This window comes from Stenotrophomonas sp. YJH_SMC_21 (assembly GCF_059369555.1).
The window spans coordinates 55214-112884 of record NZ_JCAFSU010000005.1; the positions used below are offsets into that span (position 1 = coordinate 55214).

46 protein-coding genes (2 of these 46 running past the window's edge) are annotated in these 57671 nt (G+C 65.5%); 24 read left to right on the plus strand and 22 right to left on the minus strand.

Annotation, left to right across the window (positions count from 1 at the left end; genetic code table 11):
- Positions 1-452 carry the 3' portion of a PTS fructose transporter subunit IIC gene (locus AC5P67_RS09290; RefSeq protein ID WP_060380055.1) on the plus strand. Its footprint begins 1252 nt before the window's first position, so only the last 452 of its 1704 coding nucleotides appear in the window; its start codon lies off the left edge, out of view; the stop codon is at positions 450-452.
- Positions 453-535: 83 nt separating this feature from the next.
- Positions 536-1789, plus strand: coding sequence for a carbohydrate porin (locus tag AC5P67_RS09295; protein ID WP_060380056.1), 1254 nt, complete (start codon positions 536-538; stop codon positions 1787-1789).
- Between the two features lie 42 nt (positions 1790-1831).
- On the opposite strand, the gene AC5P67_RS09300 is transcribed toward AC5P67_RS09295, so the two are convergent.
- Positions 1832-2761 carry an aromatic alcohol reductase gene (locus AC5P67_RS09300; protein WP_032963456.1) on the minus strand — a complete coding sequence of 310 codons (930 nt, stop codon included), beginning with the start codon at positions 2759-2761 and terminating at the stop codon, positions 1832-1834.
- Positions 2762-2856: 95 nt separating this feature from the next.
- Here AC5P67_RS09300 and AC5P67_RS09305 point away from each other — a divergent pair, with 95 nt between their 5' ends.
- Together AC5P67_RS09305 and AC5P67_RS09310 are read left to right on the plus strand one after the other, a co-directional pair.
- Positions 2857-3270 carry a winged helix-turn-helix transcriptional regulator gene (locus AC5P67_RS09305; RefSeq protein WP_024956822.1) on the plus strand — a complete coding sequence of 138 codons (414 nt, stop codon included), beginning with the start codon at positions 2857-2859 and terminating at the stop codon, positions 3268-3270.
- Between the two features lie 49 nt (positions 3271-3319).
- A complete protein-coding gene (locus tag AC5P67_RS09310; RefSeq protein WP_197588817.1) occupies positions 3320-3919 on the plus strand; it encodes a fasciclin domain-containing protein in 600 nt (199 codons plus the stop codon).
- A gap of 84 nt (positions 3920-4003) precedes the next feature.
- On the opposite strand, the gene AC5P67_RS09315 is transcribed toward AC5P67_RS09310, so the two are convergent.
- Positions 4004-5203 carry a serine hydrolase domain-containing protein gene (locus AC5P67_RS09315; RefSeq protein WP_181453520.1) on the minus strand — a complete coding sequence of 400 codons (1200 nt, stop codon included), beginning with the start codon at positions 5201-5203 and terminating at the stop codon, positions 4004-4006.
- Positions 5204-5348: 145 nt separating this feature from the next.
- Here AC5P67_RS09315 and AC5P67_RS09320 point away from each other — a divergent pair, with 145 nt between their 5' ends.
- From AC5P67_RS09320 to AC5P67_RS09330, 3 genes are all read left to right on the plus strand, one after another.
- Positions 5349-5531 (plus strand): hypothetical protein, encoded by a 183-nt coding sequence (locus AC5P67_RS09320; protein ID WP_138969981.1) that lies wholly within the window; start codon positions 5349-5351, stop codon positions 5529-5531.
- Positions 5532-5623: 92 nt separating this feature from the next.
- Positions 5624-8290, plus strand: coding sequence for a TonB-dependent receptor (locus AC5P67_RS09325; RefSeq protein WP_088429787.1), 2667 nt, complete (start codon positions 5624-5626; stop codon positions 8288-8290).
- A gap of 11 nt (positions 8291-8301) precedes the next feature.
- Positions 8302-9864 carry an MFS transporter gene (locus AC5P67_RS09330; protein WP_495214607.1) on the plus strand — a complete coding sequence of 521 codons (1563 nt, stop codon included), beginning with the start codon at positions 8302-8304 and terminating at the stop codon, positions 9862-9864.
- A gap of 66 nt (positions 9865-9930) precedes the next feature.
- On the opposite strand, the gene AC5P67_RS09335 is transcribed toward AC5P67_RS09330, so the two are convergent.
- Positions 9931-10998 carry a LacI family DNA-binding transcriptional regulator gene (locus tag AC5P67_RS09335; RefSeq protein WP_232092412.1) on the minus strand — a complete coding sequence of 356 codons (1068 nt, stop codon included), beginning with the start codon at positions 10996-10998 and terminating at the stop codon, positions 9931-9933.
- Between the two features lie 195 nt (positions 10999-11193).
- Between AC5P67_RS09335 and AC5P67_RS09340 the strand changes: the two genes are divergently transcribed.
- A complete protein-coding gene (locus AC5P67_RS09340; RefSeq protein WP_099470585.1) occupies positions 11194-13770 on the plus strand; it encodes a glycoside hydrolase family 3 protein in 2577 nt (858 codons plus the stop codon).
- Between the two features lie 162 nt (positions 13771-13932).
- Entirely contained in the window at positions 13933-15210 is a 1278-nt protein-coding gene (locus AC5P67_RS09345; RefSeq protein WP_425524944.1) for an arsenic transporter, read from the plus strand.
- 25 nt (positions 15211-15235) lie between these two features.
- Here the strand turns inward: AC5P67_RS09345 and AC5P67_RS09350 are convergent, their stop codons facing one another.
- From AC5P67_RS09350 to AC5P67_RS09370, 5 genes are all read right to left on the minus strand, one after another.
- Positions 15236-16675 (minus strand): OprO/OprP family phosphate-selective porin, encoded by a 1440-nt coding sequence (locus AC5P67_RS09350; protein ID WP_495214609.1) that lies wholly within the window; start codon positions 16673-16675, stop codon positions 15236-15238.
- A 134-nt stretch (positions 16676-16809) separates the two neighbouring features.
- Positions 16810-17586: an ABC transporter permease gene (locus AC5P67_RS09355; protein WP_005409726.1), complete on the minus strand. Its 777-nt coding sequence runs from the start codon at positions 17584-17586 to the stop codon at positions 16810-16812.
- Positions 17570-18403: an ABC transporter ATP-binding protein gene (locus AC5P67_RS09360; RefSeq protein WP_495214610.1), complete on the minus strand. Its 834-nt coding sequence runs from the start codon at positions 18401-18403 to the stop codon at positions 17570-17572. Before AC5P67_RS09360 ends, AC5P67_RS09355 begins: the two co-directional genes overlap by 17 nt.
- A gap of 14 nt (positions 18404-18417) precedes the next feature.
- Positions 18418-19476, minus strand: a complete 1059-nt coding sequence (locus AC5P67_RS09365; RefSeq protein WP_099480643.1) for an ABC transporter substrate-binding protein — start codon at positions 19474-19476, stop codon at positions 18418-18420.
- A 75-nt stretch (positions 19477-19551) separates the two neighbouring features.
- On the minus strand, positions 19552-20673 hold the full coding sequence (locus tag AC5P67_RS09370; RefSeq protein ID WP_049459487.1) for a 4-oxalomesaconate tautomerase: 1122 nt from the start codon (positions 20671-20673) through the stop codon (positions 19552-19554).
- Positions 20674-20782: 109 nt separating this feature from the next.
- Between AC5P67_RS09370 and AC5P67_RS09375 the strand changes: the two genes are divergently transcribed.
- The gene (locus AC5P67_RS09375; protein ID WP_049459486.1) at positions 20783-21685 is read left to right on the plus strand and encodes a LysR family transcriptional regulator; all 903 of its coding nucleotides are present in this window, start codon (positions 20783-20785) and stop codon (positions 21683-21685) included.
- Between the two features lie 65 nt (positions 21686-21750).
- Here AC5P67_RS09375 and AC5P67_RS09380 read toward each other — a convergent pair whose 3' ends face one another.
- The 3 genes from AC5P67_RS09380 to AC5P67_RS09390 form a co-directional block, all read right to left on the minus strand.
- A complete protein-coding gene (locus tag AC5P67_RS09380; RefSeq protein ID WP_495214613.1) occupies positions 21751-24399 on the minus strand; it encodes an excinuclease ABC subunit UvrA in 2649 nt (882 codons plus the stop codon).
- Between the two features lie 93 nt (positions 24400-24492).
- A complete protein-coding gene (locus AC5P67_RS09385; RefSeq protein ID WP_133050511.1) occupies positions 24493-24861 on the minus strand; it encodes a hypothetical protein in 369 nt (122 codons plus the stop codon).
- Between the two features lie 40 nt (positions 24862-24901).
- Positions 24902-25333, minus strand: a complete 432-nt coding sequence (locus AC5P67_RS09390; RefSeq protein ID WP_495214614.1) for a BLUF domain-containing protein — start codon at positions 25331-25333, stop codon at positions 24902-24904.
- A 170-nt stretch (positions 25334-25503) separates the two neighbouring features.
- On the opposite strand from AC5P67_RS09390, the gene AC5P67_RS09395 reads away from it, so the two are divergent.
- A complete protein-coding gene (locus AC5P67_RS09395) occupies positions 25504-25749 on the plus strand; it encodes a hypothetical protein (RefSeq protein ID WP_005409734.1) in 246 nt (81 codons plus the stop codon).
- 392 nt (positions 25750-26141) lie between these two features.
- Here the strand turns inward: AC5P67_RS09395 and AC5P67_RS09400 are convergent, their stop codons facing one another.
- On the minus strand, positions 26142-27011 hold the full coding sequence (locus AC5P67_RS09400; RefSeq protein ID WP_227843185.1) for a methylenetetrahydrofolate reductase: 870 nt from the start codon (positions 27009-27011) through the stop codon (positions 26142-26144).
- On the minus strand, positions 27011-27925 hold the full coding sequence (locus tag AC5P67_RS09405) for a LysR family transcriptional regulator (RefSeq protein ID WP_012480320.1): 915 nt from the start codon (positions 27923-27925) through the stop codon (positions 27011-27013). Before AC5P67_RS09405 ends, AC5P67_RS09400 begins: the two co-directional genes overlap by 1 nt.
- A gap of 75 nt (positions 27926-28000) precedes the next feature.
- Between AC5P67_RS09405 and msuE the strand changes: the two genes are divergently transcribed.
- From msuE to AC5P67_RS09420, 3 genes are read left to right on the plus strand one after another with little or no spacing between them, the layout of a single operon-like run.
- Positions 28001-28588, plus strand: a complete 588-nt coding sequence (gene msuE, locus AC5P67_RS09410) for an FMN reductase (protein WP_099531315.1) — start codon at positions 28001-28003, stop codon at positions 28586-28588.
- A gap of 56 nt (positions 28589-28644) precedes the next feature.
- Entirely contained in the window at positions 28645-29622 is a 978-nt protein-coding gene (locus tag AC5P67_RS09415; protein ID WP_005409739.1) for a DUF1852 domain-containing protein, read from the plus strand.
- A 39-nt stretch (positions 29623-29661) separates the two neighbouring features.
- Positions 29662-30696, plus strand: a complete 1035-nt coding sequence (locus AC5P67_RS09420; protein WP_005409740.1) for a methionine synthase — start codon at positions 29662-29664, stop codon at positions 30694-30696.
- On the opposite strand, the gene AC5P67_RS09425 is transcribed toward AC5P67_RS09420, so the two are convergent.
- From AC5P67_RS09425 to AC5P67_RS09440, 4 genes are all read right to left on the minus strand, one after another.
- The gene (locus AC5P67_RS09425; protein WP_232419015.1) at positions 30653-31222 is read right to left on the minus strand and encodes a hypothetical protein; all 570 of its coding nucleotides are present in this window, start codon (positions 31220-31222) and stop codon (positions 30653-30655) included. The genes AC5P67_RS09420 and AC5P67_RS09425 overlap by 44 nt on opposite strands.
- A gap of 83 nt (positions 31223-31305) precedes the next feature.
- Entirely contained in the window at positions 31306-32118 is an 813-nt protein-coding gene (locus AC5P67_RS09430) for a S1 family peptidase (protein WP_005413506.1), read from the minus strand.
- Positions 32119-32363: 245 nt separating this feature from the next.
- Entirely contained in the window at positions 32364-33512 is a 1149-nt protein-coding gene (locus AC5P67_RS09435) for a serine hydrolase domain-containing protein (RefSeq protein WP_032966823.1), read from the minus strand.
- Between the two features lie 128 nt (positions 33513-33640).
- Positions 33641-34645: an extracellular catalytic domain type 1 short-chain-length polyhydroxyalkanoate depolymerase gene (locus AC5P67_RS09440; RefSeq protein WP_005413508.1), complete on the minus strand. Its 1005-nt coding sequence runs from the start codon at positions 34643-34645 to the stop codon at positions 33641-33643.
- 196 nt (positions 34646-34841) lie between these two features.
- On the opposite strand from AC5P67_RS09440, the gene AC5P67_RS09445 reads away from it, so the two are divergent.
- Genes AC5P67_RS09445 through AC5P67_RS09460 form a run of 4 tightly spaced genes read left to right on the plus strand, consistent with a single transcriptional unit; the run spans position 34842 to position 41790 of the window.
- Positions 34842-37040, plus strand: coding sequence for a TonB-dependent receptor (locus AC5P67_RS09445; protein WP_229298670.1), 2199 nt, complete (start codon positions 34842-34844; stop codon positions 37038-37040).
- Positions 37041-37072: 32 nt separating this feature from the next.
- Complete coding sequence (locus tag AC5P67_RS09450; RefSeq protein WP_005413510.1) at positions 37073-37951, plus strand: alpha/beta fold hydrolase; 879 nt, start codon at positions 37073-37075, stop codon at positions 37949-37951.
- Positions 37948-38424, plus strand: a complete 477-nt coding sequence (locus AC5P67_RS09455) for a MaoC family dehydratase (RefSeq protein ID WP_005413511.1) — start codon at positions 37948-37950, stop codon at positions 38422-38424. The genes AC5P67_RS09450 and AC5P67_RS09455 overlap by 4 nt, the downstream gene beginning before the upstream one ends.
- Before the next feature lie 36 nt (positions 38425-38460).
- Entirely contained in the window at positions 38461-41790 is a 3330-nt protein-coding gene (locus AC5P67_RS09460; protein ID WP_495214619.1) for a hybrid sensor histidine kinase/response regulator, read from the plus strand.
- Positions 41791-41794: 4 nt separating this feature from the next.
- On the opposite strand, the gene AC5P67_RS09465 is transcribed toward AC5P67_RS09460, so the two are convergent.
- The gene (locus AC5P67_RS09465; protein ID WP_005409749.1) at positions 41795-42469 is read right to left on the minus strand and encodes a response regulator transcription factor; all 675 of its coding nucleotides are present in this window, start codon (positions 42467-42469) and stop codon (positions 41795-41797) included.
- Positions 42470-42598: 129 nt separating this feature from the next.
- On the opposite strand from AC5P67_RS09465, the gene AC5P67_RS09470 reads away from it, so the two are divergent.
- Positions 42599-44245: a fatty acid--CoA ligase gene (locus AC5P67_RS09470; protein WP_049459999.1), complete on the plus strand. Its 1647-nt coding sequence runs from the start codon at positions 42599-42601 to the stop codon at positions 44243-44245.
- A gap of 19 nt (positions 44246-44264) precedes the next feature.
- Here AC5P67_RS09470 and AC5P67_RS09475 read toward each other — a convergent pair whose 3' ends face one another.
- The 4 genes from AC5P67_RS09475 to AC5P67_RS09490 all read right to left on the minus strand — a co-directional run bounded on the left by AC5P67_RS09475 (position 44265) and on the right by AC5P67_RS09490 (position 50650).
- Positions 44265-44864 (minus strand): NADPH-dependent FMN reductase, encoded by a 600-nt coding sequence (locus tag AC5P67_RS09475; protein WP_329754363.1) that lies wholly within the window; start codon positions 44862-44864, stop codon positions 44265-44267.
- Between the two features lie 164 nt (positions 44865-45028).
- A complete protein-coding gene (locus AC5P67_RS09480) occupies positions 45029-46795 on the minus strand; it encodes a wall associated protein (RefSeq protein WP_495214620.1) in 1767 nt (588 codons plus the stop codon).
- Between the two features lie 117 nt (positions 46796-46912).
- Positions 46913-47656, minus strand: a complete 744-nt coding sequence (locus tag AC5P67_RS09485; RefSeq protein WP_005409753.1) for a FadR/GntR family transcriptional regulator — start codon at positions 47654-47656, stop codon at positions 46913-46915.
- A 102-nt stretch (positions 47657-47758) separates the two neighbouring features.
- The gene (locus AC5P67_RS09490; protein WP_049460002.1) at positions 47759-50650 is read right to left on the minus strand and encodes a TonB-dependent receptor; all 2892 of its coding nucleotides are present in this window, start codon (positions 50648-50650) and stop codon (positions 47759-47761) included.
- A gap of 241 nt (positions 50651-50891) precedes the next feature.
- Here AC5P67_RS09490 and AC5P67_RS09495 point away from each other — a divergent pair, with 241 nt between their 5' ends.
- The 5 genes in view from AC5P67_RS09495 to AC5P67_RS09515 are tightly spaced (at most 42 nt apart) and all read left to right on the plus strand, a layout consistent with a single transcriptional unit that may run on beyond the window.
- The gene (locus AC5P67_RS09495) at positions 50892-52331 is read left to right on the plus strand and encodes a polysaccharide lyase 6 family protein (RefSeq protein WP_114618370.1); all 1440 of its coding nucleotides are present in this window, start codon (positions 50892-50894) and stop codon (positions 52329-52331) included.
- Positions 52328-54553 (plus strand): oligoalginate lyase, encoded by a 2226-nt coding sequence (locus AC5P67_RS09500; protein WP_114618369.1) that lies wholly within the window; start codon positions 52328-52330, stop codon positions 54551-54553. Before AC5P67_RS09495 ends, AC5P67_RS09500 begins: the two co-directional genes overlap by 4 nt.
- Entirely contained in the window at positions 54550-55854 is a 1305-nt protein-coding gene (locus AC5P67_RS09505; protein ID WP_024956790.1) for an MFS transporter, read from the plus strand. The genes AC5P67_RS09500 and AC5P67_RS09505 overlap by 4 nt, the downstream gene beginning before the upstream one ends.
- Before the next feature lie 42 nt (positions 55855-55896).
- A complete protein-coding gene (locus tag AC5P67_RS09510; protein WP_005413520.1) occupies positions 55897-56649 on the plus strand; it encodes an SDR family NAD(P)-dependent oxidoreductase in 753 nt (250 codons plus the stop codon).
- Between the two features lie 21 nt (positions 56650-56670).
- Positions 56671-57671, plus strand: partial view of a GDSL-type esterase/lipase family protein gene (locus AC5P67_RS09515; RefSeq protein ID WP_495214621.1) — the 5' portion only. Its footprint extends 187 nt past the window's final position; 1001 of the gene's 1188 nt are visible here — the first part of the coding sequence; its start codon is at positions 56671-56673; its stop codon lies beyond the right edge, outside the window.

Below are 57671 nucleotides of genomic sequence, written 5' to 3' on the forward strand. Positions count from 1 at the left end.
TCAACAAGGCGTCCTACGCGTTCTCTACTGCATTGATTTCCAGCCAGGTCTACACGCCGATGGCGGCGACGATGATCGGCGGCATGACGCCGCCGCTGGGTATTGCACTGGCGACATGGCTGTTCAGCAACCGCTTCACCGCCGAGGAGCGCGGCACGGCCGGTGCCGCCGGCGTGCTTGGCCTCAGTTTCGTGACCGAAGGCGCGATCCCCTACGCCGCACGTGATCCGCTGCGCACCATTCCGGCGCTGATCCTTGGTTCTGCCGTGGCAGGTGCAATCTCGATGGCCGCTGGCGTCGAGCTGAAGGTGCCGCACGGCGGCGTGTTCGTGCTGCCGATCCCGAACGCAGTCACTCACCTCGGCATCTACCTGTTGGCACTGCTGGCCGGCGTGGCTGTCACTGCGGTCGCGCTGCGCATCCTCAAGAAGCCGGTCACCACGCCGGCCTGATCCACCCCATCGCCAAGACCCTGCCACCTCCCCTGCGCACGCAGGGGCGCAGCGACCTACGCCCTGCACAAGGACCCTCGCCCATGACCCGCTCTTCCCGACACGTGTTGCCGATGGTGATCGCGCTTGCCCTGCCATCCCTGGCTGCCACCGCAGACGCGAGCGACGTCTTCACTCCCAAGCTCGCCTACACCGGCGAGGCCGCCGCCACGCTCGATGGGGGCAAGCGCAGCGGCACGGCCTATGCCGGCCAACTGATGTTCGGTGCCGACGTGGACCTGGACGCTGCGTTTGGCTGGCGAGGCGCGACGATCAAGGCCTACGGCATCAATCGTCATGGCACCAACCTCGCCAACAGCAGCACGGGCAACAGCACCTCGGTGCAGGAAATCTTCGGTGGCCAGGGCACGCGCCTGGCCAACCTGACGCTGGAGCAGAAACTGCTGGACGACCGGCTGGTGCTTGAGGCGGGACGCAGCGTCGCCAACATCCATCATCTAGGTTCGGAGTTGTGCCAGTACTTCCAGGGCAACTCGGCCTGCGGCAACCCGACCTACGTATTCCGTACCAGCAACTTCACCTGGTGGCCTGTATCGAGCTGGATGGCTGATGCCACGGCATGGGTGACGCCGGATGTCTACGTACGCGTGGGCGCGTACCAGGTCGACCCGAGCCAGGCCGAAGATGGCCAGCACGGCCTGAAATGGAGCACGAACCAGGCCACTGGCTGGATCGTGCCCTACACGATCGGCTGGCGCAGCCCCGCGTCGGCGCGCTTGAAGGCCCGCTACGAACTGGGTGGCTGGCAGGACAACTCGACCTACCGCGACCCGCTGCGCGATGCCAATGGCACGCCGGCGCTGCTCAGTGGCCAGGAGTACGCGACACGTCATGGTCGCTCCGGTGCGTTCGCCCGCTTCGAGCAGCAGCTCAGCAGCGATGGCAGCGGCCGTGGCCTGACCCTTTTCGGCGCCGCGCTCAAGGGCACCTCCGGCCAGGTGATCGAGGATCACTTCCTTCAGGCCGGGCTGGTGCAGAAAGGTACGTTCGCCAGCCGACCGCAGGACAGCATCGCCTTCGTCGTGACCCAGCAGAAGTACAGCAGCATCGCGCTGGAAAACCTGCGCCTTGCCCGTGCCGCAGCGGGCGGCAGCGGCACCCCGCACGGGAGCCAGGTGATGATGGAGCTGAGCTATGGCATCCAGGTCACCCCCCAGCTTCGGGTCGCGCCGAACCTGCACTACATCGTGCATCCGGACCAGTTCAACGAACCCGCACGCCAGCGGGACCTGCCGAATGCGCTGATCGCCGGCCTGCGGGTCGATTGGAGTCTGTAGGAGAATCCGTTTTCGTCCACGCGATTGCCGCTCAACGGCTCATCAAGTCTCGAAGTGGGCTTTCAGCCAGTCGTCGACACCCTCCAGTTTCACGCCAATGCTGGCATTGAACGTCCCGTCCAGGCTCCAGGAGACGCCCCTGCCCTGGGCGAAGGCAGCACGGTACTTCCTGATCATGTTTGATGGGTCACTGGCAAGCTCCTCCATCAGCTGGGGAACGCTCCACACGATCAGCTTGAAGGGAGCACCGAACTTTTCCTCAAGGATGGCGGGCAGCTGCTCATAACGGACCGTGTCTCCCGCAAGATAGACGATCTCGTTTCGAAGGGGGGGCGAGTGGAAGACGATCTGTGCAGTCATTGCACCGATGTCCTCTGGTGTGGTCAGCGTAACCGCATTGGAGGCTGTGCCAAGTGCATTGACCTTTCTGCCGGGAAGATCGATGACGCCAAACTCCGGCTCGAAGAGGTAGCTGGTGAACATGCCGGTGGAAATGACCACCCAGTCCATTTCGGCCTGTGAGCGGAGATAGTCGCGTACATCCAGCTGGGCGTCGAAAAGATCCTGTGGCCCGCCGCGTCCGATGGCGTCAAAGTCGACCCCGAATTGCCAAGGGAAGTACCTGGTAATGCCCGACTTCACGGCGGCGCGCGCTACCTTCATGGGAGTGTCGCGGCCAGCGGCGTAGCCGGTGCAGCCGATGACCGTGTCATAACCGGAAAATAGATCAGCCAGCTCATCGACCGTGGCAGTGACCAGGTCGCCAGGAACGAGGGCCACTCCCAGCGAGCGGATCTGGTCAATGACCGTACGCTTGTCCGGTAGTGTGGATTCAATCGACGCAGGCCTCAGCATCACGCTGATGGTTGCGTCATGCACAACCGCGAGCTGGGCCAGGTTGCGGATGACGGGCATTCCGAGTTCGCCGGCACCCAGCACCAGGATTGAGCGGGAAACAATCGGGGGAGACATTGAAACCACCATCTGTGTGTACGATGGCGGCGATTCTGCGCCCCTCCCTAGTTGCCACGTAAGAAGGCACACCGATGATACCGACCGCACCGTTCATGAGCACCGATGAGCTTCTGCGACATTCACAATCGATATGCGACGGCATGAGCGCGGACGACGACGGTCTGCGCCGCGAGGTGCTCGCGCATGCCGGCAGCCGCTGGTCGCTGGGCATCATTCACGCCCTGGGGGTCTACGGAACACTGCGTCACGCCGATGTGGCGCGGCGGATGAAAGGAGTCACGCAGCGTATGCTGACGCGTACCCTGCGTCAGCTTGAAAGGGACGGACTGATCCATAGGCAGGATTTCCGTGAGGTTCCGCCGCGCGTGGAGTACACCATCACTCCGCTGGGCAGGGAGCTGCTGGTTCTTATGATCCCGATGTGGACCTGGGTAGTGGGACACGCCGAGGAATTCCGCCGCTGCAGGGAGAATTTCGACACGCATCACGGCCCTCCCCCTGACTGACCCGGCCTGCATCCGGTGCATCCAGGCGCTCCCGCCAGCCGTATGTAGGATGCCCGCGCTGTGCGGGCATCCTATCGAGGAACGCACCGTGAACGCTCTTCAGCGCATCGCCGCCGCAGTCAGCTTCGCCTTACTCGTCTCAGCCGCTTCCGCCAGCTTCGCCGCAGCTCCGGTAATGGTTGGCGGGGCCGAGATGTACCCGACCAGGACCATCGTTGAAAACGCCGTGAACTCCAAGGATCACACCACTCTGGTGGCAGCGGTCAAGGCAGCAGGCCTGGTCGAGACCCTCAATGGCGCCGGTCCCTTTACCGTCTTTGCGCCCACCAATGCGGCCTTCAACAAACTTCCAGCAGGCACGGTCGATACACTGGTAAAGCCTGAAAACAAGGCGCAGCTCACCCGGATCCTCACCTACCACGTGGTCCCAGGACGGTTCAGTTCCGCCCAGCTCCTGGCCGATGCCAGGAAGCACGGTGGAAAAGCCACGCTGAAGACAGTGCAAGGCGAGCCGCTTACCGTGGCACTTCACGACGGCACGTTGTGGGTGATCGACGCCAAGGGCGGCAAAGCAGGTATCAGCATCGCCGACGTCAACCAATCCAATGGCGTCATCCACGTTGTCGATACCGTGCTGATGCCGAAGTAGTGGCGCGCCCTGCCAGACCCTGCCACTCCGGCCAGCAGCATGAAGCAGTGGACGAGGATCCGGGCGCAGGCCCGGCTCCTCCGTTCACTGAAGCGCCTGGGCCAGCGTGAGTACATCCGCCGGGAAGGTCGCGTAGTCATCCAGTGGAGCGCGATGGCTGTCGCGTCGGTGGATGAGGCGCACGGCAACCACTTGCTGTTGCGGAACGATGACCAGGTGCTGGCCCAGGTAACCGTTGGCGGCGTAGGCAACAGTTGGGCCGCGCTGGATGTCGAACATGTCGGACAGCTTGAGTCCACGACCGGTGATCTCGCTGCCATAGTGCTGCGGCCAGTCCGCCCCAAGGCGCTCCGCCACGTACGCAATCAATGCACTCTTGCTGTCGAATACCCTGCCCCCGGTGGCCAGCAATGCCTGCTGGACCGGAGCGCTGACCCCATGCTGCGCCAGGAAGCCGGCCATCTGGCCCTTCAGCTCATAACGCTCCCATGCTGGAATGCGCCACCACAGAAGACCAACATCCGGGGAGCGGGCACTTGCTCCAGTCAGCAGTGCCACCGATCGCTCGCTCAGCATGCGCGTACCCGCCGGGGTCACGCCGCCATCAAGCAGTAGCTGCCCGATCTTCGCCAGATCGCGGGCACTCAGCGACAATCCGGCCATGCCCAAGGGGGTGCCCGCACCGTCCTTCAACCAGGTATATCGGGCAATGCCCAGCGGTCTGAACAGGCGCTTCTCAAGGTAGGCATCCATCGGTTCCCCTGCCAGACGCTCGACAATGCCGGGCAGCAGATTGGTAGCCTTGTTGTTGTAGGAGAACGTGGTACCTGGATCGCTGCTCAGCTCTGCCGCCAGTGCGAGCTTGACCAGGTCCGGCGCAGCTTCCAGCTCTTCCCCCGCGTTGGCCACGTTCTGCAGGCCAGAGGTATGGTCCAGCAGCATGCGTACCGTGATGTCCCTTTTCCGCCCCTGCTTCCACTCCGCGAAGATGTTGCTTACCGGCTCGTCGACCGAGGCCAGTTTTCCGTCGTCCAGCAGTAGCATGATGGCCAGTGCCACCACCGACTTGGTGGCCGACATGAGGTGAACCGGCTCCTCGCCGGTCTCTGGCTGTGGCTCCAGCAGTGTTTTTCCATCCTTCCAGACAAGCACCGCGTCGGAATGCGCGGCACGGGCGTTGCGTTCGATCGTCGCGACGGCGTCGGCCGTGGTGGTCGTGCTGGCCAGTGCAGGGAGGGCCAGCATCAAGGCCGCGAAGCTGGACAACCATCGTGCAGTTTTCATGGGCATCTCTTCCGGTGAATGCCTGCCCATATTGACTACAACTGTAGTCAAGACTGAGTGCCTGAAGTCATGCCCGGCCACATGACAGCATCAGCACCACGCCACCTGCATGGCCCCGCAGCCCGCCAGCGGATACGCGAAGCCGATGGCCCTTGCTGCCGATCCGCTTTCTGATGGTTCCAATCCAGCCGTTGCAGTCGCAGGCAGGGCGCAACGCCGCTCGATTTCGTTTCGCATTGCAGCAAATGCGGCGTGCCAGGCAGCACTGCTGATCGCTCAACTGTCTGATTTCCCGAGCTTCTGGTCATCCATCGTTCATTCTGATTGACAGCGTTGTCAGGCCGCGCTTACAAGAAGAGCCCACGTCCGGCGCGTGGCGCGGGAACGTCCAGACATCACTTATGGGGAGAGAGGGACCCTATGACCGGCCATTTCAGGAAGAGCACACTCGCACAGGCAGTACTTGCCACCATCGTCACCGCCACTGCAGCGCTGCCGGTCGCAGCGCAATCAGTCAAGGAAAGCAGCTCGACCGCCACCAGCGAGGCACGGGAGGCCTCAACGCTGGACGCCGTCATCGTCACTGTCGAACGCCGGGAACAGGACCTGCAGAAATATGCAGGTACCGCCCAGGCAATCTCCGCGGACGATACGCGTGCGCTGGGCATCAACAATGAGCTGCGCAACATCCAGGCCCTGGTGCCGGGTATGAGCATGGCCAACCAGGAAGGCAACCTGGAGATCTTCATCCGCGGCGTGGGCTCTTCGAACAACACCGAACTGGGTGATCCGGGCGCCGCGCCTCACATCAACGGGGCCTACATTGCACGACCGCGCGGTCTGGGCGGCATGTTCTACGATGTCGAGCGGGTGGAAATCAACAAGGGCCCGCAGGGCACGCTGCGCGGCCGCAATGCGCTGGCCGGCACGCTGAACATCATCACCAAGCGCCCCGACCTGGAAGCGTTCGGTGGGTATGTTCAGGCCGAGGCCGGCAATCGTGACCATCGCGGTGGCGAGTTCGCCCTGAATCTCCCGATCGGTGGTGGCGCGGCCTTCCGCGTGGCTGGCTACAAGGTGGAGAAGGACTCTCCGTTCAAGAATGCGGGGCGCGCGCAGGACCTGGAACCGGCTGGCGTGCAGGACGACCGGGGCGCTCGACTGTCGTTCCTCTACCAGCCGGATGACAAGCTGTCGATCTTCGCCATGGCCGACATCGGCAAGGAAGGCGGCACGGGCTATCCCGGCGCCAACGTCTACACCGCCGCCAGGGCCGGCTACCTGCCGGACGATGTCGACCTGCGGAAGATCATCTACCGTGGCGCGCAGGGCAAGCTCGACAGCACCAACTGGGGGGCGCAGACCAGCATTTCCTACGACTTCGGCAAGGTGGCGGTGGAGTACAACGGCAGCTACCGCAACGTGGACTACCGCCAGACCAATGCGCAGAGCGAAGGCATCCTCTGGCCGGGCCGCAACATCGATCCGGTATCGCCCAGCAACCCCGGTGGCATCGATTACGACAACTACTCCACCCAGTACTGGCTGACCGAGTCGGAGTCGCAGGTACATGAGCTGCGGTTCACGTCCGACCAGGACGAGCGGCTGCGCTGGACCACCGGCCTGTTCCACTTCAACGAGGACCAGCGGGTGGGCTACCTTTCGCTGGTGGACAAAGGGCGCTGGTACTCGGGCACTGAATTCACCATGCCCAAGGTCAATGGCAAGTCTTCCGCCGTGTTCGCCGATGGCACGTTCGACGTCAACGATCGCCTGCGCCTGAAGGGCGGCCTGCGCTACTCCGAGGAGAAGAAGTCGCGTTACGGCATCGGCGGCAACTGGTCGCTGGGCCTGCCTGGCCAGGGCGGGGACTTTGCCACGCGCCTCGGCACGCCCGGCTTCGAGCCCGCGTTCATGAGCCGTCCGAACTTTGATGTCAGCAACATCACCTCGCAGGCGGAGATGGCCCGCTTCCTGCTGCAGGGCGTGCTGCGACACGGTCGCAACGACACCTTGCTGCAGCAGATCGGCGCGGTGCCCGATGGCGGCCCATTCGGCTGCGTGGACCGTCCCGACATCGGTGGCGATACCGTCGATTGCCCGTACCAGAGCTGGGCCCAGGTCAGCGCGATTCCGGCCCAGCAGTTCGGCAAGAGCAAGTTCAGCTTTACCGACTGGCGCGCGGGTTTCGAGTACGACGTGAGCGACGACAGCCTGCTGTACGGCCTGGTGTCGACCGGCCACAAGGCGGGCGGCTTCAACGACACGTTTGATCCGAAGGAGATTCCCGAGACCTTCAAGCCCGAATCGATCATTGCCTACGAAATCGGCAGCAAGAACTCCTTCCAGATGCTGGGTCGCACCTCGACCTTCAACGTCAGCGGGTTCTATTACGACTACAGCGACCAGGTGTTCCAGGACCTGGCGGTGATCGCCACCAACCCGACCACCGGTGAAGCCACCGGCTATGCGCTGGTCAACCGCAACGTCGGCAAGTCCGCTGTGTACGGCCTGGAGGCGGAAAGCACCTTGCGACTCCCGCACAACTTCATGGTCAACATCAATGCACTCTGGATGGACAGTGAGATCAAGCGCGGCACCGTCGCCGATGTCCGCAGCCAGAACTACGACGCCGGTGGCGCCACTTCGTTGATCGACCTGTCCGGCAATGAACTGCCGCTGGCCTCGAAGCTCACCTTCAACGTGCGCCTGCAGCATACGACCGAGCTGCGCTTTGGCACCTTCGACTGGCAGTTGCTGGCCTCGTACCGCTCGGCCTTCTATCTCACCCAGTACAACAACCGGGACGTAGAGTTCATCCGACAGGATCCGGCCACTGGTGAACTGGTCCATGACCGTACCGAAAGTGCCGCTGCGGCCGGCTTCCCTGACCGCCAGAAGGGCGAGACCACCTTGAACGCGGGCATCGGCTTCACCTCACTGAGCGGCAACTGGCGGGTGGAAGCCTGGGGCAACAATCTGCTGGGCAACGACGTCTCGCAGAAGGCCCTGGTGGGTTCCGGCATCAACGTCCGCTTCCTGAACGATCCGCGCAGCTACGGCCTGCGCCTGCGTTACCAGTTCTGAGCAACGCAGCCTTGAAGAGGGCCGGTTTCGCCGGCCCTCCGTGCGCAATCACCACCTCCCGCCCTCTGCGACAACGCACGGGGCGTCGCCCTGCCCGCGATGACACGAGAATCATGAAACACACAACCCGCTGGTCGCAGTTCGGTGTACTCATCACCGTCTTCTTCTTCTGGGGCTTCGTTGCCGCAAGCAACGGCATCCTCATTCCGGTGTTCAAGAAGGCGTTCCATCTCAGCCAGGCGCAGAGCATGTACGTGGCGATGGCTTTCTACGTTGCCTACACCGCCGGTTCGCTGATCTACATCGCCGTCTCCCGCGCCATCGGCAGCGACCTGCTGCACAGGGTGGGCTACCGCAACGGCATCTGCCTTGGCCTGCTGGTCTCGGCACTGGGTGCCCTGCTCTTCTATCCCGCGGCCAACACCGGCTCGTTTGCACTGATGCTGTCCGGCCTGTTCATCGTTGGCCTGGGCTTCTCGCTCCAGCAGATCGCAGCCAATACGCTGGCGGTGATCATGGGTGATCCGGCCACTGGATCGCAGCGCCTGACCATGGCCGGCGGTGTCAACAACCTGGGCGCGACGGTAGGCCCACTGCTGGTGAGCATTGCCATCTTTGGCAGCGTGTCAGCGGGCAACACAGAGGCGAGCATCGAGAGCGTAAAGATCCCATACCTGGTGCTGGGCGCCGCCTTCGTACTGGTAGCCGTGCTGCTGCGGCTCTCGAGCGTGCCCAATCATGTCGAGCTGTCCGCGACGGCCCCCGCAGGTGCAACCGGGGCAGATCACCAGACAGATCGCAGATCTGCGCTCGCTTACCCGCAGCTGGTCATGGGCATGATCGCGATCTTCCTCTACGTCGGCGTGGAGGTATCGACCATCGACAATCTTCCAGCCTACCTTGAACAGCCTTTGAGCAAGGGTGGACTGGGGCTGGAAACCTCGGTGATCGCCCCGTTCGTGTCGTTGTACTGGGCCAGCCTGATGATCGGCCGCTGGGGTGGTGCCGCAGGCGCGTTCGATGTGCGCGCAGGCACCCGGAAGCTGTTGATGCTGGTGTTGCCGTTCATTGCATTCGCCATCTACCTTGCCGTCAACGCGATCTCTGGCCACGACTCCGCACAGTTCCTGCACTACGCGCCGGTGATCGTCCTGATGATCATCGCCACCCTGGCCAGCAAGGGCAGTCCATCGCGCATGCTGCTGTACTTTGCCGTGTGTGGCATTGCGGCGCAGCTGGTCGGCATGTTCACCACCGGCATGACCAGTGTGATCGCCTTCATCAGTGTCGGGCTGTTCTGCAGCACGATGTGGCCCTGCATCTTTACCCTGGCCATCAGCGGCCTGGGCCGCCATACCAACCAGGCAAGCAGCCTGCTGATCATGATGATCATGGGCGGCGGCATCGTCAGTTGGGCGCAGGGTGCGCTTGCCGACAAGGTCGGCGTGCACTACAGCTTCATCATTGGCGTGCTGTGTTTCTGTTATCTGGCGTTCTACGCCTGGGCGGCCGGCCGTACACTTCGTCGCCAGGGTGTTGATCTGGAGCGATTGGCAACCGAAGCGGGCCACTGAGCTGAACCGCGCCCCTGCCCTGCCAGCGCGGCGTCCCGATCGCGCCGGCAGGCCGTTGGACCGCGTTCAATCGTGACGGACCGGCCCTGTGGATCGCCGGACCTGCAGGGCGTAGTCAATATCGACCACGCCACCGCTGCCGAGCTCGCGCACTTCCTTGATCAGCTCCATGGCCGCCCGCCGGCCCATCTCTCGGGTGGGCTGGCAGACCGTGGTCAACGCCGGATAGATCTGGCGGGCGATCGGCGTGTCATCGAAACCACAGACCGAGATGTCGCCCGGCACCGAAAGGCCGTGCTCGAACACCGCGCAGATGACCCCGGCCGCCATATCGTCGTTGGCAGCGAAGATGGCAGTCGGCCGATCAGGCCGATCAAGCAGTGCGTTGGCGCCGATGTAGCCGGATTCGTATGAGAACTCACCTTCCAGCACCAGGCTGGGGTCGTAGCGCAGGCCTGCCCTGCGCAGGCCTTCGCGATAGCCTGCCAGGCGCCACATGCTTGCGCCATGCGCGGCGTGTCCCTTGATATGGGCGATGCGGGTATGGCCCAGCGAGGCCAGGTGTGCGATCAGCGCCACCACCGCGCCGATTTCATCCACGACGACGCCCACGTTCCGGTTCTGTTCCTTCGCCGAAATGCTGGAGTACGGAATGCCCAGGTCGACCAGGCGTTCCAGCAGGGCCGTGTCGTCGGTCAGGGGCGGCGTCAGCACCACGCCGTCGAGCTGCGACTGCATGATCAATGACTCGACCTTTTCCACGATATCGGCCGCGTCGTAGATCAGCGGAGCGAGCATCAGGTTGTAGTGCTGTTCCATGCAGGCATCCAGCACCCCCATCTCGATCTCCATCAGATAGTTCGAGGACGGATTATCGAAGAGCATCGCGATCAGGTAGGAACGCCGGCCGGCGAGGACCCGTGCCGAGGGCAAGGGGCGGTAACGCAGCTTTTCCACTGCCGCGTCCACCCGGGCGCGGGTGCTCTTGGAGACGTTCGGCTCGTTGTTGAGCACCCGCGAGACGGTCTTCATCGAGACCCCGGCCGTTGCCGCGACATCCTCGATCCGCACGCGTCCCGGCCTGCCTGCGAGCACCTGCTCAGGTCCCGGCATCCCCCGCCCTCTGCCCGTCATAGCCTCACCATCTCTACCGAAATCCTGCACCACGGGATGTGGATGCAGATGCAACTTTATCCTCAAAACCCATGCCGCTGTGCAGCAAGCATTCGTTCCACGGGCTGGGTATGCTCGACTTCGACTGACAACGCTGTCAGGTTGCTTTCTGGTCGCCGAGCCCATCCAAGCCACCCTTCCGAGATGATTGTTCCGATGAACGTCCGTCATTCCGATCGTGCGAAGCGCAACCCCGTTTTACGTCCACACCGCCTGATGCTGGCTGCATCGCTTGCCATGGCGCTGGTGCCTGCGACCGGTGCGGCCCCTGCCCCGGTGAACGACGCAGGTACCATCACTCCCGCGCACTGGCCCAAGGCAACCTGGCCGCTGGCCAACGATCCGGCCATGGAACGACGCATCGACGCGCTGATCGCATCAATGACGCTGGAAGAAAAGGTCGGCCAGATCGTACAGGGCGATATCGCCAGCATCACGCCCGACGACGTGCGCAGATATCGATTGGGTTCAATACTGGCGGGCGGCGCATCCGACCCAGGTGGCCGCTACAACGCAAAACCCGCCGAATGGCTTGCACTGGCCGACGCGTTCTGGGAAGCCTCGATGGACACGCGCAACGGTGGCAAGGCCATTCCCATCGTCTGGGGCATTGATGCGATGCATGGCCAGAGCAATGTGGTGGGTGCCACTCTGTTCCCGCACAACATCGGCCTGGGCGCAGCGCGCAACCCGGAACTGCTGCGCGAGATCGCAAGGATCACCGCTGCCGAAACCCGTGTGACCGGCATGGAATGGACCTTCGCGCCGACCGTGGCCGTTCCGCAGGACGACCGCTGGGGGCGCACGTACGAAGGCTACTCGGAAGATCCGGCATTGGTGGCCAGCTATGCAGGGGCATTCGTCGAAGGCCTGCAGGGCAAGGCGGGGGCTGCTGACTTCCTCGACGACCACCACGTGATGACCACGGTCAAGCATTTTCTCGGCGATGGCGGCACGGGCAACGGCAAGGACCAGGGCAACACCACGGTCAGCGAGGCAGAACTGCGCGACATCCATGCCGCCGGATACCTGCCGGCGATCAATGCGGGCGCGCAGTCGGTGATGGCGTCCTTCAACAGCTTCCATGGCGAGAAGATGCATGGGCACAAGCCGTTGTTGACCGATGTGCTGAAGGGCCGGATGGGCTTCGGCGGCTTCGTGGTCGGTGACTGGAACGGCCATGGCCAGATCAAGGGCTGCAGCAACACCGACTGCGCCAGGACCTACGTGGCGGGCCTGGACATGGCGATGGCACCGGACAGCTGGAAGGGGATGTATGAAAGCACGCTGGCCCACGTGAAGGACGGCAGCCTGCCGGAGGCGCGGCTGGACGATGCCGTCCGCCGCATTCTGCGGGCGAAGATGCGCATGGGCCTGTTCGACAAACCCAAGCCGTCCGAGCGCGCATTGGGCGGCAGATTCGAGCTGCTCGGGGCGCCGGCGCATCGCCAGGTGGCGCGGCAGGCCGTGCGTGAATCGCTGGTGCTGCTCAAGAACCAGAACCAGCTGCTGCCACTCCCGCCGAAACAACGGGTGCTGGTTGCGGGCGATGCCGCGAACGACATGAGCCGTCAGGCGGGCGGCTGGACGCTCAGCTGGCAGGGCGATGGCACGCGTCGGGAGGACTTCCCGAATGCTGAAACGATCTGGGAAGGCCTGGAGGCACAGGTCAGGTCGGGCGGCGGCCAGGCCGAACTGGCGGTCGATGGCCGTTATCGCAGCCGGCCCGATGTGGCCATCGTGGTGTTCGGCGAAGATCCGTATGCCGAGTTCCAGGGCGACTTGCCCAACCTGATGTTCAAGAACGGCAAGTCCGGAGACCTGGAGCTGATGCGACGCCTGAAGGCAGACGGCATTCCGGTCGTGGGGGTGTTCCTGAGCGGGCGCCCGTTGTGGCTGAACCGCGAAATCAACGCAGCCGATGCCTTCTTGGCCGCGTGGCTGCCGGGATCGGAAGGTGGGGGCGTGGCCGATGTGCTGCTGCGTGGGGCCGATGGGCGCGTGCAACACGACTTCCGCGGAAAGCTGAGCTACTCCTGGCCACGCCGCGCCAACCAGTACCAGAACAACGTGGGGCAGAAGGACTACGACCCGCAGTTCGCCTTCGGATACGGCCTGACCTATGCCGACAAGGGAAATCTGCCTGCGCTTTCCGAGGACCCGGGCATTGATCCGGACGCCGCCGGTAGCGGTACTCTGTTCGATCGTGGTGTGGCCGGCACTGGGCTGATGCTTCGCCTGACTGCCGCCAATGGCGAATCGACCGATGTCGTGCATCCCAATGCAACGACTGCCGACCAGTCACTGGCGATGGTCGCAATCAACACCGATGTGCAGGAGGGCGCACGCCGGTTCAGTTTCCGGGCGCCGGCCACGGTGGCGTTGCAGGCCAATACTCCGCTGGACTGGTCGCGCGAGACCAACGGCGAGCTGTCCGTGGTAGCAACCGTGCGTGTCGAACAGCTCCCGGCAGAAGCCGCAGTGACACTCGGTACCGCCTGCGGGGCGGCCTGTGCTGCCGAGGTTGCGCTGGGCCCTGCGCTGTCGGTGGCGCCGCGCAATGAGTGGGTCAGGCTGGGCGTTCCCCTCAAGTGCCTGGCCAAGGCCGGGGCGGACATGAGCCGCTTGAACGTGCCGTTTGCGCTGCGCGCCGGAAAGGGCACAACGCTTGCGATCACCTCGGTCGTACTGGGCACCGAGTTCGATCGCAAGGTGGAGTGTGCGTCGCAGTAGGCGCGGTGTTGAATGCCCTGGTGCGGCCGTCACGTAACGTGCCGCGTCAGGGCCTTTGCTGGGCAGCCGGCACGGTATGATGCCGCAACCCCGGCACTTGCACTGATCGCAGCGGGCGCCTGCACGCCGATCACATGCGCCGGAGAACCGGCGACGCGGTCGATGGACGGCACCGCGCACGCCCCCTACCCCATGCTCGCTTCCCATTCTTCCCTCATCATCTGGATGGCGGTGGCCGTTGCCACTGTCGGCCTGCTGTTCCGTCCGTTCCGCATTCCGGAGTATGTGTGGGCGCTCGGTGCGGCCGCGCTGCTTCCGCTCAGCGGCACTGTGTCGTTCGGCACTACCTGGCACGCAGTCGCCGAAGGCCGCGACGTCTACCTGTTCCTGGTCGGCATGATGGTGCTGGCCGAGCTCGCACGCCGCGAAGGGCTGTTCGACTGGCTGGCGTTGTACGCGGTGCGGCACGCGGGCGGATCGGGGCGGCGCCTGTTCGACCTGGTGTTCCTGGTCGGCACGCTGGTGACGGTATTCCTGTCCAACGATGCAACGGCCGTGGTGCTGACGCCGGCGGTCTACGCGGCCTGCAAGGCGGCCCGGGCCAATCCCCTGCCCTACCTGTTCGTCTGTGCCTTCATCGCCAACGCGGCCAGCTTCGTGTTGCCCATCTCCAACCCGGCCAATCTCGTGGTGTACGGCCAGCACATGCCGCCGCTGCTGCAGTGGCTGGCGCAGTTCGCGCTGCCGTCGGCGGCGGCGATCGGTGCCACCTATCTGGTCCTGCGCTGGGTGCATCGGCGCGAGATCGCCCAGCCGCTGGTGGCCGCGCCGGCGCATCGCCCGTTGACCGAGGGTGGGCGCCTGAGTGCGCTGGGTGTGCTGTTCACCGGCACGGTGCTGCTGGTTACGTCCGCCTTGAACGGGCCGCTGGGCCTGACCACCTTCTGCGCGGGCACGCTGAGCGTGGTGGCAGTGGCGATCCGCCAGCGACGCAGCCCGCTGCCGCTGCTGCGCCACGTATCCTGGGGGGTGCTGCCGCTGGTGGCGGGGCTGTTCGTGCTGGTGGAAGCGGTAGCGCAGACCGGTGTCATCCAGAGTTCGGCCAGCGCGCTGCAGGCACTGGCGAAAACGTCGCCGCACCAGGCCAGCTGGCTGGCCGGCGGCGCCGCTGCACTGCTGAGCAACGTGGCCAACAATCTGCCGGTCGGCCTGGCGGCTGGTTCGTTGGGGCAGATGGCGGACCTGCCGGCGCAGACCCGTGCCGCATTGCTGGTCGGCGTGGATCTGGGCCCGAACCTGTCGGTGACCGGCTCGTTGGCCACGATGCTGTGGCTGATGGCGTTGCGTCGCGAAGGCGAGCATGTCAGCGCGCTCGACTTCCTGCGCGTCGGCGCGCTGGTGATGGCACCTGCACTCATCGCAGCGTTGTTGCTGCTGTGACCAGAGTGCAGGCGGCGCCCCTGCCCTAGAAGACCAGCTGCAGGCGGGTATTGAAGGTGGTGCCTTCATCCCTGCCCATTGCACTGCCGCTGCGGTGACGGGTCTGCCAGCGCACGGCTTCGAACATCACGCGACTGAAATCGTTGAGGTACCAGTTCGCGCCCAGGGTCCACGCGTTACCGGTACCGCCACTGGGCAGCTCGGCATAGTCCACGTCTTCATAGCGGCCCTTCAGCTCCCAGGCACCGCCGCCGCCGCGCGTCACCGGATCGGCGACCTTCACCTTCCCCCAGGTACCGGCCTTGCCCGAGTACGACGGCAGCGCCCCCGCCAGGAACCAGCCGGCAGAAATCGCCCACGCCGCGTGGTCGCGATCGTAGCGACCGCCGGCATCGGCCCCGCGCAGGCTTCGCGTACCCCACTCGCCCGTTGCCCACGCCGGGCCGAAGAAGCCGGCCAGTTCGGCGCCGTAGGCGGTGCTGCGCTCGGCGCCCAGCAGTGTGCCCGGCGTGATCCTGACCAGATCGTTGAAATGCCCCGCGATGGCCGAACTGCGCACCACGCCGCTGGCCCCGGCGGGAATCTTCTCGTGGAACGCCCATGCGCCCAGATGCAACGTGGCACCAGCGGTGTCCAGCGGATTCCAGTGCACGCGCGTGGCCCAGGTCTGGCTGTCGTTGTCGGTGCCGGCGTTGTTGAGATCGTTGCCGGCCACCGACAGGCTGGCGTGCCAGCCCTTTCCGTACACCCGCTCGGTCAGCCCGACACCGAACAGGCCGCGCTGCGGCAGCATCAATGTGCCGACCACGTTGCGTTCCTGGAACGGCGTGTTGGAGGTGCTGCTGGAGCCATCGATACCGCGATCGTTCAAGCGGTTGCCCATCGTGAGATCGGCTGGCAGGCCGAACAGGGTGTGGTCCAGCGTGGCGTAGACCGACTTCCAGGCCACCGCGTTGTCGGCGAAGTCACCCTCCACCACCCAGCCCAGTGTGCCGTAGCGTCCCTCGGCCCCCAGGCGCACCGAACGGACCTCGGTGCCCGAAACGTTGCGATCACCGACCGCCGAACCGTCCGTACTGGAGGCATCGACGAACAGGCGGCCGCGGGGACGGAACACCGTCGTGCCGTCGGCGCTGCTGAACTCGGGTGCGCCCTTGGCCCAGGAGACCTTGGGCTGCCTGGACTGGCCGGATTCCAGTGCGGCCACCCGCGTTTCCAGCGCGGGTGCGGGCGCGGGCGGCGCGGATAGTGCGGCCGCGGTGCCCTGCCCGCCCTCGACGGCGCGGAGGCGTGCTTCCAATTGCTGGATCTGCAGCGCCTGCTGCTGCACCAGGCGTGACAGCTCGGCCTGGCTCAATGGCGCGGGCGGGGATGAAACAGACTGGGCGTCGGCGTGGCCACTGGCCAACAGCAGGCCGAGCGCGACCGGCAGCGCTGCCAGCGGCAGCACGGTGGAAGGGTTCATGGACTCTCTCTCCGGCCAGCCGGCCCCCTGGCCCGGCGCTGGCCTGTTGCGGTGGTGCGGGGGAAGATCGGGGGAGGAAGCTCGCGCCGCCGGATCGGACCGGCGGCGCGGCAGGCGGGCTCAGCCCGGCCCGGTCAGCTGGTGGCCTGTGCCTGGGCGTTGGGACGCCAGGTGATCAGCTTGTTCTCGACCACGTCCAGCAGGGCGTCGATGACCAGCACGAAGGCGGCCAGGATGATGATGCCGGCGAACACACCCACGGCATTGAAGTTGCCCTCGGCCTGCGCGATCAGGTAACCCAGGCCCGCCGAAGCGCCGAGGTACTCGCCGATGATCGCGCCGACCACGGCAAAGCCGACCGAGGTGCGCAGCGAGGACAGGATCCAGCTGGCCGCTGCCGGGAAGTAGACATGGCGCAGCAGGTCGCTGCGGCTTGCGCCCAGGATGCGGGCATTGGCCAGCACCACCGGGTTCACCTCGCGCACGCCCTGCATGGCGTTGAAGAACGTGGTGAAGAACACCAGCGTGACCGCCAGCGCCACCTTCGACCACAGGCCCAGCCCCAGCCACAACACGAAAATCGGCGCCAGCACTACGCGCGGAATCGCGTTGAAGCCTTTGATGAAGGGATCGAGGATGCGCGCCGAACGGCGGCTCAGGCCCAGCCAGACACCGCCAGCCACGCCCAGGCCGGTGCCGATGATGTAGCCCAGCGCGGTTTCAGTAAGGGTGATGTAGACATGCTGGTAGAACGAGGTATCGGACAACCAGGTCCAGGCCTGCTGCACGATGGCAGTTGGCGAGGGGAAGAAGAACGGATCGATCACGCCGAGCGCGATGCCACCTTCCCAGCCACCGAACACGGCGACTACCAGCGCGAGCTGGATGAACTTGTCAGTCTTGGCGTGCATAGCTCTTCTCCACTTCGCCGCGCAGGCAGGCCCAGATGTCGCGGTACAGGTCGGTGAAACGGTCATCCAGCTTGATCTCGGCCACATTGCGCGGCCGTTCCAGATCCACGTCGAAACTGCGCACCACGCGGCTCGCCGGGCCGGAGGACAGCACCACCACGCGGTCACCCAGCGCGATTGCTTCTTCCAGGTCATGGGTAATCAGGATCACCGAGCGGCGATCCTCCTGCCACAGGCGCAGCAGCTCGTTCTGCATCAGGTGGCGGGTGTGGATGTCCAGCGCCGAGAACGGCTCGTCCATCAGGATCACCTTCGGCTCGACGATCAGCGCCTGCGCCATCTGCACACGCTTGCGCTGGCCACCGGACAACTGGTGCGGATAGCGATGCTCGAAACCGGCCAGGCCGACCTTGGCCAGCCACGCGTTGGCTTTGGCCTTGCGTTCGGCTTCGGGCACGCCGCGGAAGCGCAGGCCCAGCTCGACGTTCTGGAAAGCTGTCTTCCACGGCAGCAGGGCGTCCTGCTGGAACAGGTAGCCGACCGACTCCTGCACGCCGCTGACCGTGCGGCCATCGATGGCCACGTCGCCCGAGGATGACTTCAGCAGGCCCGCCACGGAATTGAGGATGGTGCTCTTGCCGCAGCCGGTGGGCCCGACGATGGCGAGGAACTCGCCGTCACCCACCTGGATGTCGACATCGCGAACGGCGGTGAACTCGCCGAAGGACATGGTCACCTTGTTGATGGCGACCATGGTCTGTGCAGGCTCCAGCTGCGGCGCGCCGTTGAGTTGGCGCACGGTGGCATTGAGGGCCATGGGGTTACCTCCGCTTACGGTTGGGCAGCCGGCGCCGCAGCGTTGGCACGTTCGACGAAGGCATTGGTGTAGGTCCTGGACAGATCGACGTTGGCCTTGGCCACATCGGTATTGAACTCACGCAGCACCTTCAACGGCGTCTCCAGGTCGGCCGGCGTGAAGCGTCCATCGCGGGTGAAGATCGCGCGCGCGTTCTCCACCGCGCGGGCATAGGTGGCGCGGTCGCCGGAGACGTAGCTGTCCGGCAGCGCGGCAACGATCTCCTCGGCACTGTTGTCGGCGATGAACTTCAACGCCATCTGCTCGGCACGGGCGATCTTCTCGGCCGCTTCGGGGCGCTTGTCCAGGAAGCTCTGGTTGGCATACATCACCGAGGTCGGGTACAGCCCGCCATAGACCTGGCGGGCGCCTTCGTCGCTGCGCGCGTCGAGGATGATCTTCCCGACCTTGCGCTCGGTGATCAGGGTCGCGGCCGGATCGTAGTTGACCAGCAGGTCGATCTTGCCCTGCTCGAGCGCGGCGACGGCAGCAGCGCCGGAGCCGACGCCGATCAGCGAAATGCTGTCGGCCGGAATATCGTGCTGCGCCAGGAAGTGGCGGACGAAGAAGTCGGACGAGGAGCCTGGGGCCGTGATGCCGACCTTCTGGCCCTTGATGGACTCCGGTCGCGCAGGATCAAACGTGGCATCTTCGCGCCCCGCCATCACCAGGCCGGAATTGCGCGAGAGCAGAACAAAGGCCACCACGTCCTTGCCCTTGGCCTGCATCTGGATGGTGTGGTCGTAGAAACCGACCGCCACGTCGGTGGAATTCGCCACCAGGGCCTGCAGCACCTTCGAGCCACCCTGGGCGAAGTTCTCGGTTTTTACATCCAGGCCGACGTCCTTGAAGTAGCCCTTGGCGTCGGCAATGAAGAACGGAAGGTTGTTGAGGTTGTAGGAGCCGACGCTGATGCGCACGGGTGCATCGTCACCGGTGCCGGTGGATGCGCCATCGGGGCGCCCGCTGTTGCTGCAACCGGCCGCGGCCAGACCGGCCGCGCACAGCGCGGCCATGAAGAACTGCTTGTACATCATCCCTCCCAGGAGTGAAGCATCTACGTTGTAATGGCAGGCATGCGCGTCTGCGCCGGCCGTGCCGGGTTCAGATCATGCCGCTGACGTCCATTGGCGGGCTTGGGTGGAACTGGCCATGGCAGGCACTGGCGTTGTCGCAAACACGCGACCTTCGAACAATCGGCGTGCGGTGCGGACCACGCTGGCAATCACCGGTGCGTCATCCGAGCTGCGACTGAGGCCCACCTGCAGGTCCCCGCTCGGATGTTCGAGGGTAATGCTGCCGGGAACGGACAGGCACCCGACCAAAGTGTGGGCCAGCGTGCCCGGCGTGACGGCGGCGGTAGCCAGGCCGACCGCGCCGGTAATGGCCAGTGCGGTGTGGCATTGGTGCGGCATGAAGTAACGCACCTGCAGATCGCCGCCGTGTTGCGGCGCCGACAGCAGCACCGGCTTGGGAATGACCTTGTTGCCGGCGTCGGCGATGCCCATGCGGGCGCCCGCCTCGATGCGCAGCGCTTCCAGCCGGCGCATGAACGCGGCATCCGCGTTCAGTTCGGCGGGCGATGCATCACCGCGCACGCCCAGGTCCTCGGCATGCACCAGCATCATCGGCATGGCGCAGTCCACCAGGCTGACCGGCACGCCATCGATGGTTTCCCGGGCGTGGCCGCTGGGCAGCAGCTTGCCGGTGCGGGCGCCTGCGGCATCAAGGAAGGAAAGCCTGACCGGCGCGGCCGAGCCCGGTGCGCCGGCAATGCGCGTATCACCGCGGTAGACCACATGGCCACCCGGCGTTTCCACCGTGGCGATGATCAGCTTGCCGGTGTTGACGTTGTGGATGCGCACCTCGGTCTGCGGATCCTGAGCCTGCACCAGCCCCCGCTCGATGGCGTACGGGCCCACCGCCGCCAGCATGTTGCCGCAGTTGGGGGACGTGTCCACCACCTGCTGCTCCACCCGTACCTGGGCGAACAGATAGTCCACGTCGGCGTCTGCCCGGCTGGATCGATCGATGATGGCCACCTTGCTGGTCAGTGCGTTGCCGCCACCGATGCCATCGATCTGCAGCGGATGGCCCGACCCCATTACTTCCACCAGCAGGCGATCGCGTTCAGCAACGTCCGCCGGAAGGTCGCTGGCCAGGAAGAACGGGCCCTTGGATGTACCACCGCGCATGAGTACGCAGGGAATGCTGAGCAGATCGTTGGACATACGTGTGCTAGATTGATGCGTGTAGGGGATGAATGACCCCTCTGTGATTCGATACTGGCATGACCCCAATTGATCTGTGAATTGCTGATTTTTGGATGATTGATACCCAATGAGCATCAATTGCGAAATCCTGGATCTACGCGCATTCCTGCTAGTGTCGGAGACGCGCAGCTTCCACCGCGCCGCGGAGATCCTGCACGTCTCCCAGCCGGCACTCAGCCGACGGATACAGAAGCTGGAGCAGGCTGTGGGTTCGCCACTGCTGGAGCGCACCACGCGCAGCGTCAGCACCACCGCCGTCGGCGAGAACCTGCTGCCGCTGGTGCGTCGCATGCTGGAGGAATTCGATGGATCACTGTTCTCACTGCGGGGCCGGGACGATACGCGGGGCGCTACCGTCACCATCGCCTGCCTGCCCACGGCGGCGTTCTACTTCCTGCCCAGCGTGATGGCGCGTTTCCACGAAGCGCATCCCAACGTGCGCTTCCGGATCCTGGATATCCCGGCCACCGAAGGCCTGCAGGCGGTAGAGCGTGGCGAAGTCGAGTTCGGCATCAACTTCATGGGCGCCAACGATCCGAATCTCGATTTCGACGTGCTGGCCGAAGATCCCTTCGTGCTGGCCTGCCGACGCGATCATCCGCTGGCCCGCAAGCGCAGGGTTGAATGGGCCGATCTGGCCGAGCACCAGCTGATCACCGTGCATCGCACCAGCGGCAACCGCACGCTGCTGGATGGTGCCCTGGCGCGCGAGAACCTCAAGTTGAGCTGGCACTACGAAGTGACCCACCTGTCGACGTCACTGGGCATGGTCGAGGCCGGCATCGGTGTGTCGGTCCTGCCGAAGATGGCCACGCCGGACGGGGATCATCCGACCCTGGTGACGCGCACGATTGGTAACCCCGTGGTGTCGCGCACGATCGGGATCGTCCGTCGCCGGGGCGCCCTGCTCTCGCCTACTGCGGAACGCTTTCTGCAGATGTTGATGAGCCAGTGGCGCGGGGAGACCTGAACATCGTTTGCTGGACAGGCCGCCCCCGGATCTGGCCGAGGGTGATGGCCGGGCATGGCTCGGCCCTACAGAGGAGCCAGGACGCGCGCAAGGAAAGGCGCTGTCCTGCTTCCCCGCGCGCGGGCCACCTGTTGCGGCGTTCCCTTCGCCACGATGGTGCCACCCGCGCTGCCTGCGCCCGGCCCGACATCAATCACCCAGTCCGCCTGGGCGACCGCCCGCATGTCATGCTCGATCATCACCACCGTATTTCCTGCGTCGACCAGCCGCTGCAGCTGAACCAGCAGCCTGTCCGCATCCGACGCGTGCAGGCCGGTGGTGGGTTCGTCCAGCACGTAAAGCGTGCGCCCGCGCTGGCTGCGCTGCAGTTCGGTGGCCAGCTTGATGCGCTGGGCCTCGCCGCCTGAAAGCTCCGTGGCCGGCTGGCCCAGCCTCAGGTAGCCCAGGCCGATGTCCTGCAGCAGCTGCAACGGCCGGGCAATCACCTCTTCCGCCATGAAGAATGCATGCGCCTGGTCCACGGTCATCTGCAGGACCTCGGCGATGTTGCGGTCATTCCATAGCACCTTCAGCGTGGCCTCGTTGTAGCGGGCGCCGTGGCAGGTGGGGCATGGGGCATAGACGCTGGGCATGAACAGCAGTTCGACACTCACGAAACCCTCGCCTTCGCAGGTTTCGCATCGGCCCTTGGCTACGTTGAACGAGAAACGACCCGCATCGAAGCGACGACGACGTGCGGCGGGCGTCGCCGCGAACAGTTTGCGCACGTGATCGAACAGCCCGGTATAGGTGGCGAGGTTGGAGCGTGGCGTGCGGCCGATCGGCTTCTGGTCGACCTGCACGACCCGCTGGATGGCGTCCAGATCACCGGCCAACTGGCCACGGGTGGTTTCCATCACCGTCGGCCCGTCGTCCGGCGACGCCTCGGCGCCATCGTCCGCGGGTTCATGCCCCAGGTGCAGCAGCATCAGCTCGGGCAAGGCCTGTGCCATCAGGCTGGACTTGCCCGACCCCGAAATGCCGGTCACGGCCGTCAGCAAACCCAGCGGCACCTGCGCGTCCACTCCCTGCAGGTTGTGGCGATGGATGCCCTGCAGTTCCAGCCAGCGGGTGGCGGTGCGCTGCCGACGAGTGGGCGCGGGTACCTGGTCGAACAGATACAGTGCCGTGCGCGACTCCTGCACCTGGCGCAGGCCATCGGGCTCGCCGCTGTAGAGCACGCGCCCGCCCCGCTCACCGGCCTCCGGGCCCACATCCACCAGCCACTGCGCGCGGCGCATCAGCTCCAGATCGTGCTCGACCACGAACACCGAGTTGCCACCATCACGCAGCCGGTCCAGCGCGTCGTACAGCGCCTGGCTGTCGGCGGGATGCAGTCCGGCCGAAGGCTCGTCGAGCACGTACAGCACACCAAACAGCAACGAGCTGAGCTGCGTGGCCAGCCGCAGGCGCTGCAGTTCGCCGGCGGACAGCGTGGGCGTGGCGCGGTCCAGCGAGAGATAGCCCAGGCCAAGCTCGCGCAGTTGCCGTACCCGCCCCATGACCCCGCCCGCCAGCCGCTGTGCGGCCAGCCGCTTCTCTTCGGACAGGGCCGAGGTCAGGCGCACGTCGGGGGCGCCCTCGTGCGTCGCGCGGCCACTCGCGGCGCGCCGGGCACGATCGCGGGGTGTCGCATGCCTGCTGATAGGTGCACCCTTGCTGTGTGCACCGAAATCACCTTCCGCGATGGGCTCCAGCAGATCCGCCAGTTGATCCAGCGGCAACCGCATGAACTCACCGATATCCACGCCCGCGAAGGTGACCGAGAGCGCTTCCGGCTTCAGGCGCTTTCCGTGGCAGACCGGGCACAGCTTGCCTTCCATGTAGCGGGAAACCCGTTTGCGCATCAGCGCGCTCTGGGTGTTGGCGAAGGTATGCAGCACATAGCGACGCGCGCCGGTGTATGTACCCATGTAGCTCGGCTCGAGCTTTCGCTTGAGCGCAGCCCGGGTCTCGGCAGGCGTGAAGCCTGCATAGACCGGCACGGTGGGCGTTTCCTCCGTGAACAGGATCCACTCCCGATCCTTCTTCGGCAGCTTCTTCCACGGTACGTCGATGTCGTAGCCGAGCGTGACCAGGATGTCGCGCAGGTTCTGGCCATGCCAGGCCGGCGGCCAGGAGGCGATGGCGCGCTCGCGGATGCTCAGCGACGGATCCGGCACCATCAAGGCTTCCGTCACCTCGTAGACGTGCCCCAGCCCGTGACAGGTGCTGCAGGCGCCCTGCGGGGTATTGGGCGAAAAGTCCTCGGCGTAAAGCATCGGCTGGTTGGCCGGGTATGCACCTGCACGCGAATACATCATGCGCACCAGGCTGGACAGCGTAGTGACGCTGCCCACCGATGAGCGCGCGTTGCTGGCGCCGCGCTGCTGCTGCAGGGCCACTGCGGGCGGCAACCCGTCGATGGCGTCCACATCGGGCACGCCGGCCTGGTCGATCAGACGCCGTGCATACGGCGCAACCGACTCAAAGTAGCGCCGCTGCGCCTCCGCGAAGATCGTGCCGAACGCCAGCGATGACTTGCCGGAGCCCGAAACACCGGAAAACACCACCAATGCATTGCGCGGGATGGAGACGTCGACATTCCTGAGGTTGTGCTCGCGCGCGCCGCGCACCTCGACGCAACCGCTGGCAGCGGCGGCACATGACGATTCACCAAAGGGGGGATTGGACATCTTCGCGATCCTGCGGGCAGTGAGCGGCGCGCGTAGGGGCGCGCCCGATGGTGCATTTACGCTGCTGCGGGGTGAATGCGGGTGATGGCGCGGTCACACCATGGTGCGCCGATACGACTGATCGAGCGTAACGGTGCGAACCAGGCGGCCGCGATTGTAGAAATGCAGCACCGGCTCACTCAACGTCACGTCAGCCGGAACCAGGTTCATGCCTTCGCAGCCGACCACGACCGGCTCCCCATCGTCCGACGGGAACAACCCGCGATGCCATCCGCATATCAGCCAGGCATCCTGACCCGATGCCTGTGGCGTTACCCGCGTTGAATTGACGGCTGGATCCGAATCGGTACAGAGATTTCGCGTGGAGGAGCATGCCGTGAACCTTTCTGGCGGCGGCAGCGGGGAATCGGCAAGCGCCGGGCCCGCAGCAAATGCGGCGATGAGCGTAATGAAAGCCTTCATGTCGCTGCACATCTAAAAGGAGCGGCCGCCGAACCGCAAACTAAGCGGCGTGCACGTGGGGCTCAACCGCAGCGGCCAGCACATCAATACCCCACGCGGAACCCGCAATCTCCTCGGGCTGGCTTCTCTTGAAGCGTGACCAGTCGGCCCTGGCAAGTCGGCCGACCAGAAGCTGGTCGGCAGGAAGCTGGTGCATCGACCAATAGGGGAACTGCCGGGTAGAGACACGCCCCCGGGCCAGCTCCACCACATCCGTGTGGCTGGTCGATTGCAGCACCCGCTCGTAGACGCTGGCCACCCCTTCTTCCGGCCCTTCGAAGTACTGCACGAATCGCGTGCCGTCATGCAGCAGCACGCCTGTCACCCCTGCAAGCTTGTTGAACCTCGCAGCATCGGTGACGAGTGCTTCCAGGCGGTCAATCGAAAGGCCTTCAACGGCCTGGCTTGCGTATACAACGGCCCGGATGGGCATGGACTTCGCCTTGAATGCAGGGCCACGTCGGCACCTATTCACACTCTAGCACCCGGCGCAAGTCCGGGCCGTGATGCGTATTCTTAATTCTTCAGAATACGGTTCGCGCCTAGCAGCGCGACAGGCGGCATGATGAACGCCCCCGTACGTTAAGGGCTTTATTCATCTTCATGCGCGACATCGGACAGTTCTATGTAAACAGCGTCGAAGGAGTGGCGCGTGAGGATGGCACCCTGCTGCAGGTCACCCGGATCGATTGTTCCTGCCTGAAGTGTTCAAGGCAGTTCCGCGCCATTCCTGATCATGGCCTCGTCGACCTCAACGGCGCTGCTTCGCTCAGTTGCCCAGGCTGTGGCAACCACCAGTCCGTCAGCCGGGCGCGGCTGGAGGAGTTCGTGCTGCGTAGTGATCCATGAGCTGAAGCGCGCCGTTTCTCGACACTGTGCCAACCCTGTCGACACCTTCGCCTCGCATCTTCCCGTAGTGCACCCACAACGGCGTTCCAATGAGTCATACCGGCCTATTCAAGATCAGGGACCTCACCTACACACCAGGCGCGGAGGGCGACCTGGCCCGTGCCCTGCAGATCGAAGCCACCTGCACGGCCTGCGGCGCAACCAGCGTCTGGGCCGAGCAGGAAATGGAGCATGTGCGAGGAGGAACCGTGCTTGCGTGCCGGACGTGCGGTACGCGCCAGGCCATCAGCAATGCGGGCCTGATCAGTACCCCGTCAGGGATACGCCACCGCCGGGGCTGAGCGGGGCGGCACCGGGCCATGCGCTGCCCGGCAGGCACGATTGATGGCCTGTCAGCGGCGGGCAACCGATGGCAGCGCCCGATGCTGGTTGATCCAGTCCAACGACTGGGCAATTCCACCGAACGGAAAGAAGTGCGGGCTGACCAACCCGTGGGCATCAGTCAAACCGCCCGCCAGACGGTCCACGAACACCTCCGGGCCCGCGCTGCCCAGCAACCGGCCGATCGAGATGCCATACCGGGACAGCATCAATGCACTGGCCCCCACCCCGCACATTGCGGCGTAGCGTACCAGCCGCGCGATGCTTGCCGGGCCCGGCACGCCAACGAGCACCGGAACGTGGATGCCACGGGCGCGCAGCGCGTGCAACCAGGCCAGGACGATGTCGGCATCGAAGGCGAACTGCGTGATGATCACTGGCGCCATGCCGCGCGCTTCGATGGACTGGCACTTGTGTTCCAGTACCTGCCAGCACGCGTCACTGCCCAGGACCGGATGGCCATCGGGGTGACCGCCGATGGCGACGACCTTGATACCGGCCCTCTCCAGAAGGCCGCTCTCGATGATCGAAGCGCTGTCAGCAAACGGTCCGGCGGGCGTGGCCAGATCGCCAGCGATCACTAGGCACTGCGTTGCTCCGGCCTCGTTGGCGGCGCGCTGCAGGAACCGTTCAAGCACCGTGCGCGACCGGATGCGGCGGGCCGAAAGATGCGGCATCGGCTCGAAGCCCAGTTCGCGCACCCTGCGCGCCGCTGCCAAGCGTGCGTCGTCGTCCTCGCTGGCCAGCCAGGGAATGGAGATCGTGGTGCCACGCGGAATGCGGGTGGCTTCGGCACCCAGCGCCGGCATGGCCCTGGCGCTCACCTCCAGCGAAAAGGCATCAAGGAAGGCCTGCACCCGCAGCGACGTAGGCGCGGACATCACGCGCCCACGCCTGCATTGCTGGCCAGGGGCGAACTGTTCCGCGCCAGTTCGATGAAGGCCTGCAGGTAGTCGATGCTGGTATCGGCCTCGCGCGCACCCAGATAGATCTGCTTGGGAATGCCCTTCGCACCGAGGCGCACCGGCACCACGTCCATGCGGGTGGCGTACTCTTCCACCAGCCAGCGCGGCATGGCGGCCACGCCACGACCACTGGCCACCATCTGCATCATGATGTCGGTGGTCTCAATGGCCTTGTGCCGTCGCGGCGTAATGCCGGCCGGCAGCAGGAACTGGTTGTAGATGTCCAGGCGCTCGAACGGCACCGGATAGCTGATCAGCACTTCCTGGCCGAGCTGGCGCGGCTTCACGTAATCCACCTTGGCCAGGGCGTGGTTGCTGGCCACCACCAGCACCTGCTCGTAGTCGAACACGGGAATGAACTTGAGGCCTGGCTTGAGCAGTGGATCGGGGGTAACCAGCAGGTCGATCTCGTAGCCGAACAGCGCGCCGATGCCGCCGAACTGGAATTTCTGCTTGACGTCCACATCCACATCCGGCCACGCGGCCAGGTATGGCGAGACGATCTTCAGCAGCCACTGGTAGCAGGGATGGCATTCCATGCCGATGCGCAGCGCGCCGCGCTCGCCCTGTGCGAACTGGCCCAACCGTTCCTCGGCCAGATCCAGCTGCGGCAGCACGCGGTTGGCGACGGCCAGCAGGTATTGCCCGGCCTGGGTCAGGCGCAGGCTGCGGCCTTCGCGCAGCCACACATCAGTGCCCAGCTGCTGCTCCAGCTTCTTCATGCTGTGGCTCAGGGCCGACTGGGTCAGGTTGAGTACGCCGGCGGCCGCGGTAAGCGAGCCCTGCTGCTCGACCTGCTGCACGATGCTGAGGTGGATCCGCTCCAGCATGACGATGAATCCTGCTCATGGATAGGTGAAGTAATACCATTTTACGTCATGGAAGGCCGTGGCTAGCATCGGGTCATGCTTTCACCTGCCCGCCCCCTTCGAATCGTCGCCGTGTCCGGCGGATTGCAGCGCCCCTCCAAGGCCGCCACCCTGGCCGAGCATCTGCTGGGCCTGATCGGCGAGGACATCCACAGCGAGCAGCACCTGGTCGAACTGGGCGAACTGGCCCCGCATCTGGCCGGTGCGCTCTGGCGTTCGCAGTTGCCCGACACCGTGGAACGCCAGTTGACCACCGTCGAGCAGGCCGATGTGCTGGTGGTGAGCACGCCGGTCTATCGCGGCTCGTACACAGGGCTGTTCAAGCATTTCTTCGACTTCGTCCACCAGGACGCACTGGTCGACACCCCCATCCTGCTGGCCGCGACCGGCGGCAGCGAGCGCCATTCGCTGGTGATCGACCATCAGCTGCGCCCGCTCTTCAGCTTCTTCCAGGCACGCACCCTGCCGCTGGGCGTCTACGCCACCGACCGCGATTTCGCCGACGGTCGCGTGCACAACGATGCCCTGATCGAGCGCGCACGGCTGGCGGTGCGGCGGGCCATGCCGCTGCTGGACCTGCCTCGCCAGCGCGCCGCCGACCTGGAAGCGGCCGCAGCACTTTGAATGCCGGATGCCCTCGCCCGCATCCGGATGTCACCCCGCACTACGGAACGCCACCCATGACGACCGACACCTTCACCTTCAGCATCACGCAGATCCCCTTCAACGAGGATTACCAGCCTGCTGACGGGACGCGCATCACCACCAATTTCGCCAACCTGGCCCGCGGCGCGTCCCGCCAGGAAAACCTGCGCAACACGATCAGCATGATCAACAACCGCTTCAACGATCTGGCGCACTGGGACAACCCCAGCGCGGATCGCTACGCGGTCGAGCTGGACATCATCTCGGTGGAGATGCACATCGGCAACAGCGATGGCGGCGATCCGTTCCCGCTGATCGAAGTGCTGCGCCCGACCATCGTCGACACCCGCACCGGCGCGCGTACCGAAGGCATCGTCGGCAACAATTTCTCCTCCTACGTGCGCGACTACGATTTCAGCGTGGTGCTGCCGGCCAGCAACGAAGGGAAGGCCACCTTTGGCATTCCGGAGGGCTTTGGCGACCTGCATGGCAAGTTGTTCAAGCATTTCCTGGAGTCCGAGGCCTACCGCGCCAACTTCAGCAAGGGGCCGGTAATCTGCATCAGCGTATCCAGCAGCAAGACCTATCACCGCACCGAGAACCACCACCCGATCCTGGGCGTGGAATACCGCCAGGGCGAGTTCTCTCCCACTGACCAGTACTTCGACAAGATGGGCCTGCAGGTGCGCTACTTCATGCCGCCGGGCAGCGTCGCACCGCTGGCGTTCTACTTCCAGGGCGACCTGCTGGGCGACTACTCGAACCTGGAGCTGATCGGCACCATCAGCACGATGGAGGCCTTCCAGAAGATCTACCGCCCGGAGATCTACAACGCCAACTCCGTGGCGGGCAAGGTCTACCAGCCCAGCCTGAAGCACCAGGATTACTCCTCCACCCGCATCGTCTACGACCGCGAAGAGCGCAGCCAGCTGGCGGTCAAGCAGGGCCGGTTCACCGAAGAACACTTCATCAAGCCGTACCGCGACGTGCTTGAGCAGTGGGCTGCCCGCTGATCCATTGATTCCCCATTCGCCCCCAGGAAACCAGACGCAATGTCGACGAAGAAACTGCTTCCCACCTCCACCGCAGGCAGCCTGCCCAAGCCCTCCTGGCTGGCCGAGCCCGAGAAGCTCTGGTCACCCTGGAAGCTGCAGGACGACGGCCTGATTGAAGGCAAGCAGGATGCACTGCGCCTGTCCCTGCAGGAGCAGCAGCACGCCGGCATCGACATCGTCAGCGACGGCGAACAGACCCGGCAGCACTTCGTCACCACTTTCATCGAGCACCTCAGCGGTGTCGATTTCGAGAAGCGCGAAACGGTCCGCATCCGCAACCGCTACGATGCCAGCGTGCCGACCGTGGTCGGCGCCGTGAGCCGTCCGAAGCCGGTGTTCGTCGAGGATGCGAAGTTCCTGCGCCGCCAGACCACGCAGCCGATCAAGTGGGCCCTGCCCGGCCCGATGACCATGATCGATACGCTGTACGACGCGCACTACAAGAGCCGCGAAAAGCTGGCCTGGGAGTTCGCGAAGATCCTCAACGAGGAAGCGAAGGAGCTGGAAGCCGCTGGCGTCGACATCATCCAGTTCGATGAGCCGGCCTTCAACGTGTTCTTCGACGAAGTGAACGACTGGGGCGTGGCCGCGCTGGAGCGTGCGGTTGAGGGCCTGAAGTGCCAGACGGCGGTGCACATCTGCTACGGCTATGGCATCAAGGCCAACACCGACTGGAAGCAGACACTGGGCTCGGAATGGCGGCAGTATGAAGAATCGTTCCCAAAGCTGCAGACCTCCAGCATCGATATCATCTCGCTGGAATGCCAGAACTCGCACGTGCCGATCGACCTGATCGAACTGGTGCGCGGCAAGACGGTGATGGTGGGCGCCATCGACGTGGCCTCCAATACGGTGGAAACGCCGGAAGACGTGGCCAACACGCTGCGCAGGGCGCTGCAGTTCGTGGATGCCGACAAACTCTACCCAAGCACCAACTGCGGCATGGCGCCGCTTGCACGGGAAGTGGCACGCGGCAAGCTGCGCGCGCTCAGCGAAGGGGCCAGGATCGTGCGTGAGGAGCTTTCGGCGTAACCCTGGCTGGGGAGGTGTTCCCGTTTCGGTGCGGCGAGGATGGATTCTGGCCGGGTACAGACCAGGTTCCACCTCGCCCCTGCACCTCGGGCCTGGCGGCCATCACGCGCGGCCGTGGCGCCAGCGCTTCCTTGATCCGCCCCATCTCGCTTGCGCCGGCCTCGGCCAGGCGCCGGGCCTGCTGCCGCTGCGTCCGGGTCAGTGGCGGCGCGGACACGGCGCCCGGTTCGGGTGCGCTCTGCACCAGTCGGGCGACGGCGTCACGCAGTGGCAGTTGTGGGCAGAGCCGCGCCGCGCACCAGCGCTCGGCGTAGCGCTTCGCCTGGGGGGCGCTGGCGACGGACACGACCTTGCTCTGTGACATCCTGCGTGCGTCCAGTTTCAGGCGGAACCCGAGCACGGCATGCGGCACGATACTGGCCACCGAACGGCCGTTCCACCACAGATCCCAGCGCTCGCCGCTCTGCACCCAGCCGGACGGCCGGGTGACGATCATGAAATCTGGACGGTGAAATGATGAGCCCATGATGGGAAGCATACGAACGCCCGTCGCACCGGCTGAGATCAGGGTAACGCCCCCCTGCACTGCTACGCCTCCACGAAAAGCAATCAATGTGACGCGTCACGGCTGATGCTTTCGATCCAGTCGATGTAGCGCGATACGCGAACGTTGTAGACCACCTGGCCATAGAACCCCGCCTCGAGCGCATGCTCTGGAACCGCAGTGATCCACGAACCAAGCCCCACCAGCTGCGGCGTTCCGTGATCATCAATCACCAGCGGACCGCCGCTGTCACCGTTGCCGAGAACCCCCTCCAGCGGCAGGGCCTGCGGTGGCGGATCGAAGCGGTACCAGAGATACCGTTCGTTGCCGCCGGTAATCGCGTTGAATGCCCGCCGCAGGGTCGTGCGATGCGGGCCGCCCGGCACCAGCCCTACGACGCCATTGCCGGTAGCCCCCTTTCCTATCAGGGCCGCGATCTGCGCGACTTCGGCAGCACCGCGATAGAGCGCTACGGGCTGTACATCCTTTACAGCAGTCGCAAGCCTGATCAGTGCGATGTCATCCGATGCTGCCAGGAACGCGTGGATCCTGGAGGGATTTCCTGTCGCCAGCGCCTCCTTGCCCAGGGCCTCCGGCATTCTTCTGAAACCGGGATGCACGAAGACGCGCTCGACCGCATAGGCGCGTCCATTGATGGAGATGGATTCTTCCATCCCTTCCATGGGTGCCGCATGCGCTGCGGTCAGTACCCAGCGCGGGGCGATGAGAACGCCATGTCCTTCACCCGGCATGTCAGCCAGCGCCGGGAAGACAGAGGCATCGATCTGATACCGGGCGTCGTCGATGTCATCACGGATGACCACGGCACCGGCAGTGAACGGGAGCGCAGCAAGCGCCAGGAAAAGCCAGCGGTTCATGGGGTCGTCCTCCCTGCGGTCGATCGCTATAGCCTAGCCGAGGGCATTGCCGCGGCGCAGACCATGCGACCAACGATGATATCCAGCGACGAACGCCAGGAATGCGAGCGCAAAGCCCTGCGGCCGACAGCCGCCGGGGCCGAGCAGTCTGTCCAGATCGGTTCCAGGCTTGTCCGACACGTCGTCCTGCGAAGCCACATTGGTGCACGGACCGGGCCGCGTGGGCCCGAGCCTCAGCGGGAGGTTCAACGCGCCGCGATTCTCCCGACCAGGGTATCGATCGCCGCCTCCATGGCACGCGCGGTCCGGTCGCCGCTCTGGTTGGTGATCACGAAGATGCCCAGATCGTGCTCCGGCATGATGTAGATGTAGCACTGCGAGCGTGGAACGCCACCGTGGTGGGCGTAATAGACACCCTTCTGGCGATCGCCAGCGACGATGTTCCAGAAATAGCCAATGCTGAACTCGTCGTCGAATCTGGCCAGAGTGCGATGCGATTCCTGCACCACCGGGCCGTTGGCCAGCTGGAACTGAAGGTATTTCACCATGTCGGGCACTGTTGCCTTGACGTTGCCGGAAGCGCCCCACGGCAACTGTGGCATCGGCGAGGTCGGCACCGGATTGTCGCTGTGGTAGCCGATGGCAAGACGGTCTTTTTCCGCATTCCCCAGTTTGATCCCGATGCTGGTCATTGCTGCGGCGTCGCTGAAGAAGCCACGCAGCAATGACGTGTAGTCGGTCTTGTAGACGCCTTCCAGAATGTGGGCCGTCAGCTCCGTCCCGGCACTGGAGTAGGCGTACTCTTTCCCGGGCATCCGTGGGATCCGCACGGCGTGCAGATCCCGCAGGAAATCCGGCTTGCCGTAATGCGCATAGAGGGCACTGAGTTCACCGGGCACGCGGTGATCGGTGAAGTCCTCCAACACGGTGTTCGCCCGCTCCGGCAGCATGTTCGGCAGGCCACTGGTGTGTGACAGCAGGTGACGGACCCGTATGGGCTCGCCCTGGTACTGCAGGTTCGGATAGTCGCCCTGCAGGTAGCTGCGAACGTCATCCTCCAGGCCCACCCTGCCCTCAAGCACCGCACGGGCCATCAACGTGCCCGCCAGGGTCTTGCTCAGCGAGCCGATCTCATACAGCGTTGCGTCGGTCGGCACATCGGGCTTGCCGGCTACCATCTCGCCGCGGTGACGGATGAAGGTCTTGCCCCGGTACACCACGCCGATGGAGGCCGAGTGCAGCAAAGGCTGTTCGATCAGGGCCTGGGCCACCTCGTCGACCGCCGCCCCCACATCGCTCGGCGGAGTCTTCCTGCCCTCGCAGCCGACGGCAAGGAGCACTGCGGATAGCACGACGACATTGAGCCATTGCCGGTTTCGGGTAGTCGTTGACATGGATTCCATGCGCCGGCGCTTGAAGGTCGTGGGAACGGGCGCTCACGATAATCGATTGCCATGAGCGGCTGAAGGTGCCATCCGGCACCTCCGGTCGCGCCCCTCCCTGGAGGCCCCCTGCCCCCCCGTCAGCGCTGGTAGTCCTTCAGGAACATCCAGGTGATCAGCGTGGCGTCCGGCCCCTTCGGGTCGGTGAATGGCAGGCCCGACTGGCTGCCGCTCCAGGCATGCCCCATGCCCTGCACCACGTAGTGCTGGACCAGCGTCCTGCCACCGTAGGCGTAGGTGTCGACGGTATACGCGCGGCCGGCCGGCACCTGTCCGTGATAGGTGCTGGTCGGCACGTACTTCACCGAGTCGTTGTCCAGGCCGTCGTCGGCCAGGTCATTGGTCTGCAGGAACTGGCGCACGGCCTGCTGGCCGTTCACCGGATTGACGGTGAGATCGGCGCTGCCATGGAACACCAGCACCGGCAGCGGTCGCGGCGACGGCGAACCCGAGCACTGCCATGCCAGGCGGCCATTGCTGTCCGGCGAATAGATGCTGCCGGCCAGCAGTGCGTAGGCGCTGCCGGAAATCGTGGTCGCGCCCTTGAACATGCCACCGGAGTGGATGGCGCCGGCAGCGAACACATCCGAATAGCAGGCCAGCATGATCGAGGTCATCGCACCACCTGCCGAAATGCCGGTGACATAAACCCGGCGCGGATCCACGCTGTAGTCCGCTTTCACCTTGTCCACGATGCCGGCCAGGATCGACGCTTCGCCGCTGTCGCGGGCCTGGTTGATCGGCAGCTGCCAGTTCCAGCAGCGGGCCGGATTGGAGGTGACGTTCTGCCGGGGGTAGACCACGATGAACCCTTCGGTGTCGGCCACATCATTGAAGCCTGACGCCTCCCCCATCAGGTTGGGCCCGTTGACGCAGCCGTGCAGCACCAGCAGCAACGGTAGCGGCTGCTGGTCGTCGTAGCCGGCCGGCACCCACACCTGGTACTCGCGGGCGCCGAACAGATTGCCGTACAGGCCAACGTCCCAATGCCCGGCCGGGCCTGCGGCGAGGGCACTGCCCGCCATCGCCAGCCAACTGCACAGCACCAGCAGTGCAACCTTGATCGAATCGATTCCGGATTTCATGGCCAGATCCTCATGCGTGAGTCGTGGATGAAGTGGTACCGGGACGCGCTTCCGGCTGGGGGCGCGCCCAGTATCCGCATCCAGCGGCCGCTGCCGACTGGACCTAGGTCCACTCGCCGCTGCGTGATGACACCGCTAGCCTTGGCTGCAGGATGGCAATGGGCCATCTGCAAGCAGCTGCCTGGGGGAGGACCGAATGAAACGGAATTGCCTGAGTCTCATGATCGGCGCATTGCTGGCCTCCGGGCCGGTACTGGCACAGGAAACGCCCCAGGCCACGCCGACGGCGGCCAGGACTGCATCACCCACCAACCTGGACAGCATCAAGGTCACCGCGCGCAAGCGCGAGGAAACCCTGCAGGAGGTCCCGGTAGCGGTTACCGCATTTACCTCCGAAGCGCTGGACAAGATGAATGTCCAGGACATCAGCGACCTGGATGCGCAGGTGCCCAACCTGACCATCTACGCCGCCCGCGGTGCCAGCAGCACGGTCACCGCCTACATCCGTGGCATCGGCCAGTCCGACCCCACCTGGGGCGCCGATCCGGGCGTGGGCATCTACCTGGATGACGTCTACATCGCGCGCCCGCAGGGTGCGCTGCTGGATGTGTTCGATGTCTCGCGCATCGAGGTGCTGCGCGGCCCGCAGGGCACGCTCTACGGCAAGAACACCATCGGCGGCGCGATCAAGTACATCTCGCGCGGCCTGCCGACCCAGACCGAGGGCTTCGCCCAGGTCACCGTGGGCAACTACAGCCAGTTGGATGCCAAGGCAGCCATCGGCGGTCCGATCGGCGGTGCTGACAGCGGCCTGCGCGCCCGCGTGGCGGTGGCCAGCATGAACCACGACGGGTTTGGCGAGAACACTTTCAACGGCCAGCCGGTCAGTGACAAGCAGATCAACGCGGCACGCCTGAACCTGGGCGCGTATGCGGGCGACGACTTCGACGTGCAGTTCGCACTGGACTGGATCGACGATCAGTCCGGCATGCGCGGCTCGAAGATGCTGGCACCCAATCCGTTCCTGCGCGCCTACCCACCGATGGACAGCCGCTATGACATCCGCTCGGGCATGCGCAACCTCAACAACGTGGAGAGCAAGGGCGCCTCGGCCACGGTGAACTGGCGGCCGAACGAAGACATCGCGCTGAAATACGTGGTCGCCAAGCGTGAGTCGGACAGCGAGGCCAACATCGACTTCGATACCGCCCCGGTCAAGCTCGCCGACGTGGGTGGCACCTACCACGACGACCAGGTCAGCAACGAAGTGCAGTTGAACTACGATGCCGGCGGCCGGGTGCGCGGTGTGGTCGGCCTGTACCAGTTCAGTGGCGAGGCTGGCGGGCAGATCCAGAACAACTACTTCAGTGCCCAGTTCGCCGACAACCAGGGCAAGGTGCTGACCGACAGCATCGCGCTGTACGCGGACTGGACCTTCGACCTGACCAGCAGACTGAAGCTCGATGTCGGCGCCCGCTACACCGACGAGGACAAGCGCGCGATCGTGCTCAACCGCCTCTACGCCGACCCGGGCTTCAGCCGGCCGGTGGCGGTGACCGCCGATTTCGACAAGAAGACCAATTTCAGGAACGTCTCGCCCAAGGTCTCGCTGGACTACCAGATCACTCCGGACATCATGGTCTATGGCCTGGCGACGCGTGGCTTCAAGTCCGGCGGCTACAACATCCGCGCCAACGCGGTGGCGGTACCGCGCTCGGCGGAGCCGTTCGATGACGAGACCGTGGACAGCTATGAGGTCGGCAGCAAGATGGCCTTCCTCGACCAGCGCCTGTTCCTGAACCTGTCAGCGTTCTACAACAAGTACAAGGACATCCAGCTGTCGGTGTTCACCGGCCTGGATACCAATGGCGATGGCATCGATGATTCCTTCTTCGGCGATTTCACCAATGCCGGCGCCGGTACCGTCAAAGGCCTGGAAGTCGAGTATCAGTACCTGCCCAGCCAGCACTGGCTGATTTCCGGCAACCTGGCGTGGCTGGATACCAGATACGACGAGTACATGGACCGCGGCATCAACGTGGCCAGGCAGATGAAGTTCACCAATGCGCCGGAGTTCTCCGGTGCGTTCAACGTGGAATACCGCACCGACCTGGCCAACGGCAGCAACCTGTCGGCACGGGTGAGCTACAGCTACCAGAGCGAAGTGTGGCCGACCACCGACCTCAGCCCGGTGATCCGCCAGCAGGGTTACGGGCTGGTCAATGCCGGCGTCATCTGGCGCCTGGATGATGCGTGGACCTTCTCGTTGCAGGGCACCAACCTGGCCGACAAGGAATACCGCACTACTGGCTACAACATTCCTGCAGTCGGCACGCTGATTGGCTTCTATGGTCCGCCGCGCCAATATAGCCTCAGCGTCCGTTACGATTTCTAGCGCATCCGTTACGATCTTCAGGAAGCTTCTGCATGACGCAGTCTTACGACGACCTGTACTGGAACAGCGACGATGGCCTGCGCCTGCACGCGCGCGACCATGCAGCGGATGCCCGGCAGGCGCCCCGCGGCACCGTGGTCTGCATTCCCGGCCTGACCCGCAATGGTGCCGATTTCGATGCACTGGCCGAAACACTCACCGCCGAGGGATGGCGCGTGATCGCCGTCGACCTGCGTGGCCGCGCCGGTTCAGAACGTGCGCACGATCCGTCCAGCTACAACCCGCGCACCTACGCAGATGACATGGTCGCGCTGCTGCGCGCGCAGAACATCGACAAGGCGGTGTTCGTCGGCACCTCACTGGGCGTGCTGGTGACCATCACCCTCGCTTCGCGCGCGCCCGAGCGGGTCGCGGGCGCGGTGCTCAACGATGCCGGCCCCAGGGTGCCGCGTGAGGCGCTGGCACGGATCGGCAAGTACGCCGGCAAGCCGGTACCGCCGATGGACCTGGTGCAGGCCACGGCCTACGTGGAATCCATCGGCAAGGCTGCGTTCCCTCGCTTCAGCGCCGACGACTGGCGGCAGATGGCGGTGCGCACCTTCCGCCCGCGCAGCGATGGCCTGCTGGAACTGGACTACGACCCGGCAGTGATCCGAACCACCCGGCCATGGCTGCTGTGGCTGTTGCGTCCCCTGCTGTGGCGTGCGGTTCGCGGGCTGACCGCCCGGGTGCCGGTGCTGGTGGTACGCGGTGCGCTGTCCGACATCCTGCCGGCCGATGTGGCGCGGCAGATGGCGGCCACCTCGGAAAGTGCCCGTCTGGTGGAAGTGCCCGATGTCGGCCACGCTCCGATGCTGTCCGAACCAGAGGCGCGTGACGCGATCCTTGCCTTGCTGGAGCGTGTGGTGTGAGTGCGGACAGCGACCGGCCTCCCGCCCTGCAGGCGGTGCAGCAGTGGGCCGCCAGTGAGCGGCTGAGTGGCGTGACCTGCCTGGACCAGGCGCGCATCGATGCCTTTGCCGACGCGACCGGCGACCACAACTGGATCCATGTCGATCCAGCGCGGGCACAGGCGCAGATGCCGGGCGGGCGTACCATCGCACACGGCTTCCTGCTGCTCTCGCTGACGGTGGAGGACGATGTGGCCGCCCTGGCCGGCTTCCCCGGCATCGCCCATGTGCTCAACTACGGCTTGAACAAGGTCCGCTTCCTGGCGCCAGTGCCGAGCGGGTCCGAGGTGCGGGTACGCTCGCAGCTGGTGTCACTGGATGCGCGCCAGCCCGGCCAGTGGCTGCTGATCCAGCGCAAGGCCGTCGAGCGGGTCGCCGATGGCGAGCTGGCACTGGTCGCTGAGCAGCTGTCACTGATCGTGATCACGCCCTAGCACCACCCCGCCCGATTCTCTCCCTACACTGGAGCGATGTTGACGCCCTCCATCGTCCTCTTCGCCTGCATTGCATGGACCGCACTGCTGTTTGGCGTGGCGCTGTGGGGCGAGCGCCGGGGGCACCGGCTTTCGAAGGCATGGCCGCTCATCTATGCACTGTCGCTGGCCGTGCACTGCACCGCGTGGACCTACTACGGTGCGGCCTCGCAGGGGCGGCAATGGGGTTTCCCCATTCCACCAACCCTGGCCGGCATGGCGCTGATCTTCGCGTTCGGCCTGCCGTTCCTGCTCCGTCTCGGGCGGCTGGCCAAGCAGCACAACAGTGCTACCATCGCCGATCTGGTCGTTGCACGACTGCGTGCCGATCGCGGCCTCGGCTTCACCATCACCCTGGTGGCGCTGTTCGGCATCATTCCGTACATCGCACTGCAGCTGAAAGCCGTCAGCCAGGGGCTGGGCACCCTGCTGGGTGATGGGTTCGCGCCTGCCGGTGCGCAGCTGGACATGTCGTTCTGGTTCGCGCTGACGATGGCCGCGTTCACCCTGCTGTTCGGTGCACGCAAGGCCTCGGCCACCGAGCCCAACCGCGGCATCGTGGTCGCGCTGGGCCTGGAGTCCGTATTGAAGCTGGTGGCGCTGCTGGCCATTGGCCTGTATGCGGCGTTGTCCGTACACAAGGCCGGCACACCGCTGCTGGAGAAGATGGCGCAGCTGCCACCACCGGCCATCGTGCCGGACTATCTCACCATGGTCGCGCTGGGGGCGATCTCCGCGTTCACCCTGCCGCACCAGTTCCATGTTGGCGTGGTCGAGCTTCGCCAGACATCGAACCTGAAGACGGCACGCTGGATGTTCCCGGTCTACCTGCTGCTGATCGGCCTGCCGTCGGTGCCGATGGCATTGGCCGGCGCCGCGCAGCTGCCGGCCTCGGTATCGCCTGACCTGTACGTGCTGGCGCTGCCGCAGGCCGGCGGCCATCATCTGCTGGCGCTGCTGGCCTACCTGGGCAGCCTGAGCGCGGCCACCGGCATGATGATCCTGTCCGGGCTGACGCTGTCGATCATGCTTGGCAACCATGGATTCGGTTCGCGCCTGCTCGGCGGCATCGGGGGCGGCGTGGCCAATGCCGATCTGCGCCCGCGCGTGCTGGCGTTCCGCCGTGCCGGCATCCTCGCCGTGTTCCTGATGTCGTGGCTGTACAGCCGCGCGATGAGCGACACCGAGGCACTCAGCGATTTCGGCCTGATGTCCTTCACCGCCCTCTCGCAGCTGGCACCGGCTGTGCTGCTGGCGGTGTATCGCCCACGTACGCCCTCCGCGGCCATCATCGCCGGCATCGTGCTGGGCTCATTGGCCTGGCTGTGGCTGGTACTGCTGCCGATGGTGATCCCGGCCGCGACGCCGTCGGTCGGCGCCGACGGGCTGCACTGGTTGTCGGTGGTCTCGCTGCGCGTGCAGCCGGGCCATATCGCGATCAGCATGGGGGCCAGCCTGGCGATCAACCTGCTGACCGTGGCCCTGGTGTCGCGGGCCGTGCGTCCGTCATTGCCGCGGCGGCGGGATGCGGTGGCTGCGGCGTCCCTGCGCAGGACCGCCGGACGCTTCCTTGGCCAGGAGCGTGCGCGCCAGCTGCTGGAGGGCCACGCCGGGCAGATGCTGGATGACGACCGGGTCACCGCCGTCGAGCGTGAGCTCACGGCCGTGGTGGGCGCAGGCATGGCACGGCTGCTGGTCGAAGCCGCACGCGAGGGCGGCGCCGCGCCGCTGGATGCGGTGACCCGCGCCGTCGGCGAAGCTACCCAGGTGCTGCGCTTCAACCAGCGACTGCTCGAAGCCGCGCTGGAGAACATGAGCCAGGGCATCAGCGTGGTCGATGCGCAGCTGCAGCTGGTGGCCTGGAACAGCCGCTACGCCGCGCTGTTCAAGTTCCCGCCGGAGCTGCTGCAGGTCGGGCAGCCGGTGGTCAACCTCACGGCGTGGGCACTGGGGCAGCTGAAGATCGGCGATGGCCCCGGCGACACGCCCACCAGGGCGTTGCAGCGCCGCGTCGCGCACATGCGCCGTGGCACGCCGCACCTGTCGGAACGGATATTTCCCGATGACACCATCGTCGAGATCCGCGGCAACCCGATGCCGGGCGGTGGCTACGTGGCCACCTTCACCGATGTCACGGCGTTCCGCCGCGCGGAGGATGCGCTCAAGCGCAGCAATGAAACGCTGGAACGCCGCGTACAGGACCGCACCGCGAGGCTGCAGCAGGCGGTCCAGGAGGCCGAGCGCGCGAACGCGGCGAAAACCCGCTTCCTGACGGCGGTCGGCCATGACCTCATCCAGCCCCTGCATGCGGCCCAGCTGCTGACCGAGGCGATGTCGCAGCACATCGAATCCGAGTTCCTCGACAGTTTCCTGCGGCAGATCCGCGGCGCACTGGATTCCACCGATGACCTGCTGTCCGGCCTGCTCGATATTTCGCGACTGGAAGCCGGTGGGTTGGTGGCCGATCCGCGCCCGTTCGCGCTGTCGACGGTGCTGGATCCGCTCGCGCAGGAGTTCGCGGTGCTGGCGGCGGCGCGCGGCCTGCAGTTCCGCCATGTGCGGAGCCAGGCCTGGGTCCATAGCGATCCCCTGCTGCTGCGCCGGGTGCTGCAGAACTTCCTGGCCAATGCCATCCGCTACACCCGCCATGGCGGTGTGTTGCTGGGTGTGCGCCGCCAGGGGCAGGCACTGATGATCGGCGTGCATGACACCGGCCCCGGCATTGCTCAGGAGCAGCAGGCGGTGGTGTTCGAGGAGTTCCACCGGGTCGACCGCAGCAACGGCCAGGGACTGGGACTGGGCTTGACCATCGCCCACCGCATCGCCGATCTGCTGCATGCACCCTTGCACCTGCGCAGCGTGCCCGGGCACGGCTCGGCCTTCTCGATCAGCGTGCAACGCGCAGCACCGCCAGTGACCCCGCGCAGTTCGGCACCGACGGGTGGCAGCAACGCCCTCAAGGGTATCCGCATACTGGCAGTGGACAACGACCCGGACGCGCTGGAGGCGATGCGGCAACTGCTGCTTTCCTGGGGCTGCGACGTCATCGCGGCAGGCAGCGCCGATGCCATCGGGCCCTCAGCGCACGAGGCGGCGCTGTGGCTGTTCGACTATCACCTGGATGACGGCGATACCGGTGTTGCGCTGTGGCAGCGGCTTGCGGACATGCATGGACCGCGGCCGACGGTGATCCTCAGTGCGGATACCGGCAGCGATACACGCGAGGCGGTGCGCGGCGCTGGGCTATCCCTGCTCAACAAGCCGTTCAAGCCGTTGGCGTTGCGCTGGGCGATCAACCACCTGCTGGCGGCCACTGCCACGCGCTGACCGTTCAGGGCTCGGGCAGCTCTTCGATCAGCCGGGACGGATCGGCCAACCCCATTTCGTGCAGCACGCGGATGGCCTGCGCGCGGTTGCGTACGCCCAGCCGCTCCATGATGCGTGTCATGTGCGCCTTGACCGTGCGCAGCTGTACGCCCAGCCGGTCGGCGATCTGCTTGTTGAGCAGGCCCTCGGCCACCAGCCCCAGCACTTTGTATTGATGTGCGGACAGGCTGGCCAGGCGCGCGGCGAGGTCGGCATCCCTGCTGAACGGCGCCACGCGCGCCACCGGCTCGCGCAGCAGCGCCGGGATCCAGCGTTCGCCCTCCAGCACGGATTGCAGCGCGGACTGCAGCTCGTTCAAACCCGAGCTCTTGGGCAGGTAGCCCGCGGCGCCGAGGTCGATGGCGCGCCGGATCACCTGCGGCTCCTCGTTGGCGGAGACGATGATGATCGCCAGGCCCGGCTGCAGCGCACGGATGGTCGCCAGCCCGGCCAGCCCATGGTTGCCCGGCATGTGCAGGTCCAGCAGCATCAGGTCGATCGACTGGTTCTCGATCGCCTCCAGCACGCTGTCCAGTGAATCCGCCTCGCTGATCTGCAGATCGGCGACCGCCTCTTCCGCCGCGCGATGCAGTGCCGCACGGAACAAGGGGTGATCATCGGCGATGAGCAGGGTTGGCATGTCCTGGCGAGATTATCAAATCGGGTGCGCGCGGGAACAGGTACCTAGGTACGCTGGTACAGCAAGAAGGGCTTGCTAGTGTGGTGAGGAGAAGGCCAGCGACCGCAACGCCGCCCACGAGGAAATGCCATGTCATCCGCCCCCACTCCCGATGCCCATGCCTATCCACTGCTGATCAAGCAGCTGCTGCTGATGCCGCTGGCGGTGAGTCCTGAACAGGAAATCGTCTACGGCGACCAAGTCCGATTCGATTACCGCACCCTGCAGGTGCGCATCGGCCAACTGGCCGGCCTGTTGACCTCGTTGGGCGTCGGCCACGGCGACACGGTGGCGGTGATGGACTGGGACAGCAACCGCTACCTGGAGGCCTACTTCGCGGTTCCGATGATCGGTGCGGTGCTGATGATGGTGAACGTGCGCCTGGCCCCCGAGCAGATCGCGTACACGCTGAACCACAGCGGCGCGCGGCTGATCCTGGCCAACCGCGAGTTCCTGCCGCTGCTGGACGCCATCGACGAGCAGCTGCCGGACCTGCGCACGCGCATCCTGCTGGACGATGCCGGTGGCCCGCTGCCGCCTGGCTTCGCCACCGAGTACGAAGCGGGGTTGCGCGGTGCCACGCCGGTCGTCCGCTTCCCGGACTTCGACGAGAATGCCCGTGCCACGGTGTTCTACACCACCGGAACCACCGGATTGCCCAAGGGGGTCTATTTCAGCCACCGGCAGCTGGTGCTGCATTCGCTGGCGGCGATGGCCGCGCTCGGCGGCGCACCCCGCCAGGGACGCCTGCATCGTGACGATGTCTACATGCCCATCACCCCGATGTTCCATGTGCACGCGTGGGGCCTGCCCTACGTGGCTACCGCGATGGGCATCAGGCAGGTCTATCCGGGGCGCTACCTGCCTGCGAAACTGCTGGCGTTGATCGCCCGCGAAAAGGTGACCTTCTCGCACTGCGTGCCAACCATCCTGCACATGCTGCTGGAGCACCCGGACGCCGCGCAGACCGACCTGGAGGGCTGGAAGGTGATCATCGGCGGTGCCGCGCTGCCCCGTGCCCTGGCGCAGCGCGCACTGGCGCGGGGCATCGACATCTTCGGCGGCTATGGCATGTCCGAGACCTGCCCGCTGCTCACCATCGCCCAGATCGACGTGGACAGCGTGACCGATGCCGACGAGGTGCTGTCACTGCGCACCAAGGCCGGCATTCCGGTGCCGCTGGTGGACCTGCGCATCGTCGACCCGGACATGGGCGATGTCGTCCACGATGGCGTCGCCACCGGTGAGGTGGTGGCGCGCGCCCCCTGGCTGACCCAGGGCTACCTGCACGATCCCGAGGCTTCGGCAACGCTGTGGGCGGGCGGCTACCTGCACACCGGCGACATCGGCAACATCGACGAAGCTGGCTACCTGCGTGTCACCGACCGCATCAAGGACGTGATCAAGACCGGGGGCGAATGGATCTCCTCGCTCGCGCTGGAAGACATCATCGCACTGCACCCGGCGGTCAGCGAGGTCGCGGTGATCGGTATCGCCGACACGAAATGGGGCGAGCGGCCATTGCCACTGGTGGTCAGGAAGCCGGGAAGCCATGTGGCCGAAGCGGAGATCATCGAACTGGTCGCGGCGCGCAGCCGTTCCGGAGACATCTCACGCTATGCGATCCCGGAGCGCGTGAGCTTCGTGGATGCAATCGAGCGGACCAGCGTGGGCAAGATCAACAAGAAGAAGCTGCGCGGGCTGCATGATCCGGTCCTTGGCACCGGCGGGCGATGACGGCCTCTGCCGGCACCGCTCAACCGCGCGACGCCCCACCCTGCAGCAGCTGGACCCAGCTCTGGAATCCCTCCAGGAAGCGCTGCAGGCGCTTGCGCGTCGCCGCGTCGAAATCTCCCGCGTCATCGTCGTAGGCGGCCGCTGCTTCGGCCACATAGAGCTGTGGCGAGGCCATGGTCAATGCGCCCATGGCGGTCAGTGTATGGCGCAGCTGCGACTGTGCCAGTTTGGTGCCCCAGCGGCCCGGCGTAGCGCCGATGATCGCCACCGGCTTGGCCGAAAGGACCATGCGGTACTCGGCATCGTCGCGGGACAGCCAATCGAGCGTGTTCTTGAGTACGCCGGGCAGTGACTGGCTGTACTCCGGCGTGGCGATCAGCACGCCGTCAGCGGATGCAATGGCCGCGCGCAGGCGCTTGACCCCGGCAGGGCCGGCCGGGTCGGCGGCTTCCAGGTCTTCGTCGAACAGCGGAATATCGGCGATGGTGTCATGCACGGTCAGCAGCAGGCCCGCAGGCGCGGCGCCTGCTGCAGCCCTGACCAGGCGCCGGTTGTAACTGTTGCTGCGCAGGCTGCCGGCAAACGCCAGGATGTTCAGCGGTGGAGGGGTGTCGGACATGCGGGATTCCTCGGATACGTCGGCGCGGGGTCACGGGCCAGGCATCGACAGCGCGGGTGGGCGAGGGCCAGACTGGATCTGCAGAGGATCACGGTTCCGGCGGTGTAGTGCCTTCGTCCTTGCTGCTCCCTCTTCCAGGGCGAACAGGGCGCGGCGGGGCGATGCTACTGCACGGGCTGGCTGGCTTCAGTGATGGACACAGGTCGTGCCATGCTGTCGAACGTATTGACCTTCCAGATGTAGCGCACGCCATCCTGCTCGATGACCTTCTGCAACAACGGTATCTGCTTGGCTGCGATGATTCCGCTGGCACGCTGATATGCCGGTCGCCCGGCCAATGCCGGATAGCTGCCGGAAGCGTCAAGCTGATAGCTGAGGGTGGTGGCGCGGCCCGGCTGGACCGAGGAAAGCAGATAGCCTTCGTCCACATTGAATCGATTGCCAAAGGTGTGCCGGGTGGTGACACCCTCTGCATCCTTGACGTCCACCCACTTCGTGGCCGGCGAATTCGCCTGGCACAGTTCCTTGCTGCCGTCGGCATAGCACCCGTTGGCCGGGCCGTAACTGTAGGCCCACGTATAAGGCTGGTCGATGCCCGGCCCGGTGACTGTCCTGGAAACCAGCGACCACGTGTAGTACCTGGCGGGCGTGTATTCGATCGAGTCGAGGAACCCGCTACCCGTGCTGTCGGGCATATTGCAGCCATAACGCGCCCACGAGCGGCCATGCAGCGTCGGCTCGAAGCGATACCTCGCCACTGCACCACTGGGATGGCGGATCGAACCGGAATGGCCGTAGGTCACCACACCCGGATTCCGGCAGAAACCCCGCTCTGCGGGAACGGCACCGGCACCCATGGTGCCTACGTTGAACCCCGTAGTCTGCCAGTAGGACTGGTCCGGGAAGGTGACCTTGTAGCCACCCACCACGGTACCGTAGGTCCACGTCCTCCCGCCCGCACGGACCGCGCTCACTTCGCTTGGCAGCGTGCTGGGCGATCCAGCCGTCCATTCGAGATCGACGGTGCGGCCATCGTTGGCTGCGATGCGCAGCAACTGCCGTGGATTTGCCGGATCCCACGTGTAGGTCACCGAATTTCCAAACCGGTCTCGGGCACTGGTCGGAAGAATATGGAACTCCTGCCGGAAAAGAACGAACTCGAACTCCGTAACCGAGCCGAAGTTTCCCCGCGAGTATCCCTTCTTGATCAATGGCGGTCCGCTACCAAGGCTGGCCATATGATTGAGCGTGTAGGTGATGCCGGCAGGCGTTGTGACTTCGAAGCCCTCACCCGCCCCGTCGTCCATGGCGACGCAGCGGATGACATTGCCGCTCTTGGTTCGCATCGGGTACGCATGGCCTGTACTCGGCACCGGCCATTCGTTGCTTTGCGCGAGTAGATCCTCGTCACCGGTCTCTGGCAGGTAGAGCTGCGTTCCATGCCAGAACTCGTCGGAGTTGAAGTACTCGGTGAATGTCCCTGGCCCGGTCGGCGTCTGCGCCTTCACCGTGACGATCTCGGTTGGAGGCGGGGTGAACTTCGAACAGCGGTTGAGCGGCTCGGCCACCACGTAATTCTTCCATCCCCCCTGGGTGCTGAACGTTCCATGCACCCTGGGCAGGGCCAGGTCCCACACCCCGAACATGCCCAATCCCTGCCGGCCCTGCGCACCTGCCACCAAGCGCCGCTTGATGCCCACCTCCAGCGCACTGTTGCCCGGCAGGTCGACGTCCGTCTGCAGAAATTCCACCGAGCCGGTAAACAGCCCGATCCTTTCCCCGAACATGTCACCGGTATCCAACTGCAGAATCTGCCCGCGGGCATTCAGCGCCGCCGCGTAGTCCTCCATCACCGTCGAGCCGCGGTTGGCGCTCGACGCAGGCAGGGCCGTCATACACAGCAGCGCAGCTGCCGCGATCCTTGCGTACATGGTGTCCCCCTCGTCGACGAAGCAGAGCTTACTTCGCGCTCGTCGGCACCCGCAAGGATGATTCCCCGCACGTCACAGCGTCCTGACCCGCCCCGGCGGCCCTGGAAACGCCGTTACTCAGATACGCGTCGTGGCCATGAACCGTTCGCGGTCCTGCTGCGTGCGGCGGCGGATCTCCTCCAGCGCCTGGCTTTCGGTCGCCTGCAGCATGGCCTCGAACAGACGCTGGAAGTGATGGCGCATCGCATTGCGCGCGGCCACCGGATCGCGCGCGCGCAGGGCTTCGAAGATCGCCATGTGCTCGTCGGCACGGCTGGCGCCATCATCATGGCAGACCCGTGCATAGACCTCGGTTACCCGCGGCAGTTCGCTGCGCATGCGCCAGATCTGCTGCACGAAGAACTCCACCACCGGGTTACCGGAAAGCCGTGCGATGGCCAGGTGGAAACGGCGGTCGTACTCGCCGGCTTCCGCGTCGCTCAGGTCGCGACGGCACAGCGCTTCGGCCAGCGCCTGCAGCTCGGCAATGCCGGCATCATCCAGATTGCTTGCCGCCAGAGCGGCGGCCTCGGCCTCGAATACCGCGCGGGCAGCGGTGAGGTCGAAGGCGCTGACATCCGGCAGCCCGCCGGGCGCCTGCGTCGGGCGCGGCTTCACATGCACGCCCGAACCGATGCGGATCGCGATCCAGCCCTGTGCTTCCAGTGCGATCTCGGCTTCGCGGATGGTGACCCGGCTGACACCGAACCGTTCGGCCAGTTCACGCTCGCCCGGCAGCCGCGAGCCCGGTGGAAATTCGCCGTCCTCGATCAGCTTGCGGAGCTTGGCAGCGATGGTCTGGTAAAGGCGGTTGGCGGACATGCGGCTGACCCTTGGCGATTCCTTCCCGGTCCCTGCCCTGCCACCGCGGCCGGCAAGGGTCCGGTTGGAGCGACGGCGCGACCACTGGCCGCGCCGCCCTGTTCAGAACTTGTATCGTACACCGAAATACGCACGTCGCCCGTAGGTCACCACTTCGCGGAAGTTCCCATAAAGCGGCTGGTAGGCCACGCGCGGCTCGTTGGTCAGGTTCATCAACTCCAGCGACAGCGACAACCGCTTGTTCACCCGGTAGCGCAGGCGCAGGTCCACGCTGGTGTTGTCATCGTAGTAGCGGTTCTGCTGTGCGGTGTTGCCGGTGAAGTCCTGGTAGTAGTGCGAGCGGAACTTGCCGATGGCCTGGATGTTGAAGCGCCCGACGTCCCAGTAGATCGAGCCGGACAGGACGTGCCGCGAGAAGCCGCTGAGGCCCGCCGGCGGCACGATCGCCGGAAGGATCGTGCCGTCACTGGCCAGCTGCTCGCCCAGTCGCGAGTCCTGGGTCCGGTAGTCGGCATCGGCGTAGTTGTAACTGACCTTGAAGCCCAGCCCGTCGAACGGCTTGGGCAGGTACGACAGTCGATGGGTGGCGGTCAGCTCGAAGCCGGTCAGCGTGCTGTCCTCGTCGGTGGTTACCTGCTGGCGTACCGGCACGGTCACGCTCTGGCCGTCGATGGTGTAGGTCTCCGGCACCAGCGCAGTGGCGGTGCCGCCGTTGAACTGCTTCCAGTACACCGCGCCGGCCAGCATCGTGTCCGGGTTCGGGTACCACTCCAGTGACAGGTCGCCGTTCCAGGACATCAGCGGCTGCGCGGCGGGGTTGCCGCTGGCGCTGATGTCATCCAGCGCGTCGGCCAGATTGCCGTAGGTGGCATCACTGCTCACGTTGATGGTGCGCCCGGCACCCAGCGCGGCGATGTCCGGCCGTGACATCGCGCGGTATGCACCGACCCGCAGCAACACGTCCGGGCGCAGTTCGAAGGCCGCGTTGAGGCTGGGCAGCAGCTTGTCGTTGCCCGCCTTGAACACCTGCGTGCTGTACGCACCGGTGGGTTGCAGGCGGATCGTGCCGTCACCATTGTCCTCGATACGCAGCCCGGTACGCACGCCTTCGGAGCGAACGTCGGTCTTGACCCAGCGCAGGCCGAGGTTGCCGGTCACCGGCAAGCCGAACAGGCTGCTGCTGAACTCCCCCATCAGATAGAGCGCGCGTGTCTTCTCGGTGATATCGACATTGTTCGGATCCTGGAAACCCGGATCCAACCCACTGTCGAGGCTGCCACGGAACGACTGGTACAGGCAGTTCGGATCGAAGTACGCCCACGAGGAGATCGTGTTGCCGCTGGCGGCATCCATGAAGTCATCCTGTGGGAACGGCGCGCGGCAGACCTGGTTGGCGGCGATGATCTTCGCCTTGTCGGCCGCCACGCGCTGGTCGTAATCGCTTACCAGGGTGTTGTCGCGCAGGCGGTAGTCCGCCTGGCTGGCACGCACGCCACCCTTGATACGGGTGAAGAAGCCGGACTCCGGCATGAAGCTGGCATCGAAGCGGCCGGCCTTGATCCTGTGGTCGTTCTCCGTTGCGCTGGAGGTGACGCGCGCCGCGCCGGTGTAGGCGTCCCAGTTGTTGGGGTCGAAGTTCGGCGCCAGCGCGACACTGGGCACTTCGCCGTGCCAGTCCCAGTCATAGTCCACGTAGCCGGTGGCACCACTGCTGATGCCCGGCACGATGGCATTGTTGACGTCGCGCTGGTTGGCACGAAGGCGGGTCATGCGCTCGCTGTCGAGGCGATTGGTGTGCGAGTACGAAAGATCCGTGGACAGTTCCCAGGCCGGGGTCGGTCGCAGGATCAGGTTCAGGCCACCCCCGGTGTACTCCTCACCACGCCAGTAGCGGTTTGAGGTGGAATCAATCGAGGTGCTGCCATGCAGGTGGCGCACGATGCCGTCCTCGTCCACCTCGCGCCGGGTGATGCCACGGCGGGCGTTGGACAGGCTCAGGTCGCTGCGGTTCTCGTACCAGTTGCGCTCGGTGTGTTCGAAGTCGAGGTTCACTTCAACCACGTCATTGGGCCGCCACTGCAATGCGGCGAACTCGCTCTGCCGGTCGTTACGCTCCTGCTTGAGCCGGTAGATGCGGCTGCTTGGCACCAGGTAGTACGGCGCGCCGTTGGCGATGGCCTGCGCGGACACTTCATTGCAGTTGGCATTGCCCACGTTCTGCGTGCCATCGCAGGCATACCAGGTGGAACCGCTGGTGATGCTCTCTTCCGGGTCGGTGCCGTCCAGGCGCTGGAAGCCCAGCGAGATGCCCAGCTTCTGCCCGTTGCCGAACTCGAACTGGTCGATGTAGCTGGCGGTGCCGCGATAGCCGATGCCGTCGTCGTCGCGGTACTTCTTGTCATACTCGGCCCAGCTGCCGCGCAGGTCCAGCTGCGCCGCACGCTTGCCGTACTCCAGTGGGCGCACTGTTTCCAGGCCGATGGTGCCAGCCACGCCGCCTTCGATGATGTCGGCGCGCTGGGTCTTGTAGATGGCCACCGTATTGATCAGCTCGGCGGGGAACATGTTGAAGTTCACCGAGCGGTCGCCGCTGCCGTTGGTGATCTCGCGGCCATTGAAGTTGGTGCTGCTGAGGAAGGCGCCCAGGCCACGGATGGAGATTTCCGAGGCGCCGGTCTTGTCGCGGGTCGAAGCGGCGCCGGTCAGGGTCTCGATCGCATCGGCCAGCGAAGGCGCCGGCAGGTCGCCGATGTCATCGGCCGAGAGCACGTCGGCAATGACCGTGTCATCGCGCTTCTTGTTGATCGAACTCTGCATCGATTCGCGGATGCCGGTGACCTGCACCTGGTCCAGCGTGGTGGGATCCTGCCCTGCCGCGTCCTTGCCGGATTGCGCCTGGGCCGTGGGCAGCCCCGCCAGCACGGCGAGCAGCGCCACGATCAGGGGTGTGGGGGACAACGAGATGCTGTGCACTGCTCCGGCGGGTCGCCGCATGGTTTCCTCCTCCCAAAGGATCGCCTGCATGCCAGGCGTGGGACGCAGCTTCGGCACGGCGACATGAAAATGTCAACCAATTGGTATGCGATTGTTCAAATGCCTTTGATCCATACCACTTGATCGCAATTTAATGTGCTCATGCAGCATGACTTTGCGCGAAAGCTGGCTTACAACAGACCCGAAAGTGGTATGCAGGCCCACCCTGAAACGACGGCCCGGCCGTCCCTGGAAGGATTTCATGCGCATTCACTCGCTGGCGCGTCACCGATCCAATGATTCATGGCCGTTTTGCCTGACCACTGGTCTGGCAATGTGCCTGACCACTTCAGCAGCAAGTGCAGCCAGCTGGCTCGTCCACGATGTCGCGGAGTTCACTACCGCCGCCTCGGCGCTGCAGCCTGGCGATGAGATCGTGCTGGCTGACGGCACCTGGACCGATGCCAGGCTGCTGCTTAAGGGTCAGGGCACGGCAGCCGCACCGATCGTGCTGCGCGCGCAGACCGCCGGCAAGGTCGTCCTCAGCGGACGCTCGGACCTGCGCCTGGCCGGGAACTACCTGCAGGTGTCCAACCTGGTGTTCCGCAACGGCTATGCGCCGGGTGATGCGGTGGTGGCGTTCCGCGAGTCGAGCAAGGCAGTCGCCAGCAACAGCCGCGTCACCGGCCTGGTGATCGATGACTACACCAACCCGGATGCCAGCGACCAGGACTACTGGGTATCGCTGTATGGCAGCAACAACCGGTTGGATCACAGCCAGCTGCGCGGCAAGACCAACGCCGGGCCGACCGTGGTGGTGGTGCGCGATGCCACCCAGGGCCTGGACAACCAGCACCGTATCGACCACAACTGGTTCGGGCCGCGCCCGGCGCTGGGCGTCAACGGGGGCGAAACGATCCGCGTCGGCACCAGCGACAGCTCACTGAGCGATTCCAACAGCACGGTGGAGAACAACTGGTTCGAAGGCTGCGACGGCGAGACCGAGATCATCAGCAACAAGTCCGGCGGCAACACCTACCGCGGCAACGTGTTCTACCGTTCGGCCGGCGCATTGACCCTGCGCCATGGCAACGGCAACCGGGTGATCGACAACGTCTTCCTCGGCGATGACAAGGCCGGCACCGGCGGCGTACGCATCATCAACGCCGACCAGACCGTCAGCAACAACTACTTCGAGCGGCTGGCCGGGTCCAGCAACCGTTCGGCACTGGCGGTGATGGATGCGCAGGCCAGTCCTCCGCTGTCCGGCTATGCGCCTGTGGTGAATGCCACGATCAATCGCAACACCTTCGTGGACGTGGCGAAGATCAGTTTCGGCGTCGGCCACGATGAAGCCAAAGGCATCGTGGTCGCCGCCAGCAGCAGCCGCTTCACCGGCAACCTGATCGTCAACCGCAACAGCAGCAACCCACCAACTGCCGCCAGTTCGCTGGCCGGCATCGACTTCAGCGGCAACGTGCAGTCGCCGGCAGCCAGCACCGTGTTCCCGGGTGGCGTAGAGGGCCGTGGCGTCAGCCTGCAGCAGGCTGCCAGCGGATTGTGGGTGGCCACGCCTGCCCTGCCCGCCGTGGGCGCCGATCCTGCCCTGGCGATGACCGCGCGCGAGGCGACCGGCGTCGCCTGGTATCCCAAGGTGGGCGAAGTTGCCCTGTCACGCACCCGCAATGGAGTTGATCGATGAGGTTGCAGCCGCTGTTCGTCTCCCTGGCCTTGACCTGTCCCGTTGCCTTGATGCCGGCCCCGCTGCTGGCGGCTCCGGCCACCGTCGCGCGACAGGCCGAAGCCGCACCGGTGTTGGTCACCGCCGCACAGTGGCAGCAGATGGCCAGTGAAGGCAGCCGCTACCCGTGGTTCGCCAAGGAGCAGGCGCGCACCGAGGCAACGCTGAAGAAGATGATGAAGGCCGGTATCGACGTGCCGGTGCCCAGGGACAAAGGCGGCGGGCGCACGCATGAACAGCACAAGCGCAACTACCAGGCACTGTTGGCGGCGGGCACGCTGTACCGGTTGACCGGCGACAGGGCCTACGTGGACTACGCGCGCGACATGCTGCTGCAGTATGCCAAGCTGTACCCGACGCTCGGCCCGCACCCGGAAGGCAGGGGCCAGATTCCCGGCCGCGTGTTCTGGCAGGTGCTCAACGATTCGGTATGGCTGGTCAACGCCATCCAGGGCTATGACGCGATCCGTGACGTGCTGTCCGCCGAGGACCGCAACACCATCGAATCGAAGGTGTTCCGGCCGATGGCCGAGTTCCTCGTCAGCGAGCCGAAGAACTACGACCAGATCCATAACCACGCCACGTGGGCGGTGGCCGCCACCGGCATGACCGGCTACGTGCTGCGCGACCAGGAACTGGTGGAGAAGTCCCTGCGCGGCAGCCAGAAGGACGACAAGTTCGGCTTCCTGCGGCAGATCGACCTGCTGTTCTCGCCCGATGGCTACTACGAGGAAGGCCCCTACTACCAGCGCTATGCACTGGCGCCGTTCCTGCTGTTCGCCAACGCCATCGAACGCAATGAGCCGCAGCGGAAGATCTTCGCGCGTCGCGATGGCGTGCTGCTGAAGGCGGTGGATGTGCTGGTGCAGTCCAGCTATGGCGGCCTGTTCTTCCCGATCAACGATGCGATCCTGGACAAGGGCATCGACACCGAAGAGCTGGTGGCCGGCATCGGCATCGCCTATGCGCGCACCGGTGATGACCGCCTGCTGTCGGTGGCCGAGCAGCAGAAGCGCCTGCTGTTGTCACCCGAAGGCCTGCAGGTGGCGCAGGCACTGGCCGCCAACAAGGCCAAGCCCTTCGACTACCGCCCGATGCTGCTGCGCGACGGCCCCGACGGCGACCGCGGCGGCCTGGCGATCCTGCGCATGAACGGCGAACGCGGCCAGGCACTGGTGCAGAAGGACACGATGCAGGGCATGGGCCACGGCCACTTCGACAAGCTCAACTGGCTGTTCTACGACAACGGCAACCCGGTGGTGACCGATTACGGCGCCGCCCGCTTCCTCAACGTGGAAGCCAAGCGCGGTGGCATCTACCTGGCCGAGAACCGCAGCTGGGCCAAGCAGACCGTGGCCCACAACACCCTGGTGGTGGACGAGCAGAGCCACTTCAACGGCGACTGGAAGCGTGGCGAGGCGCATGCCCCGCAGGTGCGCTTCTTCCAGGCCGACGCCGATACCCAGATTGCCTCGGCAACGATGCGCGATGCCTATCCCGGCGTGGCGTTCACCCGCACCCAGGCGCTGCTGCGCCACCCGGACCTGGGCCTGCCGGTGGTGCTGGACCTGCTGCAGGTGCACGGCGACAAGGCCGCGCGCTACGACCTGCCGCTGCACTTCAACGGCCACATCGTCACCACCGGCTTCGAGGCCGAGCACTTCCCCAGCCAGCGCCCGGTGCTGGGGAAGGACAACGGCTACCAGCACCTGTGGCTTGATGCACGCAGCAAACCCGGCAGCGAGCCGCGGTCGCTGGCGTGGCTGCTGGACGGGCGCTTCTACACCTACCGCTTCGGCAGCAGTGCGCCGGCGCAGGCGCTGCTGGTGGAAAGCGGTGCGAACGATCCGGAATTCAACCTGCGCCGTGAGCCTGCCCTGCTGCAGCGCGTGGACGGCCACAAGGACGTCACCTTCTTCAGCGTGCTGGAGCCGCATGGCGAGTACAACGGCACCGCCGAGTACGTGCACGGCGCCGACAGCCGCATCAGGGACATCGTGCGCACCCGCGGCAGCGATGCCGAGGTGATCGAGCTGCGCCTGGCCAGCGGTGCACGCATCGCCTTGGGTGTGGCCGACGACAGCAGCGCCAAGGGCGAGCACAGCGTGACCGTCGACGGCCACGTCTACCGCTGGAACGGCAGCCATGCGCGCCTGGACCGCAGCAAGGGTGACGGCAAATGAACGGCCCTGCGGTGGTGGCCAAGCTGCGCAAGGTGCCGGTGCGTTCAGCCGTGCGCTGGCTGATCGTGGGCCTGATTGCCGTGGCCACGGTCATCAACTACATCGACCGCAACGCACTGGCGGTGATGTGGCCGGAAATCGCCAGGGAAGTGGGCGCGACCAAGGATGACTACGCCCTGCTGGTGACGGTGTTCATGCTGTTCTACGCCGCCGGCCAGTTCCTGTTCGGCCGCCTGTTCGACATGATCGGCACGCGCCTGGGTTTCGCCCTGTCGATCAGCGTGTGGTCGATCTCCATCGCCCTGCACTCGATCACCCATTCGATGCTGTCCTTCAGCCTGGTGCGGGCGATGCTGGGCATCAGCGAGGCCGGTGCGTGGCCGGGCGCGGTGAAGGCCAATGCCGAGTGGTTCCCGGCGCGCGAGCGCGCATTGGCGCAAGGCGTGTTCAACGCGGGTGCGTCGATCGGCGCGATCGTGTCCGCACCGGCCATCGCCGGCTTGTACCTGTGGCTGGGCTGGCGCGGCACCTTCGTGCTGGTCGGTGCAATCGGTTTCCTGTGGCTGCTGCCATGGCTGTTTGTCTACCGCGCCGGCCCGGACAAGCACCCGTGGGTGAGCGATGCCGAGCGCCGGCTGATCCAGGAAGACCAGGCCGGGCAACAGGCGGTGGTGGCGCCGAAGGCCAGCGTTCGTGAGCTGCTGGCCCACCGGCAGAGCTGGGGCATGCTCGCCTGCCGCTTCCTGCTGGACCCGATCTGGTGGCTGTTCGTGTCCTGGCTGCCGATCTACCTGGCTGAAACCTTCGGCTTCGACATCAAGCAGATCGGCCTGTTCGCCTGGGTTCCGTTTGTCGGCGCGATGCTGGGCAGCCTGAGTGGTGGCTGGTTGTCCGGGCGCCTGATACGCGCCGGGCACAGCGTGGACCGCGCCCGCAAGCTGTCCATAACGCTGGGCTGCGTGGTCATGGCTCCTGCCCTGCTGGGTGCCGTGCTGGCCAACCAGCCGCTGCTGGCGGTGCTGGCAATCGCTGCGGTGCTGTTCGGCTTCCAGGTGGCCATCGGCAACATCCAGACCCTGCCGGGCGACCTGTTCGACGGCCGCTCGGTGGGCACGCTGGCAGGCCTGGGTGGCCTGGCCGCCGTGGCCGGCACCTTGATCACCACCTGGCTGGTGCCGGTGCTGACCCGCCACTCCTATGCCCCGATCTTCATCCTCGTTGCCGCCCTGGTGCCGCTGTCGCTGGCCGCGCTGTGGTGGTGGACCGGCCCTATCCGGAAGCTCGACCGCCGCGGCGGTTGAGCCCACGTTTTTCATTCCCCCGCAAACCAAGGAGTTTTCCGCATGTCGTTCCAGGACAAGGTGGCCATTGTCACCGGCGGTGGCCGCGATATCGGTCGCGCCGTTTCGATCAAGCTGGCTGCCGCCGGTGCACGCGTCTGCATCAACTACGCCAATGACGAGGCCAGTGCCCAGGAAACGCTGGCACGGATCCAGGCGGCCGGTGGCCAGGCCATGGTGCATCGCGCCGACGTCACCGATGCCACGGCCGTCGCCGGCCTGGTCGCTGCGGCACAGGCCGCGTTCGGCGAGCGCATCGACCTGCTGGTGAACGTGGCCGGTGGCATGGTGCAGCGCCGGCCGCTGGCCGACATCGACCCGGTGTTCTTCCACACCGTGATGGACCTGAACCTGACCTCGACCTACCTCACCACCCACGCGGTGGTGCCGCACATGCGCGAAGGCGCGGCCATCGTCAACTTCGCCTCGCAGGCAGGTCGTGATGGCGGCGGCCCGGGCGCATCGATCTACGCCACCGCCAAGGCGGCGGTGATGACCTTCACCCGCGCCATGGCCAAGGAGCTGGGGCCGAAGGGTATCCGGGTGAACGCGCTGTGCTGCGGCATGATCGCCACCCGCTTCCACGATGAATTCACCAAGCCGGAAGTACGCACAGCCGTTGCCGGCGCCACCCCGTTGCGCCGCCAGGGCGCGCCGGACGAAGCCGCCGACGCTGCGGTGTTCCTGGCCTCGGATGCGGCGGCGTTCATCACCGGCGCGAATCTGGACGTCAACGGCGGCACCTACTTCTCCTGACACCTGACCGGACTCCTGCCCATGCAGCGCTGGACACTTCTGTTTTCATTGACGCTCTGCTCCGCCATGACGGCGCCCGCTACGTGGGCCGCACCCGTGTGGGTCACTGCCTGGACGGCCGCGCCCGCGCCCGACCGCAAGGACGGAACGTCCGATGCGCCGGTACAGTTCGCCGCACAGACCGTGCGCCAGGACATGCGTATCGGCAGCCGTGGCGATGCGCTGCGGCTGCGCATCAGCAACGAGCTCGGCACGGCGCCCTTGCGGGTCGAGGACCTGCGCGTGGGAGTGAAGAACGGCAAGGCCGCACCGCTGCGGGTAACGGTGGATGGCCGCGCGGTCATCGAGGTGCCGGTCGGAGCCGCGCTGCTGAGCGACCCGGTGCGGATGCCGGTGGCGGCGCTGCAGGAGATCAGCGTGAGTGCCTATTTCCCGCAGCCCACCCGCCCCGCCGTGCGCCGCACCGAGCTGCGGGTCGCAGATGGCAGGCAGACAGCCGTCGCCGACAGCGTGCGGCTGAGCTACCAGCAGAACGTGTTCTCGGCAGTGATGGTGCAGCGTGATGATCGTCCCCAGGTAATCGTGGCGCTGGGCGATTCCATCACGGAAGGCGCCACCGCACGCCGCGGCACCTTCAACCAGTGGCCGGAGCGGTTGGCGCAGCGCCTGCAGCAGGCCTGCCCGAACCGGTTCGTGGTGCTCAACCAGGGCATCAGCGGCAACAAGCTGCTTGACCATGGCCGCAGCCACAGTGCGCTGTCACGATTGGATCGCGATGTGATCGCGGTGGCCGACGCCGATCAGGTGATCCTGTTCGAAGGCATCAACGACATCCGCCACGGTGGTGGCGCGCAGCCGCTGCCTGGACGCAGTGCGGCGGACATGCTGCTGGGCTATCAGCAGGTTGCGGCGCGGCTGCATGCGCACGGCATCCGCGCCTGGCTGGGTACGTTGACCCCGTTCGGCGGTTCCGAGCGCTACGAGCCCGTGTCCGCCGCCACCCGCACCACGATCAACCAGTG

Excerpts from the sequence above, each read along its gene's own strand:
- AC5P67_RS09295 (WP_060380056.1), top strand. The coding sequence starts at position 536 with ATGACCCGCTCTTCCCGACACGTGTTGCCGATGGTGATCGCGCTTGCC.
- AC5P67_RS09300 (WP_032963456.1), bottom strand. The coding sequence starts at position 2,761 with ATGTCTCCCCCGATTGTTTCCCGCTCAATCCTGGTGCTGGGTGCCGGC.
- AC5P67_RS09305 (WP_024956822.1), top strand. The coding sequence starts at position 2,857 with ATGAGCACCGATGAGCTTCTGCGACATTCACAATCGATATGCGACGGC.
- AC5P67_RS09310 (WP_197588817.1), top strand. The coding sequence starts at position 3,320 with ATGCCCGCGCTGTGCGGGCATCCTATCGAGGAACGCACCGTGAACGCT.
- AC5P67_RS09315 (WP_181453520.1), bottom strand. The coding sequence starts at position 5,203 with ATGAAAACTGCACGATGGTTGTCCAGCTTCGCGGCCTTGATGCTGGCC.
- AC5P67_RS09320 (WP_138969981.1), top strand. The coding sequence starts at position 5,349 with ATGGCCCTTGCTGCCGATCCGCTTTCTGATGGTTCCAATCCAGCCGTT.
- AC5P67_RS09325 (WP_088429787.1), top strand. The coding sequence starts at position 5,624 with ATGACCGGCCATTTCAGGAAGAGCACACTCGCACAGGCAGTACTTGCC.
- AC5P67_RS09335 (WP_232092412.1), bottom strand. The coding sequence starts at position 10,998 with ATGACGGGCAGAGGGCGGGGGATGCCGGGACCTGAGCAGGTGCTCGCA.
- AC5P67_RS09340 (WP_099470585.1), top strand. The coding sequence starts at position 11,194 with ATGAACGTCCGTCATTCCGATCGTGCGAAGCGCAACCCCGTTTTACGT.
- AC5P67_RS09345 (WP_425524944.1), top strand. The coding sequence starts at position 13,933 with ATGGACGGCACCGCGCACGCCCCCTACCCCATGCTCGCTTCCCATTCT.
- AC5P67_RS09350 (WP_495214609.1), bottom strand. The coding sequence starts at position 16,675 with ATGAACCCTTCCACCGTGCTGCCGCTGGCAGCGCTGCCGGTCGCGCTC.
- AC5P67_RS09355 (WP_005409726.1), bottom strand. The coding sequence starts at position 17,586 with ATGCACGCCAAGACTGACAAGTTCATCCAGCTCGCGCTGGTAGTCGCC.
- AC5P67_RS09360 (WP_495214610.1), bottom strand. The coding sequence starts at position 18,403 with ATGGCCCTCAATGCCACCGTGCGCCAACTCAACGGCGCGCCGCAGCTG.
- AC5P67_RS09365 (WP_099480643.1), bottom strand. The coding sequence starts at position 19,476 with ATGTACAAGCAGTTCTTCATGGCCGCGCTGTGCGCGGCCGGTCTGGCC.
- AC5P67_RS09370 (WP_049459487.1), bottom strand. The coding sequence starts at position 20,673 with ATGTCCAACGATCTGCTCAGCATTCCCTGCGTACTCATGCGCGGTGGT.
- AC5P67_RS09375 (WP_049459486.1), top strand. The coding sequence starts at position 20,783 with ATGAGCATCAATTGCGAAATCCTGGATCTACGCGCATTCCTGCTAGTG.
- AC5P67_RS09380 (WP_495214613.1), bottom strand. The coding sequence starts at position 24,399 with ATGTCCAATCCCCCCTTTGGTGAATCGTCATGTGCCGCCGCTGCCAGC.
- AC5P67_RS09385 (WP_133050511.1), bottom strand. The coding sequence starts at position 24,861 with ATGAAGGCTTTCATTACGCTCATCGCCGCATTTGCTGCGGGCCCGGCG.
- AC5P67_RS09390 (WP_495214614.1), bottom strand. The coding sequence starts at position 25,333 with ATGCCCATCCGGGCCGTTGTATACGCAAGCCAGGCCGTTGAAGGCCTT.
- AC5P67_RS09395 (WP_005409734.1), top strand. The coding sequence starts at position 25,504 with ATGCGCGACATCGGACAGTTCTATGTAAACAGCGTCGAAGGAGTGGCG.
- AC5P67_RS09400 (WP_227843185.1), bottom strand. The coding sequence starts at position 27,011 with ATGTCCGCGCCTACGTCGCTGCGGGTGCAGGCCTTCCTTGATGCCTTT.
- AC5P67_RS09405 (WP_012480320.1), bottom strand. The coding sequence starts at position 27,925 with ATGCTGGAGCGGATCCACCTCAGCATCGTGCAGCAGGTCGAGCAGCAG.
- msuE (WP_099531315.1), top strand. The coding sequence starts at position 28,001 with ATGCTTTCACCTGCCCGCCCCCTTCGAATCGTCGCCGTGTCCGGCGGA.
- AC5P67_RS09415 (WP_005409739.1), top strand. The coding sequence starts at position 28,645 with ATGACGACCGACACCTTCACCTTCAGCATCACGCAGATCCCCTTCAAC.
- AC5P67_RS09420 (WP_005409740.1), top strand. The coding sequence starts at position 29,662 with ATGTCGACGAAGAAACTGCTTCCCACCTCCACCGCAGGCAGCCTGCCC.
- AC5P67_RS09425 (WP_232419015.1), bottom strand. The coding sequence starts at position 31,222 with ATGGGCTCATCATTTCACCGTCCAGATTTCATGATCGTCACCCGGCCG.
- AC5P67_RS09430 (WP_005413506.1), bottom strand. The coding sequence starts at position 32,118 with ATGAACCGCTGGCTTTTCCTGGCGCTTGCTGCGCTCCCGTTCACTGCC.
- AC5P67_RS09435 (WP_032966823.1), bottom strand. The coding sequence starts at position 33,512 with ATGTCAACGACTACCCGAAACCGGCAATGGCTCAATGTCGTCGTGCTA.
- AC5P67_RS09440 (WP_005413508.1), bottom strand. The coding sequence starts at position 34,645 with ATGAAATCCGGAATCGATTCGATCAAGGTTGCACTGCTGGTGCTGTGC.
- AC5P67_RS09445 (WP_229298670.1), top strand. The coding sequence starts at position 34,842 with ATGAAACGGAATTGCCTGAGTCTCATGATCGGCGCATTGCTGGCCTCC.
- AC5P67_RS09450 (WP_005413510.1), top strand. The coding sequence starts at position 37,073 with ATGACGCAGTCTTACGACGACCTGTACTGGAACAGCGACGATGGCCTG.
- AC5P67_RS09460 (WP_495214619.1), top strand. The coding sequence starts at position 38,461 with ATGTTGACGCCCTCCATCGTCCTCTTCGCCTGCATTGCATGGACCGCA.
- AC5P67_RS09465 (WP_005409749.1), bottom strand. The coding sequence starts at position 42,469 with ATGCCAACCCTGCTCATCGCCGATGATCACCCCTTGTTCCGTGCGGCA.
- AC5P67_RS09470 (WP_049459999.1), top strand. The coding sequence starts at position 42,599 with ATGTCATCCGCCCCCACTCCCGATGCCCATGCCTATCCACTGCTGATC.
- AC5P67_RS09475 (WP_329754363.1), bottom strand. The coding sequence starts at position 44,864 with ATGTCCGACACCCCTCCACCGCTGAACATCCTGGCGTTTGCCGGCAGC.
- AC5P67_RS09480 (WP_495214620.1), bottom strand. The coding sequence starts at position 46,795 with ATGTACGCAAGGATCGCGGCAGCTGCGCTGCTGTGTATGACGGCCCTG.
- AC5P67_RS09485 (WP_005409753.1), bottom strand. The coding sequence starts at position 47,656 with ATGTCCGCCAACCGCCTTTACCAGACCATCGCTGCCAAGCTCCGCAAG.
- AC5P67_RS09490 (WP_049460002.1), bottom strand. The coding sequence starts at position 50,650 with ATGCGGCGACCCGCCGGAGCAGTGCACAGCATCTCGTTGTCCCCCACA.
- AC5P67_RS09495 (WP_114618370.1), top strand. The coding sequence starts at position 50,892 with ATGCGCATTCACTCGCTGGCGCGTCACCGATCCAATGATTCATGGCCG.
- AC5P67_RS09500 (WP_114618369.1), top strand. The coding sequence starts at position 52,328 with ATGAGGTTGCAGCCGCTGTTCGTCTCCCTGGCCTTGACCTGTCCCGTT.
- AC5P67_RS09505 (WP_024956790.1), top strand. The coding sequence starts at position 54,550 with ATGAACGGCCCTGCGGTGGTGGCCAAGCTGCGCAAGGTGCCGGTGCGT.
- AC5P67_RS09510 (WP_005413520.1), top strand. The coding sequence starts at position 55,897 with ATGTCGTTCCAGGACAAGGTGGCCATTGTCACCGGCGGTGGCCGCGAT.